Source organism: Paenibacillus sp. TAF43_2 (assembly GCF_052113545.1).
GTDB lineage: Bacteria > Bacillota > Bacilli > Paenibacillales > Paenibacillaceae > Pristimantibacillus.
This window is the reverse complement of the sequence record NZ_JBFRDK010000033.1, coordinates 1-57,671: the sequence shown is the minus strand read 5'-3', so window position 1 is coordinate 57,671 and position 57,671 is coordinate 1. Positions and strand designations below refer to the sequence as shown.

Annotated in this window: 43 protein-coding genes and 1 pseudogene (1 of these 44 running past the window's edge); 8 read left to right on the top strand and 36 right to left on the bottom strand. The window is 46.7% G+C overall.

Features of this window, described 5'->3' with window-relative positions:
• From AB4Z17_RS09985 to AB4Z17_RS09920, 14 genes are all read right to left on the bottom strand, one after another.
• Window positions 1-462: the 5' portion of a carbohydrate ABC transporter permease gene (locus AB4Z17_RS09985; RefSeq protein WP_054027383.1), read on the bottom strand. The gene continues 396 nt to the left of window position 1, outside the view; the window shows 462 of its 858 coding nt (coding positions 1-462); it begins with the start codon at window positions 460-462; its stop codon lies beyond the left edge, outside the window.
• A 4-nt stretch (window positions 463-466) separates the two neighbouring features.
• Window positions 467-1,438 (bottom strand): carbohydrate ABC transporter permease, encoded by a 972-nt coding sequence (locus tag AB4Z17_RS09980; protein ID WP_076269448.1) that lies wholly within the window; start codon window positions 1,436-1,438, stop codon window positions 467-469.
• On the bottom strand, window positions 1,435-4,386 hold the full coding sequence (locus tag AB4Z17_RS09975; protein ID WP_441959603.1) for an extracellular solute-binding protein: 2,952 nt from the start codon (window positions 4,384-4,386) through the stop codon (window positions 1,435-1,437). The genes AB4Z17_RS09980 and AB4Z17_RS09975 overlap by 4 nt, the downstream gene beginning before the upstream one ends.
• Window positions 4,383-5,513: an ABC transporter ATP-binding protein gene (locus tag AB4Z17_RS09970; protein WP_441959601.1), complete on the bottom strand. Its 1,131-nt coding sequence runs from the start codon at window positions 5,511-5,513 to the stop codon at window positions 4,383-4,385. Before AB4Z17_RS09970 ends, AB4Z17_RS09975 begins: the two co-directional genes overlap by 4 nt.
• A 275-nt stretch (window positions 5,514-5,788) precedes the next feature.
• The gene (locus AB4Z17_RS09965) at window positions 5,789-6,625 is read right to left on the bottom strand and encodes an NAD-dependent epimerase/dehydratase family protein (RefSeq protein WP_441959599.1); all 837 of its coding nucleotides are present in this window, start codon (window positions 6,623-6,625) and stop codon (window positions 5,789-5,791) included.
• Window positions 6,626-6,656: 31 nt separating this feature from the next.
• Window positions 6,657-7,880: an enolase C-terminal domain-like protein gene (locus tag AB4Z17_RS09960; protein WP_441959597.1), complete on the bottom strand. Its 1,224-nt coding sequence runs from the start codon at window positions 7,878-7,880 to the stop codon at window positions 6,657-6,659.
• 192 nt (window positions 7,881-8,072) lie between these two features.
• Complete coding sequence (locus AB4Z17_RS09955; RefSeq protein WP_441959595.1) at window positions 8,073-8,735, bottom strand: HAD family hydrolase; 663 nt, start codon at window positions 8,733-8,735, stop codon at window positions 8,073-8,075.
• Window positions 8,736-8,833: 98 nt separating this feature from the next.
• Window positions 8,834-11,002, bottom strand: a complete 2,169-nt coding sequence (locus AB4Z17_RS09950) for a carbohydrate-binding protein (RefSeq protein ID WP_441959593.1) — start codon at window positions 11,000-11,002, stop codon at window positions 8,834-8,836.
• A 272-nt stretch (window positions 11,003-11,274) separates the two neighbouring features.
• Complete coding sequence (locus tag AB4Z17_RS09945) at window positions 11,275-12,825, bottom strand: extracellular solute-binding protein (RefSeq protein WP_441911241.1); 1,551 nt, start codon at window positions 12,823-12,825, stop codon at window positions 11,275-11,277.
• A gap of 33 nt (window positions 12,826-12,858) precedes the next feature.
• Complete coding sequence (locus AB4Z17_RS09940; RefSeq protein WP_441959592.1) at window positions 12,859-13,410, bottom strand: hypothetical protein; 552 nt, start codon at window positions 13,408-13,410, stop codon at window positions 12,859-12,861.
• A gap of 34 nt (window positions 13,411-13,444) precedes the next feature.
• Window positions 13,445-14,371 (bottom strand): ABC transporter permease, encoded by a 927-nt coding sequence (locus AB4Z17_RS09935; RefSeq protein ID WP_441911238.1) that lies wholly within the window; start codon window positions 14,369-14,371, stop codon window positions 13,445-13,447.
• A gap of 910 nt (window positions 14,372-15,281) precedes the next feature.
• The gene (gene lepB / locus AB4Z17_RS09930; protein ID WP_441959590.1) at window positions 15,282-15,860 is read right to left on the bottom strand and encodes a signal peptidase I; all 579 of its coding nucleotides are present in this window, start codon (window positions 15,858-15,860) and stop codon (window positions 15,282-15,284) included.
• A gap of 24 nt (window positions 15,861-15,884) precedes the next feature.
• Window positions 15,885-17,249: an ABC transporter substrate-binding protein gene (locus AB4Z17_RS09925; protein WP_441959588.1), complete on the bottom strand. Its 1,365-nt coding sequence runs from the start codon at window positions 17,247-17,249 to the stop codon at window positions 15,885-15,887.
• Window positions 17,250-17,276: 27 nt separating this feature from the next.
• The gene (locus AB4Z17_RS09920; RefSeq protein WP_441959586.1) at window positions 17,277-19,082 is read right to left on the bottom strand and encodes a cache domain-containing sensor histidine kinase; all 1,806 of its coding nucleotides are present in this window, start codon (window positions 19,080-19,082) and stop codon (window positions 17,277-17,279) included.
• A 253-nt stretch (window positions 19,083-19,335) separates the two neighbouring features.
• Between AB4Z17_RS09920 and AB4Z17_RS09915 the strand changes: the two genes are divergently transcribed.
• Complete coding sequence (locus AB4Z17_RS09915) at window positions 19,336-22,071, top strand: alpha-mannosidase (protein WP_441959584.1); 2,736 nt, start codon at window positions 19,336-19,338, stop codon at window positions 22,069-22,071.
• Window positions 22,072-22,185: 114 nt separating this feature from the next.
• Here the strand turns inward: AB4Z17_RS09915 and AB4Z17_RS09910 are convergent, their stop codons facing one another.
• From AB4Z17_RS09910 to AB4Z17_RS09895, 4 genes are all read right to left on the bottom strand, one after another.
• On the bottom strand, window positions 22,186-23,835 hold the full coding sequence (locus AB4Z17_RS09910) for a response regulator transcription factor (protein WP_441959582.1): 1,650 nt from the start codon (window positions 23,833-23,835) through the stop codon (window positions 22,186-22,188).
• A 241-nt stretch (window positions 23,836-24,076) separates the two neighbouring features.
• Entirely contained in the window at window positions 24,077-25,411 is a 1,335-nt protein-coding gene (locus AB4Z17_RS09905) for a DUF445 domain-containing protein (RefSeq protein WP_441959580.1), read from the bottom strand.
• Window positions 25,412-26,692: a DUF445 domain-containing protein gene (locus AB4Z17_RS09900; RefSeq protein ID WP_441959579.1), complete on the bottom strand. Its 1,281-nt coding sequence runs from the start codon at window positions 26,690-26,692 to the stop codon at window positions 25,412-25,414. It lies immediately after the preceding gene.
• Window positions 26,693-26,795: 103 nt separating this feature from the next.
• Window positions 26,796-27,740, bottom strand: a complete 945-nt coding sequence (locus tag AB4Z17_RS09895; RefSeq protein WP_441959577.1) for a DMT family transporter — start codon at window positions 27,738-27,740, stop codon at window positions 26,796-26,798.
• 116 nt (window positions 27,741-27,856) lie between these two features.
• Here AB4Z17_RS09895 and pdxR point away from each other — a divergent pair, with 116 nt between their 5' ends.
• On the top strand, window positions 27,857-29,230 hold the full coding sequence (gene pdxR, locus AB4Z17_RS09890; RefSeq protein WP_441959575.1) for a MocR-like pyridoxine biosynthesis transcription factor PdxR: 1,374 nt from the start codon (window positions 27,857-27,859) through the stop codon (window positions 29,228-29,230).
• 84 nt (window positions 29,231-29,314) lie between these two features.
• Here pdxR and AB4Z17_RS09885 read toward each other — a convergent pair whose 3' ends face one another.
• Window positions 29,315-31,621, bottom strand: coding sequence for a glycoside hydrolase family 95 protein (locus tag AB4Z17_RS09885; protein WP_441959573.1), 2,307 nt, complete (start codon window positions 31,619-31,621; stop codon window positions 29,315-29,317).
• Window positions 31,622-31,719: 98 nt separating this feature from the next.
• On the opposite strand from AB4Z17_RS09885, the gene AB4Z17_RS09880 reads away from it, so the two are divergent.
• Window positions 31,720-32,595 carry a helix-turn-helix domain-containing protein gene (locus AB4Z17_RS09880; RefSeq protein WP_441959571.1) on the top strand — a complete coding sequence of 292 codons (876 nt, stop codon included), beginning with the start codon at window positions 31,720-31,722 and terminating at the stop codon, window positions 32,593-32,595.
• Between the two features lie 113 nt (window positions 32,596-32,708).
• Here AB4Z17_RS09880 and AB4Z17_RS09875 read toward each other — a convergent pair whose 3' ends face one another.
• Window positions 32,709-34,334, bottom strand: a complete 1,626-nt coding sequence (locus AB4Z17_RS09875) for an S-layer homology domain-containing protein (RefSeq protein WP_441959569.1) — start codon at window positions 34,332-34,334, stop codon at window positions 32,709-32,711.
• 328 nt (window positions 34,335-34,662) lie between these two features.
• On the opposite strand from AB4Z17_RS09875, the gene AB4Z17_RS09870 reads away from it, so the two are divergent.
• Window positions 34,663-35,409: a collagen-like protein gene (locus AB4Z17_RS09870; protein WP_441959567.1), complete on the top strand. Its 747-nt coding sequence runs from the start codon at window positions 34,663-34,665 to the stop codon at window positions 35,407-35,409.
• 89 nt (window positions 35,410-35,498) lie between these two features.
• On the opposite strand, the pseudogene AB4Z17_RS09865 reads toward AB4Z17_RS09870, so the two are convergent.
• From AB4Z17_RS09865 to AB4Z17_RS09805, 13 genes and pseudogenes are all read right to left on the bottom strand, one after another.
• Window positions 35,499-35,735 (bottom strand): annotated as a pseudogene (locus AB4Z17_RS09865) (hypothetical protein); the annotation flags it as partial.
• A 584-nt stretch (window positions 35,736-36,319) separates the two neighbouring features.
• On the bottom strand, window positions 36,320-37,465 hold the full coding sequence (locus AB4Z17_RS09860; protein WP_441959565.1) for a peptidoglycan-binding domain-containing protein: 1,146 nt from the start codon (window positions 37,463-37,465) through the stop codon (window positions 36,320-36,322).
• Between the two features lie 147 nt (window positions 37,466-37,612).
• Complete coding sequence (locus tag AB4Z17_RS09855; protein WP_256710970.1) at window positions 37,613-38,356, bottom strand: IclR family transcriptional regulator; 744 nt, start codon at window positions 38,354-38,356, stop codon at window positions 37,613-37,615.
• A 48-nt stretch (window positions 38,357-38,404) separates the two neighbouring features.
• Window positions 38,405-39,043, bottom strand: coding sequence for an ABC transporter permease (locus tag AB4Z17_RS09850; RefSeq protein ID WP_441911213.1), 639 nt, complete (start codon window positions 39,041-39,043; stop codon window positions 38,405-38,407).
• A gap of 5 nt (window positions 39,044-39,048) precedes the next feature.
• On the bottom strand, window positions 39,049-40,005 hold the full coding sequence (locus AB4Z17_RS09845) for an ABC transporter ATP-binding protein (RefSeq protein WP_441959563.1): 957 nt from the start codon (window positions 40,003-40,005) through the stop codon (window positions 39,049-39,051).
• A 68-nt stretch (window positions 40,006-40,073) separates the two neighbouring features.
• On the bottom strand, window positions 40,074-40,979 hold the full coding sequence (locus tag AB4Z17_RS09840) for an ABC transporter substrate-binding protein (protein WP_441959561.1): 906 nt from the start codon (window positions 40,977-40,979) through the stop codon (window positions 40,074-40,076).
• An 18-nt stretch (window positions 40,980-40,997) separates the two neighbouring features.
• Complete coding sequence (locus tag AB4Z17_RS09835; protein ID WP_441959559.1) at window positions 40,998-41,642, bottom strand: ABC transporter permease; 645 nt, start codon at window positions 41,640-41,642, stop codon at window positions 40,998-41,000.
• 96 nt (window positions 41,643-41,738) lie between these two features.
• Window positions 41,739-42,992, bottom strand: coding sequence for a Zn-dependent hydrolase (locus AB4Z17_RS09830; protein ID WP_441959557.1), 1,254 nt, complete (start codon window positions 42,990-42,992; stop codon window positions 41,739-41,741).
• Window positions 42,982-44,244 (bottom strand): Zn-dependent hydrolase, encoded by a 1,263-nt coding sequence (locus AB4Z17_RS09825; RefSeq protein ID WP_441911205.1) that lies wholly within the window; start codon window positions 44,242-44,244, stop codon window positions 42,982-42,984. Before AB4Z17_RS09825 ends, AB4Z17_RS09830 begins: the two co-directional genes overlap by 11 nt.
• Window positions 44,245-44,283: 39 nt before the next feature.
• Window positions 44,284-45,654: a dihydroorotase gene (locus tag AB4Z17_RS09820; RefSeq protein WP_441959555.1), complete on the bottom strand. Its 1,371-nt coding sequence runs from the start codon at window positions 45,652-45,654 to the stop codon at window positions 44,284-44,286.
• Complete coding sequence (locus AB4Z17_RS09815; RefSeq protein WP_441959553.1) at window positions 45,644-47,203, bottom strand: HAL/PAL/TAL family ammonia-lyase; 1,560 nt, start codon at window positions 47,201-47,203, stop codon at window positions 45,644-45,646. The genes AB4Z17_RS09820 and AB4Z17_RS09815 overlap by 11 nt, the downstream gene beginning before the upstream one ends.
• Window positions 47,204-47,248: 45 nt before the next feature.
• Window positions 47,249-48,349 carry a DUF917 domain-containing protein gene (locus tag AB4Z17_RS09810; protein ID WP_441959551.1) on the bottom strand — a complete coding sequence of 367 codons (1,101 nt, stop codon included), beginning with the start codon at window positions 48,347-48,349 and terminating at the stop codon, window positions 47,249-47,251.
• On the bottom strand, window positions 48,346-50,001 hold the full coding sequence (locus tag AB4Z17_RS09805) for a urocanate hydratase (protein ID WP_441959549.1): 1,656 nt from the start codon (window positions 49,999-50,001) through the stop codon (window positions 48,346-48,348). Before AB4Z17_RS09805 ends, AB4Z17_RS09810 begins: the two co-directional genes overlap by 4 nt.
• 301 nt (window positions 50,002-50,302) lie before the next feature.
• Here AB4Z17_RS09805 and AB4Z17_RS09800 point away from each other — a divergent pair, with 301 nt between their 5' ends.
• Together AB4Z17_RS09800 and AB4Z17_RS09795 are read left to right on the top strand one after the other, a co-directional pair.
• Complete coding sequence (locus tag AB4Z17_RS09800; protein ID WP_441959547.1) at window positions 50,303-50,989, top strand: response regulator transcription factor; 687 nt, start codon at window positions 50,303-50,305, stop codon at window positions 50,987-50,989.
• A complete protein-coding gene (locus AB4Z17_RS09795) occupies window positions 50,986-52,527 on the top strand; it encodes an ATP-binding protein (RefSeq protein WP_441959545.1) in 1,542 nt (513 codons plus the stop codon). Before AB4Z17_RS09800 ends, AB4Z17_RS09795 begins: the two co-directional genes overlap by 4 nt.
• A 79-nt stretch (window positions 52,528-52,606) precedes the next feature.
• Here AB4Z17_RS09795 and AB4Z17_RS09790 read toward each other — a convergent pair whose 3' ends face one another.
• Window positions 52,607-53,797, bottom strand: a complete 1,191-nt coding sequence (locus AB4Z17_RS09790; protein ID WP_441959543.1) for an acyl-CoA dehydrogenase family protein — start codon at window positions 53,795-53,797, stop codon at window positions 52,607-52,609.
• A gap of 176 nt (window positions 53,798-53,973) precedes the next feature.
• On the opposite strand from AB4Z17_RS09790, the gene AB4Z17_RS09785 reads away from it, so the two are divergent.
• Entirely contained in the window at window positions 53,974-54,747 is a 774-nt protein-coding gene (locus AB4Z17_RS09785) for a copper amine oxidase N-terminal domain-containing protein (protein WP_441959542.1), read from the top strand.
• Between the two features lie 52 nt (window positions 54,748-54,799).
• Here the strand turns inward: AB4Z17_RS09785 and AB4Z17_RS09780 are convergent, their stop codons facing one another.
• Both AB4Z17_RS09780 and AB4Z17_RS09775 read right to left on the bottom strand, forming a co-directional pair.
• Window positions 54,800-55,360: a maltose acetyltransferase domain-containing protein gene (locus tag AB4Z17_RS09780; protein WP_441959540.1), complete on the bottom strand. Its 561-nt coding sequence runs from the start codon at window positions 55,358-55,360 to the stop codon at window positions 54,800-54,802.
• Between the two features lie 68 nt (window positions 55,361-55,428).
• Window positions 55,429-56,460, bottom strand: coding sequence for an ROK family protein (locus AB4Z17_RS09775; protein WP_441959608.1), 1,032 nt, complete (start codon window positions 56,458-56,460; stop codon window positions 55,429-55,431).
• A gap of 202 nt (window positions 56,461-56,662) precedes the next feature.
• Between AB4Z17_RS09775 and AB4Z17_RS09770 the strand changes: the two genes are divergently transcribed.
• Entirely contained in the window at window positions 56,663-57,664 is a 1,002-nt protein-coding gene (locus tag AB4Z17_RS09770) for a VanZ family protein (RefSeq protein ID WP_441959538.1), read from the top strand.
• The last annotated feature ends 7 nt before the right edge of the window (window positions 57,665-57,671 follow it).

Sequence of the window (57,671 nt, the reverse complement as noted above, 5' to 3'; positions counted from 1 at the left end):
TGCCGGCAAAATATGTCCGAAATACGTATTGTTGATGCCGATTCCGCTGATGATCAAGTACCTCGGAATCCCAACGGTCTCAGGTGCGAACATCAACGATAAAGTAATAAGAGACAAAATCAGCTGCTTGAAATGAAACTGGTATTTCGCAAGCACATAACCTGCCATAGTGCTGACGATGATGACCGTAAACAACGTAAGTCCCGCTACAATTAAACTGTTGAACAAATAACGGGTAAACGGAACCGTTGCGTTTGATGCATGCAATATAAGCGATTCAAAATTGCGCAGCGTTGGGTTTTGGACTAAAAATCGCGGCGGGAAAAGAAACAGCTCATTTTGCGGCTTGAAGGCATGGTTCAAAATAAACACGATCGGCAGCGACATGAATGCGGCCAGCGCGGTAAAAACAGTGACAAGGATGATCTGAAACGGCGTCACTCTGCGAAGTTTTCGAATCATGGTTTTACAGCTCCTCCTTTGATCCGAACAGCCGATAAGCAAATCTCATTGCAAAATAACTGATGATCAGCAGCATGACTGAGACCGAGGATGCATAACCGAGCTCGAAACGGATAAAAGCGTAATCGTCAATATGATTAATAATCAAATGCCCTGAATAGGAAGGGGTAATCGCCATCCCCGTCAACTGGGTGGATATGCCTCCCGCCTTCAGCGTTCCTACGATCGACATGACCGCGCTGAACAGCATTTGCGGCTTCATCGACGGAATCGTAATGTAGAAAACCTCCTGCAGGCGGCTGGAAATCCCGTCAATGCGGCCAGCCTCGTACAGCTCCCGATTTACCGTCTGAAGACCAGCCAGCATAGCGAGAAAACCAACGCTGAAGCTGACCCAGAGCGATACGATAATCATAATATTGAGCAAATATTTAGGGTCCTGCAGCCAAATCGTCGGACTGTCGATCCAGCCCATCTTAAGCAAAAAATTGTTAAAATAACCGACGCGGTCACCGCTGAACGTCGCAATCCAAACGACGGATAACGCGACGCCGCCCGCCATAGACGGTGCATAAAACGCAAGCGTGTAGTAATCGCGAATGCGAATGGGCAGCTGATGAATGAGCCAAGCGAACAGGAAAGCTAAAATATAACCTCCCGGCCCTACGATTAACGCGAACAAAAAAGTATTCGGAATCGCTTTCGTTAGAAAAATGATGTCCTGTGTGAACAAGCTGATGTAATTTCGTACACCGATAAAATGAAGCGATCCAAAGCCGTCATAGGACGTAAATCCAAGTGTCGCTGCCATAACAACCGGAATGACGATAAACATTAGGAAGCAAATGAGAAACGGCGCAAGAAACAGATAACAAAAAGCATCACGTCTCATTTCCCGCCAAAAGCGATTCCATTTCACACGCAAAGCGGATTTCTGCTTCGGCTTAGCTATGCTGGGAGAAAGCTGCGTATTCATTTCTGCGGTTCCTCCCATTCGTAAGGTTGTTTAATTTGCGGAATTTTCAAATCCTCATTAGCCGATATGCCAAAGTCATTTTGTCTGCGATTCATTTCCCGCTGCAAGGAAAGCTGAGCAGCTTCAAGCGATTCCTGCGCAGGTATGCCCTCGAGAACCGTCCGATTCCACGCAAACTCCATCTCTCTGTTCAAGAAATAATAACCCGGTACATAAGGCATGTTTTTCGCCCAGCGCGCCTGCTCTTGAAGCGCCTTCAGGTCATCGCTCGGCCAAGTAAGCGACTTCATCGCATTGACATTCGCCGTATTCCATCTGAACTCAATCCCATAAAAGGACTCGACGTCTTTGGCGTATTGCGATTGCACCTCCTCCGAGGTCCACCACTCTAGAAACTTCCAAGCATCGTCTTTCCGTTCACTTTTCTTCATGATCATCGCGGCAGATATAGCCTGCGGCGACCATCTTGCTACCTCGCCGTTCTCTTGCTCGATGCCCGGCAGCGGTGCGATTTTCCAGTGTCCGGTTATTTCCGGAGCAGCAACGAGCAGCTGCACATAAGTGTTGAAATCGGCCACACCTATAGGAATATCTCCATCGCGGAAATGCTGGAAAAATGCTGGTATGTCAATCGGCAGATTGTATTTCTTGTAGAGCTCTGTCCAGCGCTTGAATGCCTGCTGGCCGGCATCGCTCGAGAGCGCACCCTTCAAACCGTCTTGCGAATACACCTCTGCACCATTTTGAAAGAAAAGTGTAGTGAAATCGCTTTTCGGATAATTCATCGTCATTCCGTTTTCCTGAAGCGTTGGTAAAATGTCGAACACTTCATCCCATGTATCCGGAACCTTCAGGTTCAAGCCTTCTAGAATGTCGGTTCTGTAGAACATCATCTGGAAGTTCTGCACCTCTGGCAGTCCATACATTTTTCCGTCGTAGCTAAGCGAACGGCTGACTCCGGGAATAAATCGATCAAGCACATCCTTGAAGCCTGGAAAGTCAGACAGCTCCGCGGCCGCATCCCGCATTGCGAAGTCAGCTGGCGTAGACTCCCCAACGCCAAGCGCAATATCAGGCACGTCTCCTGCTGCATTTCCAAGTATGAGCATATTCGGGTTGGTCATCAGATTGATATTGACTTCAATTCCCGTCCGTGGCGTGAAATCATTATCTACCATCTCACGCAGCAGCTCGACGTAATCTCGACCGCGCTGTACCCAGATAGTCAGCGCTTCCTTCTTGTTATGCTTGCGCGTGTCGTAGTCCAAATAGAAGGAGCGGCCAAAATCAGCAATCGAGTAAGGCACTCTTGAAAGCGTCGTCGGCACTTTCAGATCCGTCACCGTATTTGGCGTCCGAACGACGATATAATCCATGAGCAAAGGCTGCTGAGTCAGCGTTGCCATCCACGTTCCAATATTGTTCTGAATCGTCGAGAAATCATTGATTTTATTCGGTATGACGTTCACATCCACCAGCATCTTCTCGAGTATCGCTACGGAACCTTTGATCGCCTCAGATAAATCAGAATCCTTTTTATTGAGACCATTGATATAATTCCGAATATCCGTTAACTGGGCGACAAATTCCGTCATCTTCTGCTCGACATCCGGATCAAGCTTCTTCATATTCCACGTTCGCGTTGAATCGATGTTGGCGTCAAAAGCCGATTTGCTATAGTTTCCTGTAAGCAATCGTATATGCCGGTCGAATATTGCAAGCTGATCCAGCGTCTCCTTCAAAGCCAGATAAACGGGCTGAACGAGTGAGGAGTCAGCGGTCATGCGCAGGACATGTGCGCCCTTCTCCAAATAAAAGAGGAAAGGTTTGCCTTCTGCATCAGCAAGCGTGCCAATGTCGAATTCCTTCTTCGTCGGAATACCGTAATGAAGCAGCTCCTGAAACGGTGTTTTCCCATCAATCGAGATGGTGCGATATGCCTCAAAGCCGTTGCGATAGTTTTGAAATGTTTTCAGGTCGATTTCATACCAGCCGGACTCCGGCACAGAAAGCTCCCATTCCACCCACTCGCCTGGCAATCGCCAGCGCTGACCGCCTAAGACGTTATAAGTAATTCGCCCTTTCGGGTCAGGTGAAATATAAGGCTCTGACCAAAAATCGGTCTGAATTGCAAGACTTGATTTCCGCTGAAATTGCTCCGCTTCAACCATGCTGAACCAGCTCTGCTTCTCCTCTGCAGGCGGATGCAAGTTTTTGTAATACTCATAAGCTGGAATTTCTTCCTTTGGCTTGAAAGCTATTTCTCGGAGCGCGACGGACTCTCTCACCCCAACCAACCGCAGCTTATGCTGCCCTTGTTCCAACCGGTAGAGTACAGGCTCGGATGAAGCAGAGAATATCGTTGCCGCTTTGGCGCTCCAACCGGCTAGCTCGGTTTGCGGAGGACGAATCTGCTGTCCGATCTCGTTGCGATCATATGGAAATTTGGAATCCTTCCAAAGTCGCTCCAGTTCAATGCGTTCCGACTCCGTAAACGGATATCGGCCATCAATTTGAACGCCGCGAACGACAGAGGCGTTGCCTCCTTCTAGAGCCTTGTAATCAAAATGAAGCTCATACCAGCCGCCCTTCGGCACGTCGAACGTCCATTCCACCCAGCCCTTTTCGTTTTCCCAATAAAGCGCAGCTTCACCTTGCTCCTTATCAATCCTTACAGCCGCATCTTCTGCGGCAGCTAGATAGGCGGTTGGTGAAATCACAACAGACTGAAGGTTCTCGTCGGTTTTGGCCGCCTCCGGATATTGGAACATCAGCTTGGCGTAAGGCAGCTCCTCTGTTTTGCTTTTATAGGACAGCAGCTGCTCCGTGCTCACCGAGGTTGCATGAAGAACGGGTTCACTAGCCGTAATCCAGCGGATGACTCCGAACACCAGCGCTAGTACCAGAATGAGACGAAGAGCGATGCCCAGCATCCTCATTCTCCTCATCTGTCGTCTCCTCCAGCTGCCAAAGATATGCCGGTTTCCTCATCAAAGAAATGAACCTTGCTCATGTTGAAACCAACGACAAGCTTCTCCTCTTTGTAATAAACGATCTCTGGCTCCGTTCTGCCAATGAGCGTTTTCTCTCCTACCTTCACGTACACGTACGAATCGGCTCCCGTTACTTCCGTCATCTCTACTACGCATCGAAAGAAGTCATCCTCCTCCGCGTTTGCTTCTTCCCGCTTCAGCCATACATGCTCAGGGCGAACGCCCATCACACAGTTGCGAAGCGATCCGCTTTTTACCGCAAAATGCGCATAATGACGTTCTGGAACGAGCAGCTTTATTCGCTTATTAACGAAATAATAAAGACCATCCTCCAAGACTAGGCTCCCCTCCATAAAATTCATTTGGGGCGAGCCGATAAATCCGGCGACAAACAAATTCGTCGGTTCATCATAAAGCTGGCGAGGCGGGGCAACCTGCTGGATAACGCCATCCTTCATAACGACAATCCGCGTTCCCATCGTCATCGCTTCGACTTGATCATGCGTCACATAGACCATCGTCCGCTTGAGATCGCTCTGAAGCTTAATAATCTCCGCCCTTGTTTGAGCACGCAGCTTCGCATCGAGATTCGACAGCGGTTCATCCATGAGGAACACTTGCGGCTCCCTTGCTATCGCTCGGCCGAGTGCGACACGCTGTTTCTGACCGCCTGACAGCTGGCTTGGCTTGCGCTCCAGCAGATGCGATATTTCCAAAATTTTCGCCACACGGTTGACCCTTAGCTCGATATCGTGCTTTGCCGTCTTGCGAAGCTTGAGTCCTAGCGCGATATTTTCGTAAACGGTTAAATTCGGGTATAGGGCGTAGTTCTGAAATACCATCGCAATATCTCTGTCCTTAGGCGAGACATAATTTACGAACTTCTCATCGATGTACAGATCTCCTTCGGTGATTTCCTCTAGGCCAGCCAGCATCCGGAGCGTTGTTGATTTGCCGCAGCCGGAAGGACCGACGAGCACCAGGAATTCCCCCTCCTCAATGGAAAGGTGGAAATYGTTGACCGCCGGACGCGACTCCCCTTTATAGTGCTTATATACATGGCTAAACGTAATGCTTCCCACCCTTGCTCACCTCTCATGACGTATTGTCTTCCTCTTGCTACTATTAATGTTAACGCATACATTCGTCGGCAAATATGAGGTGATATTTTCTTTTGTTGTCAAAAATTAGCCTCTATCAGCTAAAAATCACTATTTTCCCTTCAATCTTAGAAAGCGCTTTCTATAATGGAAACAAATCCATAATCAGCCTCTTCTGCTGCCAATAAAAAAAGAGACCGCCTCTCTAGGTTTGCACCTGTTGAGTCGGCCTCTTTCATTTGTACTTATTCGGCTGTTTACCGATGGTCTGCCCAAGAATACTTAGGGCTCCAATCCAGCGTATCCTTCGCCATTTGATTGCTGACTACAGCTGTCCGCCCAGTTAAAGGTGCGCGCAAATCGATGACTCCCGGATAAAATTGTTGCAGCAAACGCTCGGTTGACCATTCGCTAAGCGTATCGTTGCTCGTAATATTGAGGCAAATGGCTCCGCGGTCCTCCACATGAAGCGACGCGATACATGCACTGACTGCATCTCGTATATCAATATAGCTCCATAAAATATGTTTAAAGGACTCCGGCTTATCAACCGCAATATGCTTGTAATCCTCAGGTTTAGTAATCATGGAGAAACGGAGTGAAATGACCTGCATGCCATTTCTTCGATCGAACATCGCAGCTGTCACTTCATTCACTACCTTCGATAGACCGTAGCACTCTTGCGGCTGCTGCGGATGGTCCTCGTCCAGCGGCAAATAATCCGGTGCAAATGGCGTTTGTGCCCATGCAAAGCCGTAGGAAGACTCGCTTGAGCCCATAACAACCTTCCGAATGCCAAGAATCGAGGCGGCTTCCAAAATATGATACGCTGCAACCGTATTGTTCGCGAATATATACGGGTACGAATGGCCAAGCGGTGCAGGAATAGCAGCCATATGTATGATGGCATCCGCACCGTGAAGCGCTGAAACGACCTGCCCGAAATCATTTAAATCTACTTTGATTTGCTTGCAATGCAGCTGATTTGACCGCTCGTTGTCCAAAGAAACAACCTGATAGCCATCCTGCTGAAGCGCCCCAATGAGCTGTGTTCCGAGCTTGCCGCTCCCGCCAGTTACTGCGATTGTTTTCATAGAAAAAGCACCTCCAATTTTCAACTTGTTATTATGGCCGCACAAGCGTACCGTCAGCCTTTCGATCCAAATGATAAGGATTGTGATAAGCGGAGCGATTCCAGTTGTCCCCAACTAGCAGCTGCGCCTTTAGCTCATCCAGCTCAATGCCAAGCCCCGGCTTGTTCGAAGGGTAAAGATAACCGCCCTTTCTAACGATATGCCCCTCAAAGGCATCAAGCTCTTCCGCTCTAAAATGGTTCACTTCCTGAATGCCGAAATTCCATATCGCCATATCAAGATGTACCGCCGCCGCTTGGTTAACGGGATCATTTTCCCCGCCTTCCTGCCACGCGGTACGCACGCCAAACGCTTCGCACAGCGCTGCTATTTTGCGGCACGGCGTTATGCCTCCAGCTTTCGAGACGCGAACGCGAATGAAATCGATCAGCCTCTCCTTGACGAGCTCCGTCCACTCCTGCGGATTCACGAACAGCTCGCCAACCGCCTGCGGCGTTGCGCTCTGCTGACGAAGATGGCGATACCAGCCAATTTGCTCCGGTGCGAGCGCATCTTCAAGAAAGAACAGACCATAGGGCTCAACCCGCTTCGCCAGCTGGATCGCATTGATAGGCGACAGATGCTCATGGACATCATGCGTAAACTGGATACCCATGCCAAACGCTGACCGCAATTGCTCGAACATGTTCGGAATGGCATTCAAATAAGCCTGCTCGTCAAACACTGGACCTTTTGTCCAAGCACGCTCCGGCAGGTTCGCCTTGTCAGCGTTAATGAAGCCGCCTCCCCCATACCCGCCCATCTGTACGCGAATGACGGTATAGCCCTCCTCCATAAAACGCTGCACATCCTCTTTGAGCTCGGAAATATCCGATCCCCCTGCATGTCCATAACAAGGAACAGCCGCGCGGCTTGCCCCGCCGAGCAATTGATAGACCGGCAACCCCGCTTCCTTCCCTTTAATATCCCATAATGCCATATCAATACCGCCGACAGCCGTATGCAAAATAGCTCCGTTTCTCCAATAGCCGCTCATATACATCGTCTGCCACAAATCTTCTATGTTAGCGGCATCTTTGCCGATCAGAAGCGGCGCCAGCAATTGCTCAATAACTTGTACAACGGCTTCCGGATTGTAGACATCCGAAGCCGAGCCGAGTCCATAAAGCCCGTCTTGATCGGTCATCACCTTTACGATCGTCCAAGTTCCGTTCTTACGCGTTCGAATACATTTGATTCCCGTTATTTTCGCCATGCCCTCACCTTTCCTTTCCGTGTCTCGTTTAGTTTAAGTCAATCACACGGCATTCCACATGAGGCATTTTTAAACTTTCTGTCCTATTGTTAGCCTCTTTCCTAATCCTATGATGCTTATTGCCTTAGTAGTTGCAATATAAAAAAAGAGAGCATCCAATATATGGGATACTCTCTTTTTACCTGTTTAAAATTATACTTTCTCTAATTGCTCAAGTACAAATCGCTTGAACGCTTCCACCTCGTTAAAAATTCGCTCCGGCAGGACGCGGTAATCTTTATCCTGCACGACAGCCATCCACTGAGCTGCAAATGTACGTATTCCGGCTTCTTGACCTGCCATCATATCATCGTTGCTGTCGCCGACAAAAATAGTTTCTTCCTTTGCCCAGCCAAGCTCGTTCAATATAAGATGGATTCCTTCCGCTGATGGCTTGCGCTTCTCCACATCATCGCCCGTTACGATATTGTCGAAGCTAACCTCCCAGCCCAGCTTGTCCAGCGAAATATCGAGCGTACGCCGCGATTTGCCTGTGAACATGGCAATTCCGATGCCTGATTGCCGCAATGAGACTAGCAAATCAGCGATTTCCGTATTTCGCTCTACGAGCTCCTCATGACGCTGCTCGTATTCAGCTACATATTCGGTTATGGCTGCTTCCACTTGCTCGCGATTGCTTAGATGCTGTTCAATAATTTGAAGCTCCGTCGGCCCTGCCAATGCGTACATATCCTCAATCAACACTTGCCTGCCATCATATCTCTGGAATACACCTGAAATCACTTGATACATCACCGGCCAAGTATCAGCCAGTGTACCATCAAAGTCAAAAATAATATGTTTAATGTTGTTCAAAACATTCTCTCCTCTCCTACTAATAACTTTCTCTATTATAATCATGAAAAAAGCGATCCCGCTAGGGGAACGCCTTTTTCATTTAAATCTATGGATCTTTACTGATGACTAGTCGGATGATTTACGGTTAATGGGATTTCATTATTGAAGAGACGTGCAATATCGCCAGTCAACCGCAAATAGAAATCAGAGGATACGGCTACGCCGTCCGCATCGAGCGTAAGGAAATATTGATTGTTCGGAATCATCGAGCTGTTCTCGGCGGCTTTGGCAATCGCTGTCGCCTCGTCATATTCATCAAACATCGCAATATAACCTGTATTGATGCCTAAACTTTTTAAATTGTAAGCCTGTCGCCACATGAAATCGCCATGCAGACGAGGAATTTCGTTGACGGGACCGTTTTTCATGTTTTTCCATGCAAAACCCGGCCAAATCACGGGCTGATATACGATGCCATTCTGCTGAGTAAATGCGAAATCCGGCGCCCACTGATTCGTCTTGTAATGATCAGCGCCCGCTAGCTGGCTGAACCGACCGACAAACCAAGGCGATAACATATCAAGCGATTTGTACACATCGAGGAAACCAGGCTTCGAATCGTTATCCCCATTGCGCCAATGGGTAGGAACGCCGCCGATCACATAATAGCCTTGGTTTTTGAACCAAGCGATTAAGTCKGCGGATTCCGCTGCTGTTCCCGGCCGATCGGTAAACCCGATCCCCCAAATACAGATGACCAGCTTACCGTCCTGCTTGGCATAGGCAGTCGATGAGGTTAAATTCATCGTGCCAACAACATTGTTGGTAAAATCATTTTTGACCGCATTGACCCACTGGCTTGGATTGAGATCCGTAATGTCATACATCACATAAAATTTGCGGTTATAGGTTTCTGCAGCATTTTTCACCTTCACAGCTACGCTGTCGCGGTTCTGATTCCAATTATTCGGCGCATAGTTTGCATCCGCCCCGAACCTTTGCAGCGCTGCGCCGCTAATGTTGTACGTCTGCATCCATTCAAAATGCTTGTTCACCGTTTCTTGATCATAAGAGGAGAACAGCTTGGCTGGCTGACCGTTGCCTAAATTCCCTAAGTTCGTTTGATACAGTTTCGTATACTCTCTTAAATCTGGATACATCTCGAAGTTTACGTTGGAGTTCGCTGTCAGATTATTATTGTTTTTGGACCAATGTGTCCAGTTGTTTAGAGGTGATCCGTCGCCCCCAGCGGTAAACCAGCCCTGGTAACCTGCAAACACCTTTCCGACTACATCGCCGCCAATTGCGGCAGCAGCAAATTTGAACCAGTTGATATTAAACAGATTACCTGCTCCTCCAGTAAATTTTAAATATAGATTATGGACTCCGCTTATTGTGTTAATGGAACAGTTTTTGGTTGTCCAGGACTGCCAGCCGCCCGTAGTCGTTACCGCGCAAGTACCTGCCAGCGTGCCATTCAAGCTGTCCAGTCTAATTTCAACATTGCCGCCGGTTGTTTGGCTTGCCACACGCAGCGCAACCGATGAGGCTCCACTCCCGAAGTTCACATTGTTAAATACAAGGTAATCCCCGTTGTCCACATAAGCGACATTTTGACCGCCTTCACTGGAGTTTTCCAATTGCGTACCGAATTGACTGTTAAAGGCGGAAGCTGCCGTTTGAACAAAAGCCGATATCGAGCCTGGCGCAACTGTTGGAGCAGGTGTAGCTGTTGGAACTGGCGTCGCAATCGGTGAAGGCGTTGGCGTTGCCACAACTGTCGGTCCATACACCTCAAGCTCCGATATTTGTCCCCCAGTTGCTCCAGTATTAGCTGTCACATTTATTTTGACATAACGCACATTTGTGCTTGTAAAGTTGATGGTGACCGCATTTGTACCGGATTGATAAGTATAGGCCGCAGAAGCAACAATGGTGTTGTAGTTTGTATCATCACTGCTAGTCTGCACAGATAAAGTTTGCGTACGGTCACCCCAAGCAAGCGGCAGCTTAAGAACTACTTGATTGATGGCTTGGCTGCTGCCCAAATCGACCCTAATCCAGTTCGRATAACTGTTTGCAGCTCCCTCCCAATAGCTTGCTTGATTGCCATCCGTTGCGTTTGAAGCTATATAGCTCTGAGTATGGTTGCTTTCTGTTACACTTTTGTTCAGCGCCAAATTGCCAGCTGCCGATACCTTGGATGGCGATAACGAGAGCTGCGTTGAGATAAGAACCAGAACAAGCAATAGGACGTAAACCTGTCTTCTTCCTTTAACCAACATAAATTCCCTCCTCAAAAAATGGATGATACCGCGATGCTCCAATCCCTATTTATTCGATCCTACCACCTCCTTCGCCGCTTCTGGGGTATCGAAAAAAGCCTGGTCCCCCGGGGGACCAGGCTCGCGTTTTAAGGCTGCTGGTTGTAAATGCGATACAAGTGAACTGCCGTTTCGCAGCGGCTTCTTTCATACTTATCCAATGTATCCGCTTTCAAACGTTGTCAAAGGAGAAGCCTTCCTCTACATAAGGTCGGCTTCTCATTCGTCACACTTTATTTTTTCTTCGCAAGAAACTCATCAATTTGTCTTTGAGTTTCAGCGATGATGACATCAAGTCCATTTTTCTTTTGCGTTTCGATATAAGCAGCAACTGCCTTCTCGACATCCTTCACCACGCCAAACTCTATCGGTCTGTTAAGTTCATCGTTTGCTGTATCGCGCTTTGCAATCTCGTTTTTCATATTGTCTTCTGCGATAAACAGGCCGTCGATAGGCGAGTTGACGTTATTAGGCTTGCTTGCAAATTCAGCTTCCTTCAGCCAGAAATCCGTTCCATATGTCATCGTCGGACGCATGAATTGCGGCTTCCAGAATGCCCATTGTCCGCCCCACTCCATATAGTTGCTCGTCGTTGTTTCCATGCCTTCCGGATATTCAGCCGTTTCCCCGTTCAGTACATAGGTTTTGCCTTCAATGCCGTATTGCACAAGATCATACAACGTTTTGTCCGTTTCCATCATATCCAAGAAACGAAGCACTCGTTCTGGATTTTTGGAGTTGCGGTTAATGGCCACAACATTGGCAAGAGCCGTACGGTTAACGAATCTTTTGTCAGGATAAAGCTCTGCCGATTCCATCTTGAATGACGGATCAGAGAAACCAGGATTAGCGCTTACCCATTCATGCGATGTTACAGTGAACAGCTTCTTGCCATTTCTCCACTCTGCTGCTTCGTCTGACTTATCGATCATCGCATCACGGTTAATCAAATTATCGTCATACCAAACTTTAGCCAGCTTTGCAGCCTCAAGGTAGAATGGTTGCTGCTCAACCGCTTTAATCGTAATTTTGTCATCGCTTAAATAGAAGCCAAGGCCGTGGAAGTTAAGATCTACCCACTCATCACGAATCATAATGAGGGATACCGGTGGCGTCCGGGAGATTCTTTCGTTCGGGTACGCTTTTTTCAATTCACGCAGCAATCTGTCGACATCCTCAATCGTTTTGATTGAGCCTGCTGGAATATCAAGTCCTGCTTTCTCAACAAGATCGGAGCGCCAGCCAGTAAATTTACGCTCATTCATTTTCATCGTCCATGGAAGACCTACGATATTGCCGTTTACCGTTGCAGCAGCAAGTGTACCCTGCTCCTCATATTTCTTATGCAAGTTAGGAGCAAATTCCGGCAGCAGATCGTTTAATGCCATGTATGAACCTTTGGCAGCCATCTGCTTGTACGAAAGCCAGTCGCCGTCAAAGTTCATATCCCAATTATCGCCGGAAGCGGCCATAACGAGCATCTTTTCTTTAAAGTCGCCAAACGGAATGAAGTTGATATCAAACTTCACGTTTAGACCTTTCGCTTTCACATATTCGCTGACCTTGGACCAAACCTCATCCGTAGCTGCTTTTTTATCACCGCCAAAATAAAACTTCAGCGTGACTTCATCCTCCTGCTTCACTTCGTTCCCGCCAGTCGGCGCATTAGTCGCCTTCCCATTGCTCGGCGTATTGCTGTTGTTTGAGCTGCATGCTGCTAGAATAACGCTTAGCAGCATAATGACAGCAATAAATAGCGGCATTTTTGTAATGCTTTTCTGCATCTGAACCTCTCCCCTTAGCTTATGTTTTATATACTACACGGCGGAAGCCGAGATAGTCATCCTTTTACTGCGCCCACCATCAAGCCTTTGACAAAAAAACGTTGAACGAACGGATACAAGAAAATGATAGGGCCAATCGTAACGACCGTAAGCGCCATCTTGATCGATTCCGAAGGAATTTGTGCTGATATTCGCTGCATAGCGGATGCAAGGTACTAATCCGCCATTAAACAGCATTGTAATAATGACGTAGATAGACAAAATGTTTCTATACTTGAATGACCGTCTCGCCATTACGTATGCGCCCATGCTCGTTACGAGCAAGGATAGAATTGTTCCTGCCACCGTAACGAGAAGACTTACGCCATACGCATCAATAATGCGATTAGAGCCTAGAAATAAAATGCGATAAGAATCGAAAGTAATGCTCTTTGGCCATAGCGTGTATCCATAATCCATAATGTCCTTCTCCGTGCTTAACGAGCCTGAAATGACCATAATGAATGGAAACAAGCAGGACAGACTGAACAAGGAGATCGCTATAATGATAATAAATTGTGAAATTGAAAATTTCTTCAGATTCATGCAGATGATCCTCCCTTGATGTGAATGAACGTTTTTAGAAAATAGCCGAGTCTTTGTCTATTTTGCGTGCCGCGTAATTGCTGCCGATAATGAGCACGAAAGCAATGAACGACTGGAGGAAGCCCGCCGCAGATGCCATGCCGATATCCCCTGATTTGCGCAAGCTGCGATAAACAAACGTATCAATAACGTCAGTTGTAGGAAATAAGAGAGAAGCATCGCCGACCATTGCGTAAAACATTCCAAAATCAGCGTTCATGATTCTGCCAACAGCCAGCAAGGTTAAGATAATGATCGTTGGCCGCAGCATCGGAATGCTGATAAAACGGATTTGCTGCCATCTTGTCGCACCGTCGATAGACGCCGCTTCATAATACGAATTGTCGATGGACGTTAATGCCGCCAAATAAATGATTGTGCCGTATCCAGTAACCTTCCAGCGAACCGCTATCGTTAGAATGAGCGGCCATAAGCCGGCTTCGCTGTAGAAATCAATCGGCTGCATGCCTATCGTTTCCAGCACACGATTAATCGCTCCACTCTCAAAGTTCATTAAATTGTAAGCGAACACTCCGACTACGATCCACGAAATAAAGAAAGGAAGAAAGGTTAACGACTGCGTAACTCTCTTAAAATATTTGTTTCTAATCTCATTGAGCAGCAAGGCAAACCCTACTTCAAAAATGAGCCCGACTGTAATAAACAATGCGTTTAACAGTATCGTGTTTCTCATCGCCCGAAAAGCGGTCGGAGAAGAGAACAAATAATCAAAGTTATTCAGCAGCGGGTGCATCCAATCGCTTCCGAAAATTCCTTTAGCAAAGTCAAAGTCTTTAAAGGCGATGACTAGACCTGCAAGCGGCAAGTAGTTAAAGAGAAAAAGGAGCGTCGCGACGGGCAGGAACATGAGCAGCAGCGTTCGATTTCTAAGTAATTCCCGAATGACTCCATTAGATTTCATAATCGATTTCCCTTCCATTGATGTGATACTTTTATTCTAAGGGAGCCCGCCTGGGCTTACTATGAGCCAATCTTATACTTTGTGGTTTAAGATTATCCTCCTATGCATAAAGCTCCTTTTCCACCTCGATCAGACGCCTCATCTACTCAATAAGCGCACATATGCGCTTACAGACAACAAACTAAGGCTATTCTCGTGTTGTAAGAACACATACGTGCCTACAGCTCCATTTCCACCTCGATCAGACGCCTCATCTACATCAATAAGCGCACATATGCGCTTACAGACAACAAACTAAGGCTATTCTCTCACTGTAAGAACACATGTGTGCTTACAACTCCATTTCCACCTCGCCGAGATGCCTCATCTACTCAATAAGCGCATATTTGCGCTTACCGACAACAAACCGAGACTTGTCTCAAGCTGTAAGAACACATACGTGCTTACAGCTCCATTTCCACCTCGCCGAGATGCCTCATCTACTCAATAAGCGCATATTTGCGCTTACAAACAACAAACTAACCCTTTTCTCAAGCTATAAGAACACATGCGTGCTTACAGCTCCATATCAACCTCGATCAGACGCCTCATCTACTCATTAAGCGCATATTTGCGCTTACAGACAACAAACTAAGGCTATTCTCGTGCTGTAAGAACACATACGTGCTTATAGCTCCATTTCTACCTCGCCGAGACGCCTCAAATACTCTTTAAGCATATATTTGTGCTTATCGGGTTCAAACAAAAAAAAAGACCACCTAAACAACCGGTGATCTCTACATGCACATAACTAAGTAACAGACTTCTTCCTTCGTTTTTACCAATTAAGCTTTGTATCCATATGTAGCTTTGTTCATCAAGAAGTCATAGCTCCCATTACTCTTGGTTACTTCCTAACCTCCTTTGCTGCCTAGCGTTTGTTCTCATAGCCGACTACTTTACCTACGATTTCCTCTTCGGCAAAAGCACCCGCTGATTGGCTGTCATGGAATCCTCGCCAACGTACATCCGCCAATATAAAATACTCATTCTCCTTTAGCTGCAAGGGCTTATTCATAGAATCATTTTTATCGGAAGAAGGATCGCTCCCGTAAAAGGTATCCAGTTTATTTCCATTAATATAAACTAGCCCTTTTTTAACCTGAACCGACTCGCCAGGAAGCCCAACAACTCTTGCTATATCCGTCGCTTGTTTATCTTTCTCAACTTGGAATAAGGCAATATCGCCGCGAGATATTTGATTTTCCTTATAATAATTCAAATCAACCAACACTTCATTGTTTAAAGCAAATGGATGGGGATGCGTATAACCGAGCTCTGACAGCATGCCATCCGTTTCTACTTTTACTTTCGTCAATGAGGAATCCGGGTTTTGAATGAACTCTATTCTTTTCTCTGTAGCCGTATCCGTAATGGATTTACTACAGCCACCCATGATGATTACGACGACCGAGAAAACAACAAACATAACCTTCCATCTCGTCCTCATCAAACATCCCCTCCGCTGCTGTTGTCACTTATCACGATTCCGCTTCCAATGCTCCCGCAGCTCCAGCGTTTTTTTGTTCCATGCCTCTGTCTCTGGAATGATACGGTTAATGTCGGCACCTTGAAATACGATATCATTGATAACATTGATCCAGTTGTACTCCGAAAAACCGGGTATCGTGGCGCCAGGCAATACGAGGCTGTTATCCTTGGTCATCTTCACAGCTTCGATATTTTTCCCTTGCCACAACGGAACCTCATCAATATAGGCTGTCAGCTCTGGATCAATAACGGAAGCATTCGCTCCCTTCTCGATTTTCCATTTCTGCGCTTCCATCTCGAATTGAAAACTAATCCATTTATATGCCTCTTCTTTATGCTTCGAGCCGCTCAGCATCGCAAGCGGACCATAAATATGGAAGGAGTATTGGTTGACCTGCCCTCTCGGAAAGGGAAGTATATCCCAGTTAAAATCAGCCTCCTTATGCAGTGTCGGAAGCAGCCAATCTCCGGCAATGTCAAACGCTGTTTTTCCATTTATGAATTGCTTAACCACATCGCCTTGTGCTTTGGATTCTGCCCAAGAGAGCATAGACCCATCCTTGGTGACAAATTCAGTCAGCCAGCGCACATCCGCCATCACATCCGGCGTGCTTAGCAAGCTTTGGGTCAATCGATCATTTAAGTAAGCCAAATTAGGCGCATGTCCATCCGCTGCCGCTTTCATCGGCAGCAAGCGCATCACAAAATCACTGTTCGTAGTGAGGCCGTATTCCCCAGCTGCAGGGTCCGTGACACGTTTTGCAATATCACGCAAATCATCAAAGCTCCAATCATTTGAAGGCATATCTATGCCATGCTTGGCCAATAAATCTTTATTGACAATAATCCACATTGGAACATCGACGAACGGCACAGCAAGCCTGCGGCCGTTAAAGGCCATCGTATCAAAGTATCCATCGGGCAGCACCTTGCCTTGGAAGGAAGCATCTTCATCCATGTACGGCTTTAAATTTTCGAGCAGGCCGCTTTGTTCATAACGAAGCAAATCACCAACAACCCAAGTCAGATCAGCTGGTGTGCCTGCCGCCTCCAATGCAATAATTTGATTCATGATTTCGTCATCGCCGCCCACGATTTGAACGGGCTCAATCGTAATCCATGGATATTTGGCATTGAATTTATCGTACAGCTCCTTATACGTCTCTCCTCCCCAGGTCAGAAGCTTAAGCGTAACTGGTGTTTTGCCTGAATATTGCCCTTCTTGACCACGATTTGATCCATCTGCCCCATTCTCGCCATCCCAGCCTTTAAACGTGCAAGAGGTTAGAACTAGCATAAACATCAGGAGTATACTTATAACAAATGTTTGTTTACGTTTGTTTATCAAGATTATGCCTCCTTTGATACTCACGCTTCACTCATTGCCAATTGAATCGATATTCTGGTCTTCCTTCAAAATGGGATGCCTTAACGTTATCGTTGTTCCCATTTCGGGCCCCGTCTTGATTTCAAGCTTGTAACGATCTCCAAAATAAAGCTTCAAACGATCATTCACATTGCGAAGCCCTACGCCTCTGCGCGTATGCGAGAACTTTTCGCTAGGCTCTTCTTCCGTCTCCAGCAGTTCCAGCACGGACGCTGGAATGCCTTTGCCATTATCCACAATATCGATTACGATATCCTCTCCGATTTTTCTGGCTGCGATCATAATTTTCCCTTTATCAAAATCGTCGCGCACGCTATGCTGAATCGCATTTTCTACAAGCGGCTGCAGCAAAAGCCTTAGAAACGGCATATCCAGCGTCTCTGTCTCACAGGAATACAAAATACGAACGACCTTGCCCATTCTTGCTTGTTCAATCGATACATAAGCCTTCACCTGCTCAATTTCGCGGCGCAGCGTCGTAATCTCTTTCCCTTGGTTTAGACTGAGCCGCAGCAGATTGCCAAGTGCCGATACCATCTCGCTGATGTCGCTGCGTCCATGATTTTCCGCCTTCCACCTAATTGACTCCAAGGTGTTGTATAGAAAATGAGGATTAATCTGGTGACTCAGCACTTGAAACTCCAGCGCTTTTTTGTTCCTTTCGGAGCGTGCTGCCTCCTTAATCAATCCTTCTATGCGCTGAACAAGATTGCTTACTCCTCTATACAGCCAGCCAACCTCATCCTTGCGGGACGACGAAGGCAGCAAGTAATGAAGATTTTCCGCCTCCAGCCTCCTCATTAAACGAACCAAATGCGCAATAGGCTGTGTATAGTAAGCTGTGATATAAAAGACGACACTAATGCAGCAAATAAGATAACCGATCAAAAAGATTACGAGCATGCGGTTAATTTCATCAATCGTACCCGTCAGCTCATGAAGAGGGGTCAAGCTCACGATGGTCCATGGATGGTTAGCCATCTTCAAATAGGTTGCGAGATAGGTTTCCCCTTCAATCGTAATAGACGTAGAGCCTTCGTCACCCGACTTCATATAAGAGATTAAGGCAGTTGACGGAAATTCCTTGCCTGTCCATTCATTAACTGCAGAATCATAATGCACGATGCCTTTCTCATTAATGAGCAGCAGCTTCTGATCCTTTAGCTGATCGGACGGCGAGAAATATCTTCTTAAATAATCCTCGGATAAGTCAGTCGCAATGATGCCTCTTAATTTCTGATCGTACAAGCCCGAGAATCGCTTCACATAGGAGAGCAGCGGTTTTGCATATTTCCCATGCATGGGCATGGTCAAATACCACGTCGGACTAACCGTCGCTTTGGAGCGCTGAAACCAATACTGGTCTCCGATACGCACCGATTCATCAATTGTCCTCATATAGGATGGATAATCTGTTGGCTTGATTGGGTACACCTTGACTCTAAAAGCATCAATCGTAGACGTAGCATGATACAGCACTGTCAATAGATTGACTGTAAACGCTTCCTCTTCTGCCAGGTTTAATGGTTCCGTTTCCAATAAATCCTGAAGCTCCTTATTTCCGATGACATCGTTGACTTGATCATTTAAGTTGCCCAAATAAATTTCGAAGTTTTTTCTTGCTTGCAGAAGATAGCTCATGGACATTTTCGTATTCGTATTGGAGATGCCCTCGATCGATTTAATATGCGCATAATACGCAAAAAGCAGAAATGGAACGATAATGATCATAAAAAATATGAGAATCATCCRATTGCGAAAGGATGAAGCGAGCCGAAAGGACACTTTATTCACAAGTGTACACCTGCCTTCCACTATGCTAACCCCATCACTGGAGTAGACTTGTCCTCGATAATATACTTCATTGAGCTACTTTTGCAATAAGTAATTTAAGCTTGTTACAGCATTTCGATATGCATAATTCCACATTCCTGGCAAAGCGATAATAATACCCCTTAAAGTTTGCATATCCCTCATTGTGAGCAGCTTGCATATTCTTTAGACTAATGGCGTAATACCTAACCTACCAACGAAAAGAGGAACAACGATGACTGCATCGAAACGGGTGGTACATGTCATTTCGCATACCCATTGGGATCGAGAATGGTATATGCCTTACGAAGCCCATCATGTCAAGCTGATTGAGACAATGGACACGCTGCTGGAAACGTTCGAGGCCGATCCTGATTTTCGCAGCTTTTACCTCGATGGTCAAACGATAATTTTAGATGATTATCTGCAGGTGTACCCAGAGAAACAGAGCCTAATACAAAAGCTGTGTGATGAAGGCAAGCTCTCTTTGGGTCCTTGGTATATTTTGCAGGATGAGTTTCTAACCAGCAGCGAAGCAAACGTAAGAAACTTGCAAATCGGACATCGGGATGCCAAAAAATATGGACCGATTTCGAAGCTTGGTTATTTCCCAGATTCGTTTGGCAATATGGGCCAAGCTGCTCAGCTTTTAAGACAAGCAGGCATCGATACCGCCGTGTTCGGAAGAGGCGTAAAAGCAACTGGCTTCAACAATCGGGTGGAAGATTCCTCAGGCCTTGAGTCCCCTTATTCCGAGCTCATCTGGCAGGCACCCGACGGTTCAAGCGTATTAGGCATCCTATTTGCCAATTGGTATAACAACGGCATGGAGATTCCAGTTGATCCCCTCAAAGCAAAGCCTTACTGGGAGCATCGCCTTGCGCGAGCGGAACAATATGCTTCAACCTCGCAGCTGCTGCTAATGAACGGCTGCGATCATCAGCCCATTCAGACCAATCTCTCCGAAGCGCTCCGCGTAGCGAGAGAGCTGTTCCCTGCGTACGAGTTCATCCACTCCAACTTTGACGATTATATAAAGGCGGTTCAGACGCAGCAGCCTCCGAACCTGAGCCTAACGCGCGGCGAGCTGCGCGGCCAGCAAACGGACGGCTGGTATTCGTTAGTGAATACAGCGTCTGCTCGTGTTTACATTAAACAGCTTAATCAACGAAATCAGACGCTGCTGGAGAAGGTGGCCGAGCCGATCTCTGCCATTGCCCATCAGCTCGGCAAGCCTTATCCGCATGGTCTCTTCCAATATGCCTGGAAAACACTGATGCAAAATCATCCGCATGACAGCATTTGCGGCTGCAGTGTCGATGAGGTGTACCAAGAAATGAAAACTCGTTTTGCCAAAAGCATGGAGGTTGGCAAAGCATTAACGACCGAGAGCGTTAAATTTATTAGCGCTAAGGTCAATACAAGTCATTTTGCCAATATCAGTGAGTCAGCTGCTCCCTTCATCGTCTTTAACTCAAGCGGCTATGAAGGCTCATCGGTCCACCAATTCGAGATTGAATGGTCGCACCGTTTCTTCAATCAAAGCGAAGATCCTGTTGCCATTGCTAAGCAGGTTCAAGATCGGACGCACGCCGAAGGGTACTTGGTGAACGGCAGCGGTGAACGCATCGACTTTACTGCTCATGATTTGGGCGTTCGCTTCGGCTATGAACTGCCAAATGATAAATTCCGGCAGCCCTATATGGCTCGCGCACTGCGTCTGACCTTCGAGACCGGCATATTGCCTTCGATGGGATATGAATCTTTTGCTTGGATACCATGTCAAAATGAGATTAAAACTTCCAGCGAGAATCGCCATTCATTAGTGACTAGTGAACGAACACTGGAAAATGCTCGTCTTACATTGACGATAGAGGAAGACGGAAGTTTTACGGTTTATGATAAGAAAAGCCAGCAGCTGTTTTCGGATCTTGGCCATTACGAGAATGTAGGCGATATCGGCAATGAATATATTTTCAAGCAGCCAGTCGGCGACTTGCCGATCACGACTAAGGGCAGCAAAGCCGAAATTCGAGTGGTTGAAGATTCGCCTTACCGAGCAGCCATTGAAATCACTCATCGCCTTGCTATACCTGCACGGGCAGACGATCTTCTGGCTGAAGAAATCCGCACAATGGTTGAATTCCGGCAGCGGAAGGCCGGCAGATCAACTTTCCTTGTACCGCTGGAAATTGTGACACTAGTTAGCCTGGAACGTGAGGGCAAAGGTGTTCAAGTCCATGCGCGCATAGAAAATCAATCGCAAGATCACAGGCTGCGCGTGCTGCTTCCTTCGGATATTGCTGCATCCACACATTTTGCAGATTCAATCTTCGAGGTCGCTGAGCGTCAAAACGTTCCTGCAAAGGAATGGCAAAATCCGAGCAATGCTCAGCATATGCAGACGTTCATTGACGTGCACAGCGAGCATAGAGGCCTCACGATTGCAGGCAAAGGCTTAAATGAATATGAAGTGCTTCAAGATGGCAGAAATACGATCGCTGTAACCCTTCTGCGCTCCGTCGGAGAGCTTGGCGATTGGGGTGTATTTCATACGCCTGAAGCGCAGTGCTTAGGTACAAATGAAGCCGAATGGATGATCATTCCTTACGGCAGCGCTGAAGAACGTTTTGCCGCTTATCGCGAAGCCTATCGTTTCCCAATACCCGTTACGGCAATCGCAGCTGGATTGCATGATGGCGAGCTCGCTCCTGCTTGTGATTTCCTCAAATGGAATGGTGACCAGCTCGCTTTCTCCAGCCTGAAGATCAATGAAGAACGTGGCGACAGCATGGCAAGATGGTACAATTTAGCAGAATCCACGACCAGCTTAGCTATTCATCCAAGCGCTGCTTCTGCGTCCTATGTAAGTGATATTATGGAGAACGATAGCGCTAATAAGATCAAAAACAGCGTTCAGGTCGAAGGCTTCAAAATCGTAACGATTGGTTTAGCCGCTGCTTCAAAATAACCAAATCAAAAAATAAAAAGATAAAATGCAAAGAGGCAGTCTCCCAAGGTTATGCCATTATCACCTAGGAGTCTGCCTCTTCATGCTTCATGCTGAGCGCAATTTTTCATATCATTAGTGTGGCACAGCTGGCTCTTCATCCGCAATGCCTCTTTGTCGTCTATATTCCTTCGGCGTGCAGCCGACCTGCTTTTTGAACAGCTTCGAGAAATGAACCGGGTCCTTATACCCTACCTGAAATGAGATTTGATACACTTTGTATTTGATGTCGCCTAACATTTCCTTCGCCTTCTCAATCCGTATTTCTGTCAAATATTCCAAAAAGGTTTTCCGTTTCTCCTTCTTAAAGAGCTTGCTCAGCCATACCGGCGTCACATGAACGGCCATTGCAACACTCTGAAGAGTTAAGCTTTCAGCATAATCCCTATGCAATATTTTCTCCGCCTCATAAACGATCTGGCTCGGCGTATTGGACAGCTTGCGGAAATCTGCTGCAATTGCAAGTAGGAACAGCTCTGTTTGCACACGCAGCGACTGCAGTGTATCGTATTGCTCTAATAGCTCCCACACCGCGATCGGATTGCTGCCCAAGTTTTTGCTTGGGACACCTGCCGCCGCTGCTCTGCGAAACACCTCGAACAGCCATTCAAATATTTTTTGCTGAATGTCACGCAATTGATTGAGACGCCAGGCTTGTACCATCTCCACAAATCGATCCATCGCTGCTGTAATTTCCTCATCCGTGCCATACTTCACGAGATCGAGCACCTCTTCAGGCTCGCTAAGCGACAAGTCACTCCCGTCACCCTCATAAAATAAACCCTGCTCCGTAAATAATCGATTGCCTCCGTATACAGCCTTTTGCTCCAATACGTTTATCGCTTCCGCATACATTTCATGAAGATTTTCAAATGTACAAGGTGTTGTTCGCATGCCAGCGCTTGCTTTCACCTTAACGAAATCGTTGATTCGCTGTAAGCAAAGCTGCGCCATGCCCCGACTCAGCTCCGCATGCTCTGGCCGCGAGCAGCTGAAAATGACAATCCATCGATTGCTGCTGTCCATGCAAAGCGCAAAGGGGTGAGGATAATCTTCCTCCAGCGTTTGATTGACCACATTGCCGATTCCGAACAATATTAAATCCTTTTCCTTCGTATGGCGATTCTCGATTGCTTTCAAATCATCAGCTTCCACAACAACAAGCGTCATATGCTGATTCGCTATCCACTCCAAATTCAAAGTCTGCAAGCGATGTCTTCTCCGTGCTTCACGGTAAGGATCATAGTCCTGCTCAATCATTTCTCTGAGCAGCTCCTCGCGCATTTTTGGAATCGCAAACCTCACTTGATTAATAAGCTGCTGTTCATTATGCTGGTCCATTCTCTTTCGGTGGATATGATCCATCGTTTTTCTAACGATTTGGGTCAGCTCGTCCAAATTGATCGGCTTCAGGATATAGTCCATAACGCCGATTTGAATCGCCTGCTTCACCAGCTCAAAATCATCATACCCGCTTACAACAATCGCTTCCGGTTTATAATTTTCAACGGCAGTCAACGAACGAAGAAATTCCAGCCCCGACATCCGGTTCATTTTAATATCTGTGACGATAAGATCCGGTCTCATATCTAGTGCAAGCATTAATGCCGTATCCCCATCATCAGCCAGCAGTACCTCGTCAATTCCGAATGTTTCCCATGGAAAGCGGTTACGTAAACCTTCGCGGATTTCGAATTCATCGTCCACTATTAAAGCACGCAGCATCCTCTCACCTTCCCCTTCATGCATTTTCAAAGATGTTCAATACGGAACCATTACCTAACTACATACTACCTGACTGTATTTCGGATTACACGGGGGTAATTGCAAACTTTATGGTGTAGTATTAAATAAACGGATGCACCTGCGCACCTTCATACAATCATCAAAAGACAAACTCACTCAAAAATAAAAGCAGCTGTCCCAATAGGTCTCAAAAACCTGCTGGAAACAGCTGCTTCTCGTGTTATAACAAGTTCAAAATCGGCTCGTATACTCCGTACAGCAGAATATAAAATGCCGCTCCGAGCGCTGAGCCTATATAAGCTCCGTTCAAACGAATACGCTGCAGATCGGTCTCGACCTTGCTCTCGATGAAATGCACCAGCTTTTGCTCTGTGAAGCTATCAAGCGTCTTGCGTACGATGATTCCGATTATTGCATGCTCGGTTTCAATCATCTTCTGCACGAATTTCTGCACGTATTGCTCCAGCCAGCCCTTCGTTTCCTCGTTTGCTTTGAACCACTCCCAGTATGACATAATGAACTGATTAATCAGCTCCTTAATATCGGATGGATTGACGGAATGTTTCTGCGGCAAGGCTAGCTGCTGCTTCGGTTCGCTGATCAGCAGCTGTCTAAAGTTGCCGAGCAAAGCTTCAATAGAAGGAAGCAACGAGATCTTCTCAATCACTTCATCTCTCCATTCATCTACAGCAGCCGAAACATCCTCGCGGTGCTGCAAATTGTCGGCAAGCTGCAGCACCATTTCCTCCAGTAAAACACGAAGCTCATGCTCAGGATTCCGCAAATCATTAATAAGCAGCTGCAAATCGTCAAACAGCACATTTGTAGCATCGTCGAGATTCAGCGCATTCGTTGACTCAGCGATCTCCACTGCCATTTTTTTGAGCCACTTGGAGAAGATACTGCCTTGATTTACAAACTTCTCCTTCTCCTTGCCAAGCAGCTCACGAATGACAACCTTGGTTTGTTCTTCCGCTGCGCGTGCCGCTGCAAACTCAACGATCTGGCTAACCCAGCTTTGGAAATTGCCTTTAGCCATCACCCATTTGAGCGCCTTGCCCGCGTAAGGCGACAAGTTGATCTTGCCTAAGCTTTTCCGTGCTTTCTCATCCAATAAGACGGATAGACCTTTAATATCCAGCTTGGCAAGCAGACCAGCCACCAGCGTCCAGCCTTGCTCAGCGAGCATGCCGTTTGGTCGGCGATCGATCCATGAAATGCCGATCTCTACAAGCGATATTTGCTTTACCTTTTCCTTTAACAAATCTTTGCTGAGCAGCTGCTGCTCGACCATATTCGCGACGCCTTCAATCAGCTTATCGCGATTTCTAGGAATGATCGCTGTATGCGGAATCCACTTCCACCCAAATGGGTGGCGGAACAATACCGTGACAGCAAATAAATCAGCTAATGCGCCAACGAGCCCCGCTTCGGTCGTGTAGAGCAGCATCCGTGCCCACCACTGGTCTGGGAAGACATATAAGCAGCAAGCCGCAATGACGAACAAGGCGGCAAGCAATATTAAGCTGCGGTTTGCTTTTTTTCTCATAGCCATTTATGCTCGCCCTCCAATCCAAAACGTCGCTAGATGCAGGACTACGCCGATAAGCGCTCCGATACCGATTCCGTTAATCCGAATGTACTGCAAATCGCGTCCCGCTTTCTCTTTAACCAGCTCGATAAGCTCTTCTTCAGAGAAGCTGTTCAGCTTGTCAGTTACCATTTTGCCGATAAAAGAATGCTTCTGCTCCACCCATTTCAGCAGCGTCGTCTTCACGTATTGATCCAGYCGAGTAAGCAGCTCTGTATTTCCCACTACATAAGCTATTCCTTCTTCGACTTTATTCTTGATCCAAGGATAGCGCACTTGCTCGCCTTCCGCATTGGAAGCCGCAGCGAGTCGAATGGACTCCAGTCCACGCTGGATGAACGCATCGAGCTTAAGCTCATCCTTAACAGATGCCAGAAGCGTTGTTTTCCCCGCTTCTATCCGGCTGCGCAATTGTTCATCCGTACGCAGCCTTGCAACAAATTGCGCAATGAAAGCTTTGATTTCCTTGCGCTGCGGGTGGTCTTCAGCATGAAATTTCTGTAGAAAAGATACCAGCCACTCCTGCAATCGTCCGCTAATATTTGCCGCTTCCAGCCCTGCAGAGAAATCGATCAGCTTCCTTCTAAACTTATCGCCTTCGTAGGAACGAATGGCTGAATCGACGATTTGGCCTACAACAGCGCCAAATGGTGCCGATTTCACAATTTTGATAAGCTCCGGAATGATAAACTCGATAATCCGATCATCGTAACCATTTTTAATGGTCCAATCGCCAGCATCGGCAGCAATGTCTGCTACAGGAATCGAATCGGCATGCTCGAGAAGGAAGGTTTGAACGGTTTTGGCCAGTTCCTGCAAATCAATGGTCGTAATTACATCATCCGCCAACTGCTGCAAAATGTCATTCACACCCTGTTCGCCGCCGTGCTGCTTCAAATATGTGACTAAAACGTCTGCAATATTGTATTCGTCAAGCCTCTCCCTAATATTCGGGATGGTTAACAATTCATTTTGAACCATTTGGACAAGCTCGCCAATCAAGCGCTCACGATTCCGAGAAATGATGTTGGTTCCCATCCAGACCGGCCACTTTATTTGCAAAGGATTTCCAAACAATGCGCTAACCGCAAAGGAATCCGCCAGTCCGCCGATCGTTGCAGCACTAAATAAGGAAAATAACAGGCCTCCAATAAATGTTTCATGAAAGGGAAAAGCTGCCAATATTCCGATCGCTGAGAAAAGAAGCGCTAAATCCGCTTTTTTCTTAATACTGAATTTGTTCATACACAAGCTCCATTCCTGATGATCGTTCCACATCAATTATCCCATATGTATAGGGTGTGAAACAATGGAGTTTCTATAATCTGAGAATTGATCTTTATAAGGATTAAGCGCTGCTGCTTTTAGGGCTTTTTTTCAGCTTCCGCGGCACTAATGAATCGCTCTTAGAAACTTGCCAAATGCCTAAGCAAACAAACGCTCCCCCTACGAGATGAGACCATGAGAAAGGTTCGTTTAAAATGCCGTAGGATAGAAGCACAGTGCTAAGCGGAATGCAGCTTGTGTAGACAGCGGCTGTTCCCGCACTAACTTTTGAAACACCGCGAAACCATAATATATAAGCCAAGGCGGTAACGAAAATACCGTAATAAAACAACAGGCCGATATCGCCAACAGTTACACTGCTGAAATCGTATTGTTTAGCCTCAACAAGCGCAATAGGCAAAAACATGATGAATGAAAACAAGGTTACATAGGTTGTCCCAAGCAGTGAAGAGACATTGCTTGCGGTCATTTTGCGCAGGATCGTAAGCATCGATTCCCCAACAACTGCGCCTAAAATGAGCAAAAGTCCAATATACGAAGCTTGTGACGGAGGTGCAGAGGAAGGAATCAGCCATCCAGGCACCTGAATGCTAACAACACCCAGTATGGAGCAAATGATGCCTATTTTAATCGGATTCGTTAATTTTTCTTTTAAAATCATATACGAAAGGAAAGCAACGACCGCCGGCGTTAAGCTCGTCACAATACCCGCTTCCGTTGCGAGCGCGGTCCGCAGGCCATACAGCATGAATACGCGGAATAAAAACATCCCGAGAAACGCTTGCAGCAGTAAAAATAAAAAATCCTTTCTCCCGACTCGGAGCGAGGATTTGCCGCTTAGCATCAAAAACGGAATTAACAGCAATAAAGCAATAACAAGGCTAATCGCCTGTGACAAAAAAACCGGCATCTGCATCGTCGTTATTTTGCCGGCTACTATGGAGCTTCCGATGAGAATAGCGGCTATGGTCAGCTCAAAATACGCAATAATACGAGAATGATTCACATTCAGCAACCCCTCTACTTTTGTTTCATGTATACTGTAGCAAAGGGGCGTTAGCTGGTTGTAGTGCCATTAAACAGGCATTTTCATAGTACCACTTCCAAAGGAGTCTGGATATTTTGTGGCTGTCCATCGATAGACAAGCGAATTTGCCTATGTTTCGCCAGGTTTTCAACTCACTCCAAGGTGCTATTCTCTCGGGTGAGCTGCCTGCTGGCTACAAGCTTCCATCTACTAGAGAGCTTGCCTCGCAGCTTCATGTCTCACGCAACGTGATTTTGGAAGCCTATGAGCTTTTATTGGCTGAAGGATACATAACAGGCCGCTCTGGTGCAGGAACTTATGTCGCTCAAGGAGCCTGCTTGCTTGGCTTCACGAAGGCGTCACCGTTACCATTACCCGCTTCATTAGCACAATCGACGAACACATCAGAGCTCGATTTCATCTCGTTTCGTACGGGCCTGCCAGCACTGAATCTTTTTCCGATGAAAAAATGGGGCTCTATTTTGCAAAGTGTATGCATGGATTCCTCTATTGCTGAATTAGGTTATGGAGATCCGTCCGGCGATTTGGAATTGCGTCGTCTGCTATCCAAGCAGCTGTGGATTTCAAGAGGAGTCGTCAGCAATCCCGAACAAATTATAATTACAAACGGTGCGGTACAGGCGCTTCAGCTGATTGTTAAGCTGCTGCTGAGAGATGGGGAAGATGTTTTAGTCGAGGATCCGTCCAATGTAGATTTAAAGACGATATTAACTTCTACAGGAGCCGCGCTACATGGCATTCCCGTTGACGATTCCGGCCTATTAACCCACAAGCTTCCCGTAGACCTTCTTCCAAAATGCATTTATGTCACACCCTCTCATCAATTCCCGCTTGGCGGCATTTTACCAATACAAAGGCGGATTGAATTAGTTGAATACGCCCGCCAAAACGGCAGCTATATCCTCGAAGATGATTATGACAGCGAATTCCGGTATGACGGCGCTCCTATCCATTCACTCCAAAGTTTATGTCCTAAGCAGGTAGTCTATATTGGAACCTTCAGCAAAGTCATGTTCCCTTCGCTGCGAATCGGCTATATGATTGTCCCTGAACCGCTAGTCGAGCCCTGCCGTCAGCTTAAGCGGCTGTCTGACTATCAAACGCCTATGATTGAGCAGCTCGCTTTGATTCGTTTCATGAACAGCGGATCGCTTAATGCTCATATTTTAAAAATGAAAAAATTGTACAAAAAGAGACGCCAGCTCCTGCTTGATGCTTTACATGAGCAAATTCCCCTGCCTTACCAAATATGTGGACGAGCGGCTGGTTTGCATCTGGTCGCTCAGTTTGAAGCGCAGCTGCCGGAAGATTTAATGAACCGGTTGGAAGCAGCATCTGTATTTGCGGCTTTGCTGCCGAATAACCGGATGCTGCTTGGATACGGGCATTTGGACGATCAGCAAATTTATGAGGGCGTCCGTCGGATTGGCAAAGCCCTCAAGAATTGAATGTCTCCAGCCGAGAAAAGCCGGCAAAGCTAAGAAACCAGCTGCACCCGATTATCAGGTACAGCTGGCTTCTTAGGCAAACCCTTACTTCGGAGAAAGCACGTACCCGCTTCCGGCACTCACCGTCCATGATACAAGCCCATCCTTGCTGAATACGTCTTTCACCTCATGGCCATCTTCCCTAACGATGAGCGGAATGCTGCTTTGAACGACACAGCTATTAGCTGCTGCAGCACGTATGCGAGCCTCAACAAGCAAGCCATTTGACCAGCGGATGTCCACCTCGAAGCCGCCTCTTGCACGGAGACCTGTCACTTCTCCATCCGGCCATGCTTCCGGCAAAGCAGGCAATACATGCAGGCTGCCCGCATGGCATTGAAGCAGCATTTCCGTTATGCCTGCAGCGCCTCCGAAGTTGCCATCGATTTGGAACGGAGGATGATTATCAAACAGATTTGCCAGCGTGGAATGACCTAGCAGATCTTGCACATTCGCATACGCCTTCTCCCCATCCTCAAGCCTTGCCCAAAAATTAATAATCCACGCTCTACTCCAACCCGTGTGACCGCCGCCGCTTGCAAGCCTTTGATCTAGCGTTACTCTGGCAGCATTTGCCCATTCAGGTGTCCCTCTAACCGTAAAGCGCTTACCCGGATGCAGGGCGAATAAATGTGAGATATGACGATGTCCCGGCTCCGCTTCCTCGTAATCCTCCATCCATTCTTGAATTTGCCCATGCTTGCCGATTGCAGGCTCCGGCAAACGGGCTCTCATATTGTGCCAAAGTTCCTGCTCCGATGAGTCGATGCCGAGCTTTTTCGCCGCTTCTGCACAAGCCGTAAACAATTCATATAAAATTTGACTATCCATCGATGCACCGATGCATAACGTACCCGATTGTCCATTTGGCAATAAATAGGTGTTCTCAGGAGATACGGAAGGATTCAATACGAGCAGGCCATCCTCTGTTTCCGTCAAGAAATCCACAAAAAATTGTGCCGACTCCTTCAAGGTTGGATATATCTGCTCAAGAAAAGCATCATTAAGGCCATACTCATAATGCTCCCACATATGCAGGCAAAGCCAAGCCGCACCAAGCGTCCAATACGAGGCTGGCAAATAAATGTCCTGTGGAGCGGTATCGCCCCAAATATCGGTATTATGATGAGCGACAAAACCTCCACAATCGTACATTGCTCTTGCGGTTATTCTGCCAGGTTCACGCATCCGCTCGATGAGATCAAATAATGGCTCATGGCATTCTGCCAGATTGCCCGCTTCTGCCGGCCAATAATTCATTTGTGTATTAATATTAATCGTATATTTGCTGTCCCATGGCGGCAGCATCTTCTCATTCCAGATGCCTTGCAAATTGGCAGGAAGCGAGCCCGGACGACTGCTTGAAATAAGCAAATAGCGGCCAAACTGATAATATAAAGCCATTAATCCAACATCGGGACTGCCTTCTTGAACTTGCTTTAAGCGCTCATTTGTAGGTACATCGGCAGCATTCGAATGAGCAGCATCCGTTAAGCGAAGCTGTACCCGCTTTGACAATGAAGTGAAATCTTGAATATGGCGCGATTTCAACTCATCATAGCTTATTAAGCCAGCACGGACTCCTGCATGGACAGTGTATGTCTCCGGGTCAGCATGACGGAAAGAAGTTGCTGCGGTTAATAGAAGCGTTACGCTATTGGCGCCTTCCACGATGAGATGCTCGCCAATAATTGATACTGAACCGCCATCCGCAACCGCGCGCAATGAAGTTCGGAAATCAGATCCGCCTGAACCGCCGCACATGCCGCGCATCACAATCGTATTCTCGTCTGCTTTCACCAGCTCGTCATAGTAGCGATTGCTGCCGCGCAGTAAACGAGCTGTAAAGCTGATGCTTCCCGGTTTATCTGCTGAGAATCTTGTAACTAGCGCTTCATCTGGGAAACTAGCAAATGTCTCACGAGCAAAATACACGTCTCCTTTAGTAAAGGTTACACTTGCAATACCGTTGGTGATATCGAGAGCTCGGACATATTCTCGTACTTCTTCTTTCGAATCATATCTTAAGTTTAGCTCTAAATCTCCAAGCGGCATATAGTGCCTCTGCGTCTCGGGAACGCCAGATAAAGCCATCGCAGATAAATCATGCGCTTCATGCAGTCTTCCCTCACTCAGCAGCTCACGAATTTTCGGCAAATGCGGCAGTGCATCTGGATTGTTGCGATCACGCGGTCCGCCATACCATACGCTGTCTTCGTTCAGAGCAATCCGCTCACGGCTTATGCCACCAAATACCATGCCTCCGAGCTTCCCATTGCCAACAGGCAGCGCTTCCTCCCAATTGGAGGCAGGCTCCTTATACCATAAGCGCGTTTCTTCAACCAGCGTCATCTTCCAATCCCCTTTTCATTCATTCATCTTTTATTTAAGAGAACAATCCATTACTATATTAATAATCCTTCAAAAAACATTGGATGGCGGTGCCGCAGGTGGATAGAACAAGTGAACAACATGCGTTATCTGAGCTGCTGCAGTCGCTGCAGCTAAAATTGCTTATGGCGCATAAAACGCAAGTCTCTCTAAATTGGGGAGAAACCGACTCTGTTCCCGAGTACAATAAGCTTTATTTTATTTGCGAGGGGGAAGGCTGGATTCGCATCGGCAACGACGACTATTATCCTAAACCCGGCCAGCTGTTTCTCACTCCTGCGCATACAAAGATATCGTTCTCCTCTTTAAATCATCGCCCATACTTAAAGTATTGGTGCCATTTCAATATCATGGCAGGTCCACTTGATCTTTTTCAGTGGATTGGAGTTCCTCTCTGCATCAATATTAAAAATACGAGCAGCATGACGCGCTTGTTCCATGATCTCATTGAATGGCATAAACAAGATTCAATCGTTGCTAGGCTCCGCGAAAAAGCTGTATTGCTAGAAATCATAAGCTGTTTTCTCGAATCCGTTCCGATTCGCGTACTGCAGCACCGAACCGAGGAGATGAACCGTTTGAACGTCATACAGCAATATGTAGACAGTCGTCTTCATACGAGCATCAGCGTCGATCAAATGGCCGAATCTGTTCACCTTCATCCCAACTATTTCAGCTCCTATTTCAAAAAACATTTCGGGATGCCTCCGCTTAAATACGTCAGCCGCAAACGAATAGATCGCGCCAAACAGCTCTTAACGACAACTTCTCGCAGTATTAAGGAGGTTGCCGATCAATCTGGTTTTAAAGAAACGAATCATTTCACGAAATTTTTCCGTAAAGAAACAAATCTAACCCCAACCGATTATCGAACAGCCTATGCGGAGAAGCGATCGCTTCAAGGCGATAATTCAATTATAAAAGCGCATTCATAATGTGACGATGTAAGAAACTAAGGTATAAGGGTATAATTCTAAGGGTCTGGCTACTAATGGCAATAAAAAATAGGACAAGCAGCTGTATCAGCCTGCTTTGTCCTATTTTTTTTTTAATGATGATAAGAAGAGATCATTGTCCAATCGGCATCCGTTAATTGATTGATTTGCCATACCGCAACACCGCGCAAGCCAAACGCTTTCGCTAAACGTATTTTGGCTTCGATGCTTTGCGTATTCTCATACCAGAGCAAATGCGAGCCTCTATCGTCCTTAAACGTAATTTGATTCAAAAAGTACGGCAGCTGCATGACGGATTTGGTATCCGCAGCTGTTAAGCGACTTTCTACAGCTGCGATGGATGGCGACCGGAAAAACTCTACAGTACCGTCTGCCTTTGTTGTCCATTGGTTAGCCTGCTTAGAAATGCCTAGCTTCAGCTTATCTGCTGGAATATACGAGAGTATATTGCGTACGGAATCGCCAACAAGCGTAAGCGGCGCAGACGGCAATCCACTTTCCTCATGCGTAAATTCATAGGCCATCAATATAACTTCATCAGCCAGTTCGCCAATTTGTTTGTAATCGTAACCTGCATAATAATAAGAAGGCGGTACAACTACCGTAAGTGATATTTCACTGCTTAGTTCTGCCTTAATTGCACGAAGCAGCTCAACGAAAGGCTGCTTATACTCAGCAGGTACCATGCCTTCAAAATCAATCGCCACTCGCTCAAAACCGTACAAAGGATTAGCGGCTGCCTCGGCTACAGAACTAACAAATGCTTTGCGAGCTTCAGCATCGATTATAAAATCACCAAGCTTCTGAAGCGTTGTATTTCCAAAGATCATTAGCGTCTTCGTTGAACCACTCGTTTCTGCCGCTGTTAGAGTCTGCTTCCAATCGCTTGGCGGCGACAAAAGAACGGATGCTTTGCCCGCTCCCTGGTAGTCAAGCTTAGCCCAGTCAAAGATAACCTCATCTGCGGCGGCGAATCTATCCAGTTTCTTGTAAGGTCCACCTGCTGCAAAAAAAGCTGATACCTCAAGCTGGCGGCTTTCGCTTTGGGAGCTGATCATCCGATCAACAATGGCGGCTGCTTCACGTCGTGATAACGACTTTTTTGGAAGAAACAAGCCTTTATTGTCCCCTTGCATAATGGAATCCGCGTATGTACGCAGCACGTATGGTGCAAGGTTTTTATCCACTTGATTCATATCGGCAAAGGCCGCTTTCTCGCTAGCTTCTTGCCAGCCTGTATCTAACCATTGCTGCTTCTCTTCTGCCGTTTTTCCTTGGAGCAGTGCAAAAGCCGTTAAGGCTGCTACTTCCTCACGCTTAATATTTTGGCTCGGATTAAATTTCCCATTTACGATGAGCAAATCCAACCAACCAGCGTCATATGCGGGTTTAATAAAGGCATAAGACCAACGATCCTTGGCTACATCAGAGAGTCCAGCAGATTTCTCTTTATCTATCACCGGTTTAACGGATTGTACTAGCAGCTTTACGAATGCTTCTCTCGTAAGTTCGGCGCTTGGACGAAAGGTTCCATCCTCATATCCAGAAACGACTCCAAGTGCGACTAAACGATAAATAGATTCGGCTGCCCAATCCTTAACAGGTACATCACGATAGGGCTTTAATTGCGCATCATACGCAAATGCCTGCATGGCGTTTCCCAGCATAAACATCAGCAGGATTCCAATAATAACGGTTGTTTTCCCTTTGAACCTCACTACATCCTCTCCTTTATGAGCATAGCTCTCACTCTATCGATTATTCGATAGAATCATATCCTATATTCCATAAAAAGTCTAATAGACCCAACTTTTGGTCATCAAAATGACCCTATCATTAACCCATTTTTCTTAATATAGTTTTTAGTCTAGTTAAAAATGGTTATTCATCCAACCTTAAAAAATGGTATAAACGTACACTAAATGATCTAGGGAGGTGTCTTTAGTGAGCTGTTTGCGTAGAAAAAAGCGCTGCAAAAACATACGTGTAATAGTATGCAGATCCAGAAAAAGAAAAAAACGCTGTAATAGAGTTGTTAAAAAGATTGTGAAGGTAACATGTCCTCCTCCTCAAGTAAATGTAACTGCTCCGGCAGGACCAACCGGACCTCAAGGACCCCAGGGTATTCCTGGTTCAGTAGGAACAACTGGTGCGACTGGCACTAATGGGGCACCTGGAGCTGCTGGCGCAACTGGCGCGACTGGCACTAATGGAGCACCTGGAGCTGCTGGCGCAACTGGCGCGACTGGCACTAATGGGGCACCTGGTATTACAGGCGCAACGGGTGCAACGGGTACTAATGGGACACCTGGTGCGACTGGTACTAACGGGGCAACTGGAGCTACAGGCGCAACTGGCGTAGCCGGAGGGGTATTAAGCTTCGCTGATTTTTTTGCATTGATGCCGCCTGATAATGCAGCAACAGTTGCTGTCGGTGCAGATGTAAGTTTCCCGCAAGATGGACCTACTAGCGGAACTAACATTACTCGTACTGGTGCTACTACGTTTAACTTAGCTGTAATTGGAACGTATCAGATTTTGTTTCAAGTAAGTGTGACCGAACCGGGGCAGCTGATTTTAACCGTTAATGGCGCTGATCTAGCTTATACAGTGGTTGGCCGAGCAACAGGTACTTCTCAAATTGTAGGGATGGCTCTTATACAAACGACTGTCATTAATTCAATACTCACCGTGCGAAACCCTGCGGGCAATTCCACGGCACTTACGATCACACCTCTCGCTGGAGGAACAAGACCTGTTTCAGCTCATCTTGTTATTACGCAAATCGCATAATCGCAAGCAGAATGACTGTTATTGAAACATCCAAAAGCATAAGAATGATGCAGTCTCAAAAGTAATAAGTACGCTAGACAGAGAGCACACTATGAACAAAAATGTTGGGAAACATGAAAAAATAGCGGTGGAGGACTATTCCTGTCCGCTATTTTTCTGTTTTGGTCTATAGCTGCTTGGTTAAGCAGATTGTAGGCAAGCGAAAGACACCCGACCTCTAGACTTACCTTAGGCAAGCCGCGAATCAGAAAACGCCAAAATCCCTGGTTATTCTTGATCTGACCGTATACACTTCCGGATTCAATTATTCGTCTTACCGACAACGAACGCATCTTTGTCCTTGTTATTACTACTTTAGGTAAGCGAGTTTACACTTTTTCTTTATTTTGATGCTATTTTGAGATGTGTCCAACACCAATCTCCGCGATCTATGTCCAGCTATCCTGTACGATTGCAGGAACTTCGGCCTTTTTAGCTGTGTTGGAGAGTTATGTTGTATTTTCGCAATAACTTGCTATATGGTCTGTCATTTTAGCACTTTAAGAGCGCTTATATTGTAGGAAATACAATATAGCTACACGTAAATGTGAGAAAGATGCCGCTATCCTGCGAATATGCATGATAGAAAATAATGAAGAACAATGTAGAAGTACATATTTGCCTAATTAGAAAAGGGGTTATCCCAAAAGGGTAAATCGGTGTGAAAGAATCCCATAGTATGTGCAAAAGAACCTTCAAAACCACTATGAAAGTGAATCTGAAGGTTCTTTTTTTGCCAGCATATTACGTGAAGTGTGGGGGCTGTATGATTAGGAAATTCTTTAGGTACAGCCCCTTTTAAGTTTATATCGTTCCATTAGTTAAAAAACTTTTATTCTCTGCTTCCCATATCATCAATGATACGAGTTGCTTAATGGCTTCCATTCGGCCCTTGGTTTTCCGTTTGAGCGCCGCCCTTGCCTTGATTTTCTGATGGAGCTTTGTTGCTTTGGTTATTAGAGTTGCCTCCACCGATACCTTGGTTATTGCCTTGACCTCCGCCAATACCGCCACCTTTGCCACGGTTTTCTCCTTGGCCTCCGCCAATGCCGCCGCTTTTACCGCGGTTTTCTCCTTGGCCTCCGCCAATGCCGCCGCTTTTACCGCGGTTTTCTCCTTGGCCTCCGCCAAACCCGCCGCCTTTGCCACGATTTTCTCCTTGGCCTCCGCCAATGCCGCCGCTTTTGCCACGGTTTTCTCCTTGGCCTCCGCCAAATCCGCCGCCTTTGCCTTGGTTCTCACCATAACCTCTGCCAGCTCCGCCGCCTGCACCGCCACCAGTTCCGCCGCCTGCTCCGCCACCAGCTCCGCCGCCTGCGCCACCTCCAGCTCCGCCGCCTGCACCGCCACCAGCTCCGCCGCCTGCACCGCCACCAGTTCCGCTGCCTGCGCCACCACCTGCTCCGCCGCCTGCACCGCCACCTGCTCCTCCGCCTGCACCGCCACCAGCTCCGCCGCCTGCACCGCCACCTGCTCCGCCGCCTGCACCGCCACCTGCTCCGCCGCCTGCACCGCCACCAGCTCCGCCGCCTGCACCGCCACCTGCTCCGCCGCCTGCTCCTCCGCCTGCACCGCCGCCCGCACCGCCACCAGCTCCATTGCCAGCGCCTTTACCGTTGCCGAGTCCTTTTGCTTTACCTTTCCATTTTGCTTGCGTTTTTGCCTTCGTTGCTGCTTTCTTCTCCGAATAGGAATAAGAAATAGATTGTAGTGTTTTAGCATCTACGGCGCCTGTTGTAGGCAAGCCATGTGTTTTTTGATAATATTTTACGCCGCGCACTGTAGAAGGCCCATAACGACCGTCAATTTTACCAGAATAGCTGCCCAGAGATTTCAGCATGCCTTGAATAACATAGACATCTGGACCCTTAGCATTTTTGCCAATCGCTTGACCAGTATGAGGCATACTGAACATCAATGTGATCGCGAGTAATGCAGCACCTATGTACCTTGCAGCAAACCTCCCAATCTTATTGCGTTGTTCATCCAATCCAATTGCCTTTTTATGTTGTTGCATGCAAAATACACCATCCTTTTTGATTCTTGAATTTAACTCCCCCCTTACTATCCCCAAATATTTAATTTCATTCCACACTGAATCAATAAAAAAAAGCGGATCGCTTATTTGCGCTCCGCTACTCTTCTACATCTTATTTGAAAATACTTATGCCAAACCACCGAGCTTGCACGAAATTTGTGATGCAGCCGCTTTTACATATTGGATCACATTGGGAATTTCATTCTCGTTAAGCCGATGGATAGGTCCTGCTGCAGATAAGCTGGCTACGATTCGCTGCTGAGGATCAAAAATAGGGGCAGCAATTGCGAAAGCATCCGTATCCACCTCACCCAAAGTAAAGCAATAACCCGCTTCCCTAATACGATGCATTTCTTGCAAAAGCAATGGTTTGCCGGCATCTTCGCCAAAAAGCTTGCACATTTCTTCAATAACTTTGTCATTTTCATTAGCGAGCAGCGTTTTCCCTGAAGCGCCTGAATTAAGCGGCAATATTCTGCCATTTTCAATAGAAAGCCTAATCAAACGTTTACTCGTTACATTTTCGATACAAATGGCTTTGGAACCGGAGCGGACAAAAAGCACCGTCGTTTCATTCGTAAGTGCAGTGAGATCCTCCATTATCGGCCTCGCAATCGTAAGAAGCTCCTTCTCGATTTGCTGCGATAAGCTTCTTGCTAAATCAAAAATACGAAGACCTAAACCGATTTGCCCTCTGCCCTTGCGCTCTACGAAACCATTTTTTATAAGTGTTTGAATAAAACGATATGCGGTACTGTCGGGGATGCCTACCTTCTCCGCAATTTCACTAACCGTGAGCGTTGCACCCGATTCAGCGAGCACGAATAAAATATCGATAGCACGTCCTAATGTTTGAGTTCCATTCATCATTGCACCTCAAAATATTTACAATAGTAGTCAATTATAAGGATCAGTATATCATACCCTTTGTTCTCCGCGTGCTCTGCGCATCGTTGATTTTTCAACTTGCAGCAAAATCGTATTTGTAGATAAAGCTAATAACGATACGAGCAGCGTGCCCCATACCATTTTTGGCACTGAGTTTTGATATAAGCCTTCGAATAAAATACCGCCTAACCCGCCGGCATTAATCCACGCCGCTATGGTTGCGATACCTATTACCGATACCGATGCTATGCGAATGCCGCCAATAATGACAGGCAGTGCCAACGGCAGCTCGATATGGACGAACAGCCTCCACTTGCCATAGCCCATTCCTTTGGCTGCTTCAATAATCGAAGGTTCAATCGATTGAAAGCCTGAAATGACATTTCGCACCAATATCAGCTGACTATATACCACTAATGCGATAATCGCCGGCTTGCTGCCGAGGCCAACTAGCGGAATAAGCAAAGCGAACATCCCGAGGCTTGGAATCGCATAGATAATGCCGAGTACGGACAAAATAGGAACGGAAATCCGCCGATGCCTCGACAGCCAATAACCTAATGGCAGCGCAATAACAAGTGCGATAAATAACGAAACAAAGGTGAGATAAATATGCTCCAGCAACGAGGTTAACAAATCATCATAATGGCGGGTTAAATAGTCAAGCATTCCTCTCACCTGCCGTTCTGCAGCTTCAATTGCTCAAGCGTTATTTTGCCAATGATTTCATGTTCGGTATTTTCCACAGCAACATACGGTGCATTTTGCTGCAGCAGAATTTGAAGCGCCGACTTTAAACTATCACCAGCGGGCATACGGGGAATATCAGATCCAGCCGGTTCTTCCAGCGCAATCATTTTCTCATCTGCCCGAATCAGGTGAAGCTGTTGGAACAAATCATCAGCTTGAATCAGTTGCGATACGAAAGCATTACTCGGCTTGGACATGATGGCAAGAGGCGTATCATACTGCTGGATCGTCCCTTCGTTCATCACGATCATATGATCGCCGAGCTTCATCGCCTCTTCCACGTCATGCGTCACAAACAATACGGTTTTGCCAAGCTCATGTTGTATTTGCTTAAAATCATCCTGCAGCTTTGTACGCGTAATAGCGTCAATCGCTCCAAACGGTTCATCCATCAGCAATATAGCTGGATCACCTGCCATCGCTCTAGCAATCCCTACACGCTGCTGCTGTCCACCTGACAGCTGCCGCGGATAAAGCTTCTTATAGCTTGCAGGCAAATGAACAAGATCCATTAAATAATCGATTCTCTCCGCTGTTTTTTGGCGTTCCCAGCCCAGTATATTGGGGACCGTTGCAATATTTTGTTCAATCGACAAATGCGGAAACAACCCTACCTGCTGGATTACATAACCGATGCTTCGGCGAAGCTCCGTCACGGGCAAGCTGCGAATGTCTTTGCCAAATATCGAAATCGTGCCTGCGGTCGGTTCAATAATTCGGTTTACCATTTTTAGCAAGGTCGTTTTGCCGCAGCCTGAAGCACCCAGAATCGTAACAAAGGAGCCTTGCGGAATAATAATGCTCGTTTCATTAACGGAGGGATTCGCAGACTTTGGAAATGTTTTGGACACCTGCTCAAAAATAATGGCCTCTTTGCTCATTTTATATCAACTCCTGTAGGAAGGGGGCTTCCCCAAAATGGAGAAACCCCGCTGCATTTAATTATGAATTATTTTTTCAATAAGCCTTGCTCTTCCAAAAATGCCTTCGCTACATCCGCGTATTCTTTCTTGTCGATATCCACTTGCGCGTTCAGCTTCTGAACAGTTGTGTTATCCAGCTTTGCAGAAATTTTGTTCAACACTTTAGCAATTTCAGGGTCCTTCTCGTTCAGCTCGCCACGAAGCACTGGAGCTACGAAGTAAGGAGGCCAAAACTTCTTATCATCCTCAAGCAATACAAGATCCGGGTTCGTCAAATCGCCATCTGTCGTGAAGCCAACTGTTACATCCGCTTCGCCATCTAGTGTTACGCGATATTTGATGCCATAATCAAACAGCTTGATGCTTTTGAAGTTCATTTTACCGTAGAAAGTATTTAGTCCCTTTAATCCGTCTTCGCGCTCTTCAAACTCAGGAACAGCAGCGAGGTTAAGCTCAGGAGCTAATTTCACCAAATCTGATATTTTGTAAAGATTATATTTTTCAGCAATTTTCTTTGTTGTAACGAGACCTTGTGAATCGTTTGCGTTTGTTGGCTCCAGCCAAACCAGGTTGAATTTCTCTTTGTAGCCTTTTGCTACAGTATCATATACGGTTTTGGCATCGGAGTTTGGCGGCAATTCCAATACGTTGATTAAGCCTGTTCCTGTATACTCCGGATAAAAGTCGATGTCGCCTTTTTTGAGCGCTTCATGGGCAACGAGTGTGCCGCCAAGATTGAGCTTGCGATCTACCTTGTAACCTGCGTCCTCAAGTGCCAGTGCGTACATTTCACCCAAAATCAATGATTCCGTAAAGTTTTTCGAGCCGACTTTAATCTTTTCTTTGCCTGAACCTCCCTTAGAAGAACAAGCGCTAATAACGAGTACCACACTTATAATCAACAATGCCAAGCTTACCCAATTCTTTTTCATCTGAATTTTCCCCTTTCATTATACACGCTGATATTTGGTTACTGCTCTTTCAATTCCAGCAAATCCGATCTCCGATAAAATAGCTAGCAGCGCTACCGGCAGCGCCCCGACAAGCAGCAATGAGAATTTGTACATGCCAAGACCGTTGATAATAAACGTTCCCAACCCGCCTCCTCCGATGAATGCGGCCAATGTTGCACTGGCGATAACTTCTACGGCGGCTGTTTTTAATCCTGACAGCAGCAGCGGAGCAGCTAACGGCAGCTCGATTTTCCGCATAATCATTTTCTCTCCCATACCAAGGCCTGAAGCAGCTTCAATAATCGCCGGCTCAATACCTCTAAAGCCCATGTATGTATTAATGAGAATAGGCGGACAAGCAAGCAGCGTTAATGCAACTAATGCCGGTGCAAAGCCAGTTCCCATGATCGGTAAAATAATGACTAAAACCGCAAGGCTTGGGATGACTCGCAAGGAGTTGAACAGTCCCATAATCGGACCGGTCAGCCACTCTTTCTTGGCACATAATATACCGAGCGGCACACATACGACGAAAGCAATAAGGAGCGCGTAGAGACTTATGCTTAAATGCACCTTGACCGCTTCCAAAAATCTGTCGCTGTTAGCAATCACATAGTCATAAGCTTCGAGGAATACATTCACTCGTTTGTCATCCTCCTTCCCCTTTGTATTATCACTAATCAATAACTTGTTACCACTATTATTAAACTTTATACCCCATTATGTCAATCGGAATTATTAATTTACATCATTTCCTAGCTGAATAAGAGTTTGCAGCAGTACGTTTGCTCCTGCTTCACAGTCCTCTTGGCTGCTCCATTCAAGTGGATGATGACTGATGCCATCCTTTGAACGTACCAAGATGAGCCCCATTTCCGCTAATTCACTCATGACCACCGCATCATGACCTGCGCCGCAAATCATATACTCCGCAGGCAAACCCGCATCCTCACAGCTATCTGCAATCACTTTTGTAATATACTCCGACGTTTGAACAGGCACAGCAGCATCTAATGTCCGGATAGCGCAGGTCAGCCCTCTTGCTGCAGTAAGGCGTGACAACTCGACTTTTATCGCAGCCTCCAGCTTATTGAGCGACTCCAAGGATTCATGCCGAACATCGAGTGTAAACACCGCTTCACCCGGAATTACGTTGATTGCAGCTGGCGCAAGCTTAAACGTCCCTGTTGTTACGACGCCCCCATACTTCACTGCGATTTGTTCCACAGCTAGCACAACCTCTGCTGCTGCAGGCATAGGGTCCTGTCTTAACTTCATGGGCGTTGTTCCTGCATGGTCCGCTCGTCCATGAATGGTCACTTCGAACCAGCGATGTCCATAAATCGCTGTTGCAATGCCAACCGCTTTATTCAGCTCTTCCAGAACTCGTCCTTGCTCAATATGAAGCTCAACATAGGCATGAATGGCTTCTGATCTGCGACTTGCAAGAGCTGCTTGATCAGGGTTCAAGCCGCCATGCTCCATCGCTTCGCGAAGCGACATGCCGGAAGAATCCGTAAGATCCAGCCACTTTTCATCCCAAGTATTTGCCATCGCACGGCTTCCCAAATAGCCGGATCCAAAGCGCACGCCCTCTTCGTCCGTAAAGCAAATAACCTCGAAAGGTCTATCATGCCTGATTGACTGCTCCTTGATCGTTCGCAAAACCTCAATACCCCCAAGTACACCGAGCGCTCCATCGAATTGGCCTGCTTGAATGACCGTATCGATATGAGAGCCCGTCACTACAGCTCCTGCCCGCGGCTCCTCCCCCTCCAATCGCCCAATTAGATTGCCCGCTTCATCCTGCCTGACTTCTAGTCCCGCTGCTTTCATTTCACTGATAATAAATTGCCTCGCTATAAATTCCTCATTGCTGAGCGATAGCCGTGTTACACCGCCGTTTGGATCTGCGCCGATTAAACCCAAAGCTTGAATCGAATCCCATAACCGTTTACCGTTGACCTGCACATGCTGAGTCTTAGCCATCATGCCACCCGCTTAAATCCTCCTTATCAAAATAAAGCAATGCGGCGGCTAGAGCCTGCGTACCCGCAGCAATATCATCCTCATCGGTCCATTCCTCGGGACAATGGCTTCTGCCATCCTTGCTAGGAACAAAGATCATGCCGATTGGCGCAATGCGCGCAAGCTGGTTCGCATCATGCCCCGCCCCGCTTGCGAGGTGAATAGCTGGAGCAACAGAAGCACAGGCTGCAAGCACTCCACCCAGCACAGACTTTTTGACAATGACGGAATCTGACTTCGACAGCAGCTCAAGCGACAAACGAAGGCCTCGCCTTGCAGCAATCTGGATCGTCTCCGCAGCAAAAGCGGCGTAAACCGCGTCAGCCACCGTACGATCAAGTGAGCGGATTTCAAGCTCAAACCGAACGAGGCCGGGCACAACATTGGATGCATTCGGCTCATTCGTCACTTTGCCGATCGTGCCTACGGCTACGCTTGCATGATCGTTGCAGTGACGTTCAAATGCTAAACCAATCTCGCAAAAGCCTGCCAGCGCATCACTCCGAAGCGTCATCGGCGTCGTCCCTGCATGATTTGGCGCACCTTTGAGCGTGACACGATAGCGATGAATACCTACGATACCGAGCACCGCCCCAAGTTGATGGCCTGATTGCTCAAGCACCGGACCTTGCTCGATATGAAGCTCAAGGTAGAGCGCTACATCACCCAGCTGCCTCGCCTCACTCATCAGCCGTTCGACATTTCCCCCTTGTTGATTAATCGCATCGCTAAGCTTCAGCCCAGTATCGTCGCGAAGCTCCAGCATCGCTTCAGGCAAATTGCCGACCATCCCCCTGCTCCCAATCGTGGAGATGCCAAACTCACTCGGCTCCTCTGCCGTGAAATCGACAATTTGCAGCGGATGCCGAAGCTGCGTTCTTGTTTGTTGAAGCAAACGGGCAATTTCTATGCCGGCCAGCACTCCTATGATTCCATCGAACCGCCCGCCGCCAGTAACGGTATCCGTATGGGAGCCAATCATGATAGGCGCTAAATTCGGATCGCTGCCAGGCAAGCTGCCTATCAAATTTGAAGCTGCATCCAGCGAAACAGACAGTCCCGCTTCCTCCATTTTCTCGGTCAGCCAGCGCCTGCCGTCAGCATACTGCTTCGTAAATGGACGACGCGTCCAACCGGGTTTAGATGGATCAACAAACATCGATAGATGTTCAATATCAGACATCATTCGAGATACACTTGGCACCAGTCTATCCATTTTGCTACCCATCCCATTCATTCCTCTCTCGCAAAATGATTAAGCAAGATGCTCTGCTTTAATAAATTCGCCATGACCCGCCTTGCCGGTAACAGCTCCCGCTTCATACACAAGCGTTCCCCTTACGAGCGTGTGCGTTACTTTTCCTTGCATACTCATTCCGTTATAAGCACTCCAGCCAGCGCTCGATTGAAGCTCACGCTCATCTAGCGTCCAAGCTGCAGCAGGATCGATAATCGCGATATCGGCATCGTAACCTTCAGTTAATCTGCCTTTGCGATGACCAAGCCCAAATACGTCAGCAGGCCTTTGACTGATCAGCCTGACCATGTCGGTAAGCGCCAATTTTCCTTTCGCCACTCCCTCGCTGTAAATAATCGGAAGCAAATGCTCTACTCCGGGAGCACCTGAAGCATTATTAAAAATATCCGCGTCTGATTTACGCCCAATTAGCCACGGAGCATGATCGGAAGTAATCATATCGATCGATCCTGTTTTCAATAGGTCCCATAAATCCTCTTTATCCTGCTTCGTGCGAAGCGGTGGATTGATTTTACCTTTCGCCTGCAAACGCGGCATATCTTCTTCACTTAGCGTCAAATAGTGGGTACAGGTTTCCGCAGTGACTTTCGCTCCAATTGAACGGAAATAGTCCACCAGCTGAAAAATACGTGGATACGTACAATGATATAAATGCAGCTTGACTCCTGTCTCATAAGCAAGCTCCATAGCGGTCAGCGCTGCTGCTGATTCACTTACTTTCGGCCTGCTCCAGCCATGCGAACGTGGATCTGCGCCTTGGGAGCGATATTTATCAATATATCTGCGGACGATCTCATCGTTTTCCGCATGCACGCCAACCGGACAACCTGTTTCAGCAATAACCGCAAACGAATCAAGCAATTGTCCGTCATCTATTCGCGGAAAGCGGAAGGAATCTGTATTAAACATCGACACTTTAAAGCCGCATGCACCGGCCTCGGCAAGCTGGCGGATATGGTCATAACCGTCTTGCTTATGAATCGTAACAAGCATCGCCATATCAACTATAGATTGCTGCTCCAGCTGCTGTTTTTTTTCCTCGAAAGCAGGAAGCGTGCAGATCATCCCCGTCGCATCATAAGGCATTTCAATAATCGTCGTTACGCCTCCGGCAGCTGCAGCCGCACTCGCTGTGTAAAACCCTTCGTCAAGCGAGCTGTAACAATGGACATGAGCGTCGACTGCACCAGGCAGCACATAGCTGCCTTCGGCATTAATTATTTCTGTTGTGTCAGACATGTCTGTGTCGTCTCTATCACCAATACGAACAATTTTACCGTCCTTGATTCCAACTGCGGAATGGTATGCGACGCCCCCTGGAAGTACGAGATTTCCATAAATGACGAGATCATAGCTGTTATTCACCATTTGCTCCTCCTTCGAATTGAATGCCGCTGCGAATAAGCTCATACATAGCAGAAATATCTGGGGTTAGCGGACGATCTTCCGTCAACATAGGCACTGCACTGCGAATTTGTGAATAAACAGCGGCCGAGCCTCTGCCTAATTCAGCTTGTATGCCGCGCAAATCAATGGCTTGGGCTGCATGCAGCGCTTCCATCCCTATAATGTAGGTTAAGCGATCGATGATGTCTTCGAGCTTACGAATGACGAGCGGTGTATTGTTTGCATGATCCTCCATATCGCCTGCCAGCGATAAATAATCAGCAGATACCGGATTAGAAAGCAAGCGGATCTCCGCATCAAGGGAGGTGTATGTTTTTTGAAGCGTTCCGAAAGCGATAGACTCCGGATTTGGGGCTAGAAACCTCTCCAGACCGGTAAAGGATGGCGTTCCGAGCTTAAGTGATCTGTAGCAGCTTATTTTCGATACATGACTTAGCGCAATCGCAACCATCTCAAACGCCACGGTCCATGAGGTTACGTCAAAGTTTGAGGAGGGCACTACTCTTCTTTCATCTATTAATACACAAGGATTATCATCAGAACCGTTTAATTGAATGAGCAGCAGCCTTGTCGCATAAGCAAGCGCATCACGAGCTGCGCCATGTACATGGCAAGCACTGCGAAAGCTGAGCGGATCTTGAATTTTATCGTTTTTACTTGACTGCTGCAGCGTTCCTCCTTGCAAATAACTTCTCACATTTGCCGCGCTTGCTGCAGCTCCCTCGAATGGCCTTACCTCAAATAACGCCGGATCAAGCGGATTCATGCATCCCCGAAGCGCTTCAAGCGACAATGCAAAAATAGCATCTGCCGTACCGAGCAGCTTTAAAGCTGCTGCTGCTGCCAGTGCACCAGTGCCCGCGGACAGCGCATTGGAGCTTACAATTGCCAGTGCATCCTTTGGCCCCAGCTTCACAGGAGTAATCTCCGCAGCTTGAATAGCCGTTTCCGCGCTCATCATCTGGCCTTTGTAATTCACATTTCCTTCTCCCATCATCGTTAAGCCGATATGAGACAAAACCGAGATGTCGCCTGCGCCAACAGATCCTCGAAGCGGAATGATCGGATGGATAGCTGCGTTAAGCAAATCCTGATACATGAGTACGACCGCAGGCTGCACACCTGTACAACCAATAAGCAATGAATTCAGCCTGGCAACGAGCACGGCCCGCACCTGCTGCTCAGAAGCAGCAGGCGCAATAGCCGCCGAATGGGAATAAATAAGATTGCGGTTAAACTGTTCATACATCTCCGTTGTAATGGTTCGATCTTTATTAAGACCTACGCCGCGGTTTAGCCCATAGATCGGAATGCCTTCGGCGGCAAGCTCATGAATGAGAACATGAGCCTCCTCTACTCGCTTTAATGCATGCTGCGAGCACTCCACGCGATAACCTTCCAATGCAATTTGCTCAAGCTCGCGAATCGTGAGCGCATTGCCATCAAGCGTAACCACCCGTTCGGATGACTGTGTATCCTCCAAACCGATACCATCTATAACTTCATTCATAACAGGCACCTTCTTAGTAAATATCGATAAATTAGAATAATCGTGCTAGACAATACCCTTCAAGCCATACTCAGCAAGCGGTATGCCAAGCGCCTTTTCCACTTCTGGATATACGGTAGCGTCTTTCACACTGGAGCTTAAAGGCACATATTGCTTGTCGATTGCAAACAATGCGATCTCCATGCCTTCCTTCACGCCGCCTACGCTGATCGGCAGACCTGTTGCTGCTTCAAAGGTCGTAATGACATCCGGATAAGTTGTAAGTCGCTTGCCGTCAGCATCATCCACTGCCATATATTCATTCATGACATGCATCGTCAGTTGACCGCCTGATCCATCCGCCATTGTAATGGTGCCAATATCGAAAGCGCCTGAATAATGAACGTCCTTTTTCAAAACGACACCGCGACCGATGATCTGTCCATTTGTTTTGCTGCAAACCGTTTCCATAATCGCTTCCGCGCCATTCGGCTCAGCCTCGATCATCGCATAACCTAGATCAAGCGCTAACGAAATGCCGCCAATCGCTGCATGCTCCTTCACATAAGATGCTGGAATCGGATGGCGAGCAGAAGCGATAAATCCTCCCGACATATCTGCAGCTGTCCGCAAAATGTTCGATGTCTTAGCTGGCGTGCCTTTTACAACGAGCTCCAAATAAGAACCCGTATCTCTGCGTCCGCCTACAACGACCTGAATCGTTTCATAATCGGTGCGGGAAGCAAGGCCCATCGAACCCATCTTGCCTGTTGGATGCGCACGAATATCACCAGTCGCATCAACGACAACCAATCCGAGCGCTGCAGCTGGAAGCCAGCCATTAATGGTGCTCGACATGCCGTTTTGCGGTGTCATAACCCCCACAACCTTGCCGTCATAGTTGTCCATCAGCAGTTGAACAGCCTTAATATAATCAATGCCCCACATTTCCCAGTCATTGCCCGCTGGAGCGCCAATCGCCGTCGCTGTCACAATAATGGCATCATCAGGCAGCTCATCAACCGAAACCAGCTTAGGTCTAGCAATACCCACTGCTGCTCCTCCAATCTCAAGGCCATGATCAACCCAGCCTCCGCCTCCGGATGCGAATACTGCCCCTCCTCTTACTGCTGCTTTTACATCCTCTATCGTTAATTCACGCATCATGCATTCTCCTTTCGATTCGTATCAATTCGTCGTATTCCCTTTTTGCTTACTTCATCCAGCGCTTCCTCATAACCAGCGTCAGCGTATCGCAGTACGCCAAGGCCTGTGTCATTGTCTAGCGTCGTTTTTAATCGAAGCTCTGCATCGGATGTGCCATCTGCAACGAGCGTGACACCTGCGCTTGTCATATATCCGCTGTAGCCGCCGCCTCCGGAATGTATCGCTACAAGATCAGCCATCGATGAACAGTTAATCATCGCATTAAGCAGAGGCCAATCCGATATTGCATCGCTGCCATCCTTCATGTTCTCCGTCATAATATTCGGGTGAGCCATTGATCCCGCATCAAGGTGATCACGCGAGAAGGCAATGGGACCGCTCAGCTCGCCAGCTTGAACCATAGCATTAACCGCTAGTGCCAGCTTCGTCCGATCGCCATGACCGAACCAGCCAATGCGTGCAGGCAAACCCTCGACCGGAACATACTGATTCGCTAAGCGAATCCAGTTGACTACAACCTCGTTATCGCTGAAATGCTCCAAAATATATTGATCAATCTTGCGAATATCACTAACCTCACCGCTCAAAGCGACCCAGCGGAACGGCCCAATCGCACGAGAAAACAACGGTCTTAGAAACGCTTCGGTAAACACAGGAATATCAAAAGCATTTGCAACTCCATTTTGTACAGCCTGCGAACGAATATTGTTGCCGTTGTCAAAAACGACTGCACCTCTGCGCTGAAACTCCAGCATCGCCTCAACTTCTAATGCGATAGAAGCTCTTGCATCCGCTTGAAGCTGATCCGGCTTTGTTCTGCGCAGCTCAGCAACCTTATCTAAACTGTAGCCTGAAGGGATATAGCCGTACATGAGATCATGCGCCGACGTCTGATCGGTGACAACGTCAGGCTGAATGCCTCTGCGAATCAGCTCAGGATAAACATCGGCTGCGTTGCCAAGAAGACCGACTGACAAGCTCTCCTTCTTCGCACAAGCTGCTTGAATCCATTCCAAAGCCTCATCCAAGCTTGCCGTTTTTTTCTGCAAATAACCGACTTCGATACGTTTGTCGATTCTAGCCTCGGACACTTCCACGCATAAAATAACGGCACCCGCCATCGTTCCTGCGAGCGGCTGTGCGCCGCCCATCCCTCCGAGACCGGCTGTCAAAATAAACTTCCCGGCCAGATTGCCATCGTAATGCATTCTAGCTATCGATTGAAAAATCTCATAGGTTCCTTGTATAACTCCTTGTGAACCGATATATTGCCAAGCTGCCGCGGTCAAACCGCCCCAAACGATTAATCCCTGCTCTTGATATTTATAGAAATTGTCGCTCGTTGCCCATTTGCCAACAATGTTGCAATTCGCCATTACAACAATTGGAGCGTACTTATGCGTTCTCATAATGCCGATAGGCTTGCCTGATTGAATGACCAGCGTCTCATCTTCCTCTAACGATTTGAGCGTGCTGACAATGGCATGATAGGAGTCCCAATTACGCGCTGCTTTCGCGAGGGCAGCATAGACAGTAAGCTCTTGTTGGTTTTCGCCATTTTCAAGAACATTCTCAAGCATTCGCAGCAGCGCTTCCTGCCTCCAGCCTTTGCAACGCAGTTCAATGCCTCTGGCAGCTACAATTCGATCCATATTCGATTCTCCTTATTATCATTATTCAATAATTAGTTTCTATTAATCAATAAATTAACAAACGTTTCCTCTCTAGTCAATACAAAAAAACAAGTTTACGTCAGTTTAAGTAACGCACTAGGAATAAGATGCTTTATAAATATAAAGGTTACCTCATTTTTCGCAAAATAGAACCTGTAAACTAAACCCATCAATCGGTTTCGTATGTGGCTGAAAGTTTGCTGAAAGAGCGAGTAAACAGATGCATCTTTTTCTAAAAAGACAGATAATAGAGGGGTAAGCTGCGAAAGGGGAATTTGAAATGGTGTCCTTCAAAGGGATTAAAATATTGCTTGTGGATGATGAACCAAATATCGTGCAATTTCTGGAGCTCGGTCTAATTAACGAAGGATTTGATCTTCGGTTCGCCTATGACGGGGAATCCGCTTTGCAGGAAGCGAGTACCTTTCAGCCCCATGTCGTCATCCTCGATGTGATGATGCCCGGTCTGAACGGATTTGAAGTATGCGAGGCATTAAGGGCTACCGGCGATAATATCGCTATTATTATGCTGACAGCAAAAGATGAGATTGAGGATCGTGTCAAAGGCTTAACACTTGGAGCTGACGACTATTTGGTGAAGCCCTTCAGCTTCAGCGAGCTGCTTGCCCGCATAGGTGCAAGACTGCGGAATCAGTTTCCTAACTTGCTTGGCGAAGCTGTGTATGGACCGTTCCGGCTCGATGACCGCCGCAAAGAACTCATTTATATGGAACAGGTTCTTGAGCTGTCTCCTACCGAATATGAGCTGCTAAGGTTTATCATTCTAAATCATGGTGTCGTGCTTAGTAAATCACTCATTTTGGATAAGGTATGGGGATATCAATTCGGTGGAGAAGAAAATATTGTCGAGGTGTATATCCGCTCGCTTCGCGACAAATTGGACGACAAGGAGCATCGCCTCATTCGAACACTCCGCGGGGCCGGCTATCGGATGGATCTGCCATGACGCGTATTAAAACGTCAGACGTCACTCGTTTCTTTGCTCCACGTTCACTAATATATCAGTTATTATATCGGTCGCTGCTTATACTAGCGGCTTTGTTTCTATTAATTGGCGTGCTTCAATACTTCATTATGAAGGACTTTATTTTTCAGAATAAAGCCGATGCCTTAAATACTCAAATCATGTCGATGCCCATGGATTGGTTTATGGATGGGAAGGATACGAATAACCGACCTGAAACGAGCAATCAGGGTGATCCCGCTAATCCGGCTGAACGGCCGCAGCGAGATCGACGCGACTCGCCCATGTTCTATCAACCGGGCTTGTCTATCGTCCTGATTGATCCAAACGGTGTCACGGTTGACGTATCGAAGGATAATAACCTTAACGCACCGCTTCTATCAACGGACGAATATGAGCAGATTAGAATTCAGATTAAAGCGCATAAGCAAATTGGCTATAAAATCTTGAACAATGCCGAAGGCATCGAGCAGCTAGCCGTCTTCCGTATGGCTGGACCGCCAGGCAGAGCCGAAGGCCTCATTCAAGTGAGCACCGAAACCGATTCACTCAAGCAGCTGCTCATGACACAGCTTGCCATATTCGCTGGTTTATCTGTCCTTGCACTTGCAGCAGGGCTCGCGCTTTATTTGCCGCTGCTTCGGCGTACGCTTCGTCCTTTATCTCGCGTCGTTGTGGCAGCGCAGCAAACCGATGCAGGCAGCTTAACGAAACGAATTCCCGCCAGCCAAGGACAAGAGGAAATCGATCGTTTATCCGATGCGTTTAATGGCATGCTTGAGCGCCTCGATCATTCCTTCGAGGCGGAACGGAAAACAACTGAAAAAATGCGGCGTTTCGTAGCGGACGCCTCCCATGAGCTGCGTACGCCGCTTACTTCGATTCACGGATTTCTAGAAGTGCTGCTGCGCGGGGCGGCCTCGAATCCGGAGCAACTTGCGCGCGCGCTTAACAGCATGTTTCTTGAATCCAATCGTATCAACAAGCTGGTCGAGGATTTACTCGTGCTGGCGAAGCTTGATCAAGACCCGCAGCTGCAGCTGGCCGAAACAAAGCTGGATGCGCTTCTGCTCGAGATGGAACCTCAATTACAATTGATTGCTGGCAATCGCACAGTAGAGCTGCTTCTCACTCCTCATGTGAGCGGTCAGTTCCATGCGGATAAGCTGAAACAGGTGGTGCTCAATTTATTTTTCAACGCGGTGCAGCACACCGATTCGGAGACAGGCGTGATCAGCATCACGCTTGCTTCGTACAATAATCAAGCTGAAATACGCGTTGCCGACAATGGAACAGGGATTGAGGCCGTGCATCTGCCGCATTTGTTTGAGCGCTTTTATCGAAACGAATCATCCCGAACGCGAAAGATGGGCGGCGCAGGTCTCGGGCTTGCCATTACGAAATCGATTGTAGATGCTCATAGAGGTACAATTACAGTAGACAGTTTGCCCGGTGCAGGAACAACCTTCCGCATTTTGCTCCCAACCACCCCGCTCCAGCCGGTCGATATGCAAGATTAACTTAGAAAAAAACAGGAAGAGGCAGTCTCAAAAGTAGATTCTCTACTTTTGAGACTGCCTCTTCTTCATGATTTATTATTTATTCCGCAGACTGCATCTCTGCTAATGCTCGCTGAGCTAATCCGTTTAATGTAATGTCATCCATCGGCGGATTATGCAAGCCTGCGCGAACATCGCGGTACATCCGCTCCAGCGGAAGCGTGCGAGACAAGCTGCTTCCCCCCACTATTCTCATGGCAAGATCAACGATACGAACGGCTGAATTGGTCGCCACATATTTAGCGAGGCCCAGCTCTGGCTTTAATCCGCTCCGTCCCTCCGGTTCCCGGTCCCAGCGATCGGCGATGCTGTAGAGTAAGGTGCGAGCCGTTATTAGCTCCGCTTCCATTTCGCCAATTTGCCGCTGGATCGTTGGCAGTTCGGATATCGGGCCTGGCAAACTGTTAGGCCGATAGTTTTGGGCAAAGTGAATTGCAAAATCACGTGCCGCATGTGCAATGCCGATATAACAGGCAGGAATATGAAGCAGCGTTCCGCCATCGAAGGCCGTCCCGCCTTTACGATTAATTTCTGCGCCTTCAAGCGTACCGCTGTCTGGCACGAATACTTGATTCAACAGGAGGTCATGGCTCCCTGTTGCCCGCATGCCGAGCGTATCCCATGTTTCCTCAATACTTATGCCTGCACCCATTGGAATTAAAAACTCGCTTGCACGATTTTCTTCTTCCATCCACGCAGATATGGTGAAATAAGACACATCAGGACTAAGCGTGCTGTAGGTCTTGCGCCCGTTAATAAGGAAACCTCCAGCCGTTCTTRTCGCTGTAGTTTCCGGCTTGCCGCCTCTGCTTGGGCTTCCAGTTGCTCGCTCGCTTGCATAATGATTTATTGTGGCGCCTTTGCTTACAACCTCCTTGCAAAAGCTGGCATATAAAGCTTCGGGCCATGGACGGCTTATCCGCATTTGCATTACCTGCCCCAGATGCCAGCCCGCGGCGAGCGCCGTTGAACCGTCACCGCGGGCCAAATGATCCTGCGCTAGTACAAATTCATACAATGACGCTTCATCCCCGCCATATTGCTTCGGCACAGTAAGCTTCAAATAACCGCACTCCCGCATATCGGCAAAGTTGTCATGTGGAAAAGAGCCTTCCCTATCATGCTTAGCTGATCTTCCTGCAAACTTGCTCGCCAGCTGATCCGCTGTCGCCGCGATTTCCGCTTCGCGCTCATTGCGAACGAACCGATCCTTTTCGATTTTCACCTGCATAAAGCTGTCCAGCCTCCTATCCACACTTTCATATCTGTATAGCAATCTTTCCTTTCAGTTTACACCCATCCTGCCAAAATAAAAATGAAAAAAGGATTAAATTGCTTAGGTTATCTAAGCAACTAATCCTTTGTAGAGTCGTCTATTACTATATACATGATATGGAGGGCTTTCAGATGAAAAAAACTACTATTGCATTATTATCTCTTATGTTGTCTGCCAGTATATTTTCAGTTAACCACATTCATGCAGAAGCAGCAAATCAGCCATTCGTAATAGAGGGAAAAGTGGTTCAGGGACGCACTTTAGTTCCAGTACGCTATGTTGCTGCAGGGTTAGGAGCTGAGGTTAATTGGAACCAACAGTCCAAAACGGTAACCATTCTTAACGGAAAAACCGAGGTTATGCTCAAAATTAATTCAAATAAAGTGATGCAAAATGGAACTGAAATCACGATTGATGTTCCTGCTCAAATAACCAAAGGGGTTACATACGTCCCCATTCGCTTTATCTCACAAAGCTTAGGCGGTACTATTTCTTGGGATGCTAAAAGTAGAGTAGCCGACATTTCTTTAGGCGACAAACAAGTTAGAATTACTACAGAGTCTACTTTTAACTTGTCTACAATCCCGCAAGAACATATTAATACGCTGATCCAAAAAGCGAACGAAGCGACTAATCTATCATCCTATTCACAAATTAGAGCCCATTTTAAATCCAATTTTACTGGGACATTCATTAATAAAATCATCAAACAAAATGGGCTAGAGTTCAACGTTCCATTCACAGGTACAGCATACAGTCATTCCGAAGGAAAGGAAGGATATATCAATCAATATGAATCCCCCTTAAATGCTGGAGGCATGATTGTCGAGCGAAGAATCATCCTTAAACAAATTCAAAATACATGGATGGTCGACGATATTATTTTCTCAAGCTCGGCACCTTAAACAAGCATAAAGCCAGCAATTTTGTTTAATAAAAAATTTCAATTACGTTCCATTACTCTTCAATCTGCTTTATAATCTTGGCGGGATTTCCACCTACAACTACGTTATCTGGCACATCCTTTGTAACGACAGCACCGGAAGCAACAACGACATTATTGCCGATGCTCACGCCAGGGTTTACAACGGCTCTCCCGCCTATCCATACATTATGGCCAATCGTTACCGGTTTTCCGTATTCAACACCAGATATTCTCTCCTTTGCATTCAAAGGGTGAGTTGCTGTGTAGATGTGTACTCCTGGTGCAAGAAAACAATTGTCGCCAATTCGAATTTCGCAAACGTCCAATAGTACACTATCAAAATTAGCATAAAAGTTTTCTCCAACATGAATGTTGTAGCCGTAATCACAACGGAAAGTGGGCTCGACATATAGACTTTTGCCTGTGGACCCGATCAATTCCTTTAGCAGCTCAGTTCTTTTGTTATCCTCTGTCTCTAATGTTTGATTGAATAACCTCGTTAGTCTGCGAGCGTTCATTCTATCCGCAACCAGCACAGCATCGGCTGCATTATAAAGCTCACCACTGAGCATTTTCTCTTTTTCTGTCTTCATTTGGTACCACTCCTGTCTGTTGTTTCAATTGTAAGCAGAAATACGGTTTGTCTGGTCACTACATTCGATTACTTTTTTGTTCCTGAAATCATGAGGCCTAAACCAAGCTTCTGTAATCCATACAAATAATCTTGTTTCCAGTCGCTCACAGTAAGCTCCGGCAAATGTTCTTTAGGAATATAAGCTGCGCTTCTTAATGTTATTTGGTCGGTTATTTGCTTATTTATTTCATCATTGGAAAAAATAATTGTGTGCGGGTTTATTGTAGCTGTAAATGAGGCTACCAACCGACTAATCGCATCAATCTTTTTTTCATCATGAACCAATGCAGTTTCTGTTCCATCCCCGTTATTCAGGGCTTGTACAAAATTTCGGTCATCATACTGAGGAACAAAGGATATTTCTCCTGAGAAAAACGTACTGCCTCGCACGACGTCACCATTAATCATAATGCCTGCACCAGGACCATTTTGACCCAAATACAAGTAGACCAAGGAACCCTTGTCTTTATTGTTCCGGTTGTCGTAGTACCCAAGAACAGCCGCATTCATATCATTCTCAACAACGACAGGTATGGATAAACGCTCCTCAAAATATCCTTTTAAATCAAAATCATGAAACTGCTCATAGCTCGGGATGAAAATAATTCGGCCATTATTGACTGAACCCGGCACACCTATAGCTACAGAGCTGATTTTGGGATGCTTTTCTATAATACTTTCAAGTAAATGAGATAAGCTCAAAGCATCATCCATTAGCACACTTGAAGTACTGCCTTGTTCCTTCTCTTCGCCTAAACAATTARAAATGGTATAGTTAGTTTCTGTTTTCTCTAAAAATATAGCCAAACCGAGCATGAACTCGGGATTGTATGCGTATCTGTTTGCTCTTCTTCCGCCACTTGAATGGTCGAGACCAACTAAAATGAGTTCGCCGTCCTTTTCCATTTGCGTGAGAAACTTACTAATGGTAGGGAAGCTTACTCCAAGCTTTTGACTTAGCTCAACCTTCGTGGCACTCCCATGCTCCAGAAGAGCCGCACGAATGCTGCGTAAAATAACTTTTTTCCATTCTTTTGGAGTTGCAAATAGCTCATTTATGATGATCACCACCTCTGATTGCTATACTTATTAAATTAATTTAATAAGTTAAACCGATAATATCAGAATATCGTCTTGGATAAAAGTAATCTTCAGGAAAAAATAAGAGATGCTTAAAAAAGTTTACATGTTTATTCTGTAGAATAACACATAAAGCAATTGTTCTGGTAATTACCGCACAGAGACAAGAAAGGATGTTTTGATGTATCAAGGAAAGCAGCGAAAAATGATTACTTTACTGTTGGTTTTATATACCGTATTAATCTTCTATTTCTTATATGCCGGATTCAACAGAGCTGCTTCTATTCATGACAGCGGCTTGCGATATAATCTAATACCCGAAAAGATCCATTTATTCCTCCCTATGCAGAGAGAGTTTTCATTTTCGCTTTTTGAGTTCGGCAACTTTGCAGCATTTATACCTTTTGGAATCATGATCCCGCTTCTGTTTCGTTCTCGTTTTCTGAGTTTTATACTGCTATTTATTGTATCGATTACCATGCTTGAGACGCTGCAGATGTTTTCCCGTTTAGGCTCCTTTGATATCAACGATATTATTATTAATACGTTAGGTGCTGCAGTAGGCTACTGCGCACAAAGGTTTGTTCGACATGAGCGTGATACATTCAAAGGCTTCTGCAAAATAATAATAACAGCATTTGTACTTGCGATTGGTGTCATCGGCAGTATTGGAGGCATTAATAATTATCTAGATAAAGCAAGCAGCGAGGTTATCGCTTTAGATAAACTGCCATTAAAGGCTGGAACTGTTCTTTGGGATAAAAGTCTCTCCAGCTTTCCCGCAGCCCAAGAGAACGTTGAGCCCAAACTAAATATGTACAGCCGAAACAATACACGAACAAATGAGTTTACCTATCTTTTAGACGGCAAATATCACATGATAGCAGGTAATCTCGCGATATCAAAAACCTTAACTCAAAGTGCCGGCAATGGAAATATCGATCTCATTATTAGCGCAGACGGAACCGTAATCCATTCATTTGGATGGAGTTTCGATGGACAGGAAGAGCTTCCTTCCGAGTTTTTTCAAATCCCCTTAAATGGAGCAAAGGAACTTACTATAAAATTTGTTAATCATACATCCGATCGAGATGTCCTGCTGTGGGACATTGCACTTCATAAAGTAAATACCGGACAAAAAATAATAAATGGGATCAAACAAAAACTAAAAACATTATTTTAAATGGAAA

Coding starts and splice junctions, on each gene's coding strand:
- AB4Z17_RS09780 (WP_441959540.1), bottom strand. CDS start 55,360: ATGAAGACAGAAAAAGAGAAAATGCTCAGTGGTGAGCTTTATAATGCA.
- AB4Z17_RS09905 (WP_441959580.1), bottom strand. CDS start 25,411: ATGGCTATGAGAAAAAAAGCAAACCGCAGCTTAATATTGCTTGCCGCC.
- AB4Z17_RS09850 (WP_441911213.1), bottom strand. CDS start 39,043: ATGCTTGACTATTTAACCCGCCATTATGATGATTTGTTAACCTCGTTG.
- AB4Z17_RS09770 (WP_441959538.1), top strand. CDS start 56,663: ATGTATCAAGGAAAGCAGCGAAAAATGATTACTTTACTGTTGGTTTTA.
- AB4Z17_RS09845 (WP_441959563.1), bottom strand. CDS start 40,005: ATGAGCAAAGAGGCCATTATTTTTGAGCAGGTGTCCAAAACATTTCCA.
- AB4Z17_RS09910 (WP_441959582.1), bottom strand. CDS start 23,835: ATGCTGCGTGCTTTAATAGTGGACGATGAATTCGAAATCCGCGAAGGT.
- AB4Z17_RS09805 (WP_441959549.1), bottom strand. CDS start 50,001: ATGGATCGAATTGTAGCTGCCAGAGGCATTGAACTGCGTTGCAAAGGC.
- AB4Z17_RS09800 (WP_441959547.1), top strand. CDS start 50,303: ATGGTGTCCTTCAAAGGGATTAAAATATTGCTTGTGGATGATGAACCA.
- AB4Z17_RS09885 (WP_441959573.1), bottom strand. CDS start 31,621: ATGACGCTGGTTGAAGAAACGCGCTTATGGTATAAGGAGCCTGCCTCC.
- AB4Z17_RS09830 (WP_441959557.1), bottom strand. CDS start 42,992: ATGATGGCTAAGACTCAGCATGTGCAGGTCAACGGTAAACGGTTATGG.
- AB4Z17_RS09825 (WP_441911205.1), bottom strand. CDS start 44,244: ATGGATAGACTGGTGCCAAGTGTATCTCGAATGATGTCTGATATTGAA.
- AB4Z17_RS09940 (WP_441959592.1), bottom strand. CDS start 13,410: ATGAATCTGAAGAAATTTTCAATTTCACAATTTATTATCATTATAGCG.
- AB4Z17_RS09935 (WP_441911238.1), bottom strand. CDS start 14,371: ATGAAATCTAATGGAGTCATTCGGGAATTACTTAGAAATCGAACGCTG.
- AB4Z17_RS09815 (WP_441959553.1), bottom strand. CDS start 47,203: ATGAATGAAGTTATAGATGGTATCGGTTTGGAGGATACACAGTCATCC.
- AB4Z17_RS09855 (WP_256710970.1), bottom strand. CDS start 38,356: ATGATGAATGGAACTCAAACATTAGGACGTGCTATCGATATTTTATTC.
- AB4Z17_RS09945 (WP_441911241.1), bottom strand. CDS start 12,825: ATGCAGAAAAGCATTACAAAAATGCCGCTATTTATTGCTGTCATTATG.
- AB4Z17_RS09960 (WP_441959597.1), bottom strand. CDS start 7,880: ATGGCGAAAATAACGGGAATCAAATGTATTCGAACGCGTAAGAACGGA.
- AB4Z17_RS09795 (WP_441959545.1), top strand. CDS start 50,986: ATGACGCGTATTAAAACGTCAGACGTCACTCGTTTCTTTGCTCCACGT.
- AB4Z17_RS09915 (WP_441959584.1), top strand. CDS start 19,336: ATGACTGCATCGAAACGGGTGGTACATGTCATTTCGCATACCCATTGG.
- AB4Z17_RS09785 (WP_441959542.1), top strand. CDS start 53,974: ATGAAAAAAACTACTATTGCATTATTATCTCTTATGTTGTCTGCCAGT.
- lepB (WP_441959590.1), bottom strand. CDS start 15,860: ATGAGGACGAGATGGAAGGTTATGTTTGTTGTTTTCTCGGTCGTCGTA.
- AB4Z17_RS09820 (WP_441959555.1), bottom strand. CDS start 45,654: ATGGTGAATAACAGCTATGATCTCGTCATTTATGGAAATCTCGTACTT.
- AB4Z17_RS09860 (WP_441959565.1), bottom strand. CDS start 37,465: ATGCAACAACATAAAAAGGCAATTGGATTGGATGAACAACGCAATAAG.
- AB4Z17_RS09810 (WP_441959551.1), bottom strand. CDS start 48,349: ATGATGCGTGAATTAACGATAGAGGATGTAAAAGCAGCAGTAAGAGGA.
- AB4Z17_RS09965 (WP_441959599.1), bottom strand. CDS start 6,625: ATGAAAACAATCGCAGTAACTGGCGGGAGCGGCAAGCTCGGAACACAG.
- AB4Z17_RS09840 (WP_441959561.1), bottom strand. CDS start 40,979: ATGAAAAAGAATTGGGTAAGCTTGGCATTGTTGATTATAAGTGTGGTA.
- AB4Z17_RS09975 (WP_441959603.1), bottom strand. CDS start 4,386: ATGAGGAGAATGAGGATGCTGGGCATCGCTCTTCGTCTCATTCTGGTA.
- AB4Z17_RS09980 (WP_076269448.1), bottom strand. CDS start 1,438: ATGAATACGCAGCTTTCTCCCAGCATAGCTAAGCCGAAGCAGAAATCC.